This window comes from Qipengyuania sp. (assembly GCF_965277845.1).
GTDB lineage: Bacteria > Pseudomonadota > Alphaproteobacteria > Sphingomonadales > Sphingomonadaceae > Qipengyuania.
The window spans coordinates 2,975,135-3,030,885 of record NZ_OZ255844.1 but is presented as its reverse complement, the minus strand read 5'-3'; the positions used below and the strand labels follow the sequence as shown (position 1 = coordinate 3,030,885).

Sequence of the window (55,751 nt, the reverse complement as noted above, 5' to 3'; positions counted from 1 at the left end):
CGCGCCAGCGCTTCGAAACAGCGAATGCGGCCCGTCGCGAGATCGACGATCGGCTGGTAATGGACGGTCAGCTCTTCACGTGTGAGCGCGAGGCGCAGTTCGGCTTCGATTTCGCGGCGCTGGTTGAGGTCGGCGGTCATCGCCCGGTCGAAGAAACGAACCTGGGAACGACCGACCGCCTTGGCCTCGAACAGCGCAAGATCGGCATGGCGCATCAGTTCGTCGGCTGTCGTGCCGTCGTCGGGCGTCAGCGCGATGCCGACCGAGGCATCCATTTCGATCCTTTCCCCCTCGACCCGCATCGCACGCCGCACCTCGCCGAGGATCTGGCTGGCGAGGAGCGAGGCGCCGGGGCGGCTTTCCACGGCGGCGGCAATCACGAATTCGTCGCCGGCAAAGCGGGCTACGGTGCCGCGCCCCTCGACGAGCTTCGACAGCCGCTGGCCGATCGTGGTCAGAACGGCATCGCCGATCTGGTGGCCCTTGAGATCGTTGACTTCCTTGAACCGGTCCAGATCGAGCCAGAAGAGCGCGATCTGGTAAAGCCCTTCGGCCTGCTCCAGCACTTCGGGCAGGCGACGGTTCAATCCGGGCCGGTTGGCAAGACCGGTAACAGGATCGGTCATTGCGATGACTTCCATTTCGGCAGCCAGGGCGGCGCTGCGATCGGCGGCGTGCAGCGAATCGCGCAAGGCGCGGAAGATCGAAGAAACGATCGAGTACATCGCGGGGAACAGGAGGGCGATCGTCAGCGCGAGGAAGGCGGCGGCGACCGACCCTTCGAAAAGAGCGGCGATCACGATCGGCGAACACACCAGTGTGAGCTGGCCGAAAGCGATCGTGGGGCGCGCCGCATTGTGGGCGCAGATGCCGATACCATAGCCGATCGCATTCGAGATGATCAGGACCTGCGCCATGGGATCGATCTCGAGCGCCACGGCGGAGGCGGCGATGAGACCGAGGACGAGACTGAAAGCAAATGCGCCGAGCCTATAGGTCAATTCCAGCTTGACCGGGCTGACATCCTCGGGCCCTTCCGCCGCGCGGCTTGCATTGAGGATGCGAAATACGGCGATGACGCTGAGCAGCGATGTCAGCGCATAGAGCAGCACGATGTCCGAAATGAAGGCGACCGCAGCGCTCGCGAGAGCACAGGTTACCGCACCGATCCCCAATGCTGCCCGGCGACGATATAGTGAACCGACGAGCGCGGTATGCGCTTTCTCGCTGAGCGGGTCCGCCGCGGCCTCGCACGCGAAAAATTGTTTCCATCGCAGGGACTTATTCCGTCCGTCCATACGCGCAAAGATAGATCGGATCGATCATCGATTGGTTAACGGGGCGCTCCGAAAGAATAGCAGGTTGGCCGTAGTCCCCTGCCTTAGCGGGCCAGGAACGTCTCGATGGCGATCCTGTCCTCGAGCTGGCCTGCAAGCCGCCGGTCGAGCGTGCGGCACACGCCGAGCCACCAGCGATATCCTTCGCGATCACCGGTGAAATGCGCCTGTTCTGCCTGTTGCCGCGCCGCCCGAGCCGCACCGAGGCCATGTTCCGCGAAATGTCGCAGTGCCGCGCGCATCGTGTTGTCGAAACTCGAGGCCGCGGCCTGCATCTGCGCGGCATCGCCATTGTCGTTGGCCGCGCGGGCATGGGCCTTCCGCGCCAGCGCGCGGGCGATCGGCGAATGCGCGGTTGAACGGGCGGCGGCGAAATGGAGGGGCATGCTTCTGACCTCGTGAAGCTCGTGTGCGACGATCTTCACCTAGCGGGTCCGGACTAAGCATCTCTTCCGCGACATGGTTGTGAGAAAGTAAAGAACTCGCCCCTTGAACGCGAGGATCACCGCTTGCCCGGCTCGGCGATCCACCTGCCGGAATTGGCATATTCTTCCCGGACACTGCCCGATTGCGGCAGGTTGTCCGTGTCCGGTGCGGAAGCGCTCGCGCCGACCGGTGCCTGGGTGCTGGATCCGACCGCGATTGCCGCATTCGAAGGCGGCGCGGCGACACGTACCGGCCCCGGAACTTCGGCCTGGGCACGGCGGATATTGGGCGCGGCGAGCGGCTCGCCGCCGGCATAGGTGTCGGTGAACGCCCCAGCCGTTCCCGCGCCTCCCTTCCAGCGGTAGAAGCGATGCGCGCCGATCGCGCCGATGAAATCGAGGCTCGCAGCCCAATAGGGGTTCACGTAATTGGTGTGGTAATGTGTTGCGAGGCCAATGGGTGCGTAGACCTCGCCCGCCAGCGCGGCGAGCGCGACCGATTGCGCCACGGCCCAGGCCCTACGCGACGGGGTGCGCCGCATTGACCCGTCGCAAGTAAAGCTGAACTGACAGCCGGTGGTCCGCTCCGATCCCTGGAACACGACCCCGCAGATGCTTGCCGGATAGGCGGGATGCGCCACGCGGTTGAGCACGACCTGCGCGACTGCCTGCTGGCCGGCGTAACTCTCGCTCGCAGCTTCGTAATAGACCGCCATCGACAGGCATTGCAGCGCGCGCGCCTTGTCGAGCCCGCTGCCCGCCTGGCGAAACGCCTGCGCTGCCGCGCCCGCGCCATGGCTCTCGGCGAATTCTACCGTTTCCAGCGTGCCTTCGCTTTCGCGTAGATCGGCCAGATCGGTGGCGAGCCGCGGGGCATCTTCGAGATAATAGAAGGCCGAGCCGGGAAAGCTTTCGCCCGGCGTCTCGAAGGGCATGGCGGTAAGGGCAACGCGTTCGTCTTCGAAGCCCAGGGCCAGCTTGAATTCGGACCATTCGCCTTGCGCAGCAGCGGTCGGAAGCGCGATCGCCGCCGCGAGAATCGCGCCGCGCGCCGCCCATTGCCGCCGATCGGTCGGGCGGGATTTGCGGCGGCGCGACCGTGCCGACGGCGCGCCGCGTGCGCGTCTCGCCTGCCCGGATCCCGCCGTCCTTCTGGTCACTAAGCTTCCTTCCATCGGCGCTGCATTCTAGCGAATTCGGCGCCTGGCCGACAGGCGCATGGGGCCACCATCCCTTTTCGGGACTCTGGCAGGCCCGCCCATAGCACTGCAATGTTTAACGAAGACCCATCTTGTGCATTGCGGCATCGCGGGCTAATCGGGCGCTCGTGTCACGGGTTGGCCTGTTCATGCAGGCCCTAAGAGGGAAGGAGGTGCCCCGAGGCCGCCGCGAGGCGGACAGGGAAATCCTCCGCTGCCCCCGCAACTGTGACCGGGGAGCGATCCCGCCACATGCCACTGGGCCGAAGCGGTCCGGGAAGGCGGCGGGACAGCGTCGATCCGGGAGCCAGGAGACCTGCCTTTGACCGTCGTTCGGCCGCGGGCGGGGTGTACCGATGGCAAACGCGGAAGGCGCAATCCCGCACCTTCCCGTCATGGGCGGCATTTCGTCCACGATGGGAGGTTTTGTGCGTAAATATCTGCTTTTTCTATCCGTTTCCCTGTTTCCGTCCGCCGTCCAGGCGCAGAATACTGCTAACGACGACACCGAAATCGTCATTGCCGATTATCGCGAGCCGACGATCACCGTGACCGCCAACGGGCTGGGCACCGCGATCGTCAATACGGGCCAGGCGGTGACGATCGTCGATCGCGAGGAGATCGACAGCATCCAGGGTGCCGATCCCGCGCGCGTGCTGCGCCGCACGCCCGGTCTGTCGCTCAGCCGCAATGGCGGGGTCGGCGGCTTCACCGGGGTGAACCTGCGCGGCGCCAATTCGGAACAGCTCCTGGTGCTGGTCGACGGTGTGCGCGTGGCCGATCCGGCAGCGCCCGGCGGCGGGTTCGATTTCGGCAACCTGCTGCTCGGCACCGCGTCGAAATTCGACATACTGCGCGGCTCGAACAGCACGATCTGGGGCTCGGACGCGATCGGCGGGGTGATCGACATCTCCACCCGAGGCGAAACCGGCTTTGCCGGCAATGTCGAATACGGGTCGCGCGACACGCTGTTCACCAGCGTGGCGGGCGGCGTGAGCGGCGAGGGGTATTATGCGGGGCTCACCGGTTCCTGGTACCGGACCGACGGCTTCTCCACCGCTGCATCGGGCACCGAGCGCGACGGGTTCGAGCAGCTCGCGCTGGGCGGCCAGCTCTTCGTCGACGTGACCAGCAATCTCGAACTCTTCGCCCATGCCAACTGGAGCGAGGGCGATCTCGACCTCGACGGCTTCCCCGCGCCCACTTTCGCTTTTGCCGATACGCTCGACACACAGGAAACGCGGCGCCACTGGGGCGATGTCGGTTTCGCCTGGTACGGCAACGATCTGACCCTGCGCGGTTCCTACAGCCTGTCGGACACTGCGCGCGACAATCTCGATGCCACCGGCTCCACCACCTTCGCTTCCGACGGCCATTCCGAACGCGTATCCTTGCGCGGCGAATACCGCGCGATCGGCCCGGTCACCGTCGCCTTCGGGGCGGACAAGGAATGGACCGACTATTCGGCCAGCTTCAGCCCCGACGGCGAGGCAGACATCTTCGGCGCCTATGTCCAGCTCGGTTTCGTCATGGGCCGCTTCGCCGCGCATGTCGGATCGCGCGTCGACGACCATTCGCTGTTCGGCAGCAATGCAAGCTACGGCGCCGACATCTCCTACGGCTTCGGCAGCGACTGGCGCGTGCGCGCGAGCCTGGGCGAAGGGTTCAAGGCGCCGACGCTGTTCCAGCTGCTGTCCAATTTCGGCAATACGGCGCTGCAGCCCGAGGAAAGCACCAGCTTCGACCTCGGCGTTGAGAAGGGCGAGCGGGGGCGCGGCACGCATCTCGCGCTGACCGCCTTTCGCCGCGACAGCGAGGATCTGATCGGCTTCGTATCCTGTTTCGGTGTGGCGGGCGGCATCTGCACCAACCGCCCGTTCGGGACCTACGACAACACGGCCCGCGCGCGCGCGCAGGGGATCGAGGCCGAAGCTGGCTTTGCCATTGCAGAGGGTCTGCGCCTGTCGGGCGTCTACAGCTATGTCGATGCGGAAGACCGCACCACCGGCCTGCAACTCGCACGCCGGGCGAAGCATCTCGCCACGCTGTTCGCCGATTACGAGGCTCCGTTCGGCCTCAAGCTCGGTGCCGATCTGCGGCTGGTCGGGGCGAGCTTTGACAATCCGACCAATACGACCCGCCTCGACGGCTACGAAGTGTTCGACCTGCGCGCCGCCATGCCGCTTTCCGAAGCGGTCGAGATCTACGGTCGCGTCGAGAATGTGTTCGACAGCGATTACCAGAGCGTCGCGGGCTATAATTCGCCCGGTCGCGGCGCCTTCCTCGGCGTGAGGGGACGGATGTGAAACCCCTGATGTCCGCGTTGCTCCTGCTGCTCGCCGGCTGCGCGGGCGAGGGACCGGCGCGGGTCGGCGGCGAAGGGGGCGGGGGCGAGCGGCCGACCATCGTCAGTCTCAATCCCTGCAGCGACGCGGTGCTCGCCGAGGTCACGGCGCCTGGACAGCTGCTGGCGATCTCGCATTACAGCAAGGATCCGCGCTCCAGCTCGATGGACATGGCCACCGCCGCGCGTTTCCCGGCGACCGGAGGCACGGTGGAGGAAGTGCTCGCGCTCGATCCCGATGTGGTCGTGGCGGGCAGCTTTCTGGCGCCCGCCACGCGTGCGGCCTTCGCCGATCTGGGGATCGAGGTGGTCACCTTCGGCATTGCGGGGGATGTCGCGGCAAGCCTGCAGCAGGTCCGCGATCTCGCATCGCTTGCCGGTAATGTCGCCGCAGGTGAGCGCCTGATCGACACGATCCAGCAAGCGCTTGCCGAGGCGCGGCCTGCCGGCGACGAACCGGTCGAGGTGCTCCTATGGCAACCGGGCGGGATCGTGGCGGGCGAACAGGCGCTGGTGAGCGATCTTCTCGCGCGGACCGGATTCGAGAACGTCGCTCCCTCCCGCGGGCTTTCGCAGGCCGATTATGTCGCGCTGGAAGACGTGGTCGCCGCGCCGCCGCGGGTTCTCCTCGTCGCCGGAAGCCAGATGGGCCAGCGCCATCCGGTGTTGGACGCTTTGCCCGACATGCGCCGCGAGCATTTCGACACCGGCCTGCTCTATTGCGGCGGGCCGACGATCATCCGCGCGGTCGAGCGGCTTGCCGAAATCCGTGAGGCGGCATCGTGAACCGCGCGACGCTCATCTTGGCAACGCTGCTGCTTCTGGTCCTGCCGGTCTCGCTGCTCGCGGGGCGCGTCTGGCTCGACCCGGCAACGACCCCAAACGCGGCGATCATCCTCGCCGAGCTGCGCCTGCCGCGCGCCATGTTGGCGATCGTGGTCGGCGCGGGGCTGGGAGCGGCGGGGGCGGCGATGCAGGGCTATCTGCGCAACCCGCTCGCCGATCCGGGCCTGTTCGGGATCGCTCCCGGAGCGGCGCTGGGCGCAGTTGCGGCGCTGTGGTTCGGTTATACGATATCGCCCTGGTTGTTGCCGCTGTTCGCGCTGGTCGGCGCGGGCGGGGCTATGGCGCTGCTGGCCGCGATCGCGGGGCGGACCGGCGGGATCGCGCTGTTCACGCTTGCCGGACTGATGGTGGCGAGCCTTGCCGGGGCGCTTACCGCACTCGCGATCAGCATGGCCCCCAATGCCTTTGCGATGAGCGAGATCGTCCTGTGGCTCAACGGCGCGCTGACCGACCGCAGCTGGCGCGAAGTCTGGCTCGCGGGCCCGCTGGTCGGCCTCGGCGTCGTCCTGCTGTGGCGCAGCGGGACATCGCTCGACGCGCTCACGCTGGGCGAGCCGGTGGCGCGCTCGCTCGGCGTGGACACCCGCCTGCTGCTGTGGTTGCTGATCGCCGGGGTCGGGCTGACCGTCGGCGCGAGCGTGGCGGTCGCCGGGATCATCGGCTTCGTCGGATTGATCGTGCCGCACCTCGTGCGCCCGCTGACCGACCGGCGCCCTTCGCAACTGATCGTGCCCAGCGCGCTTGCCGGGGCCTTGCTGGTCCTCGTCGCCGACAGCGTGGTGCGCGTGCTGCCGCTGGTCACCGAACTGCGGCTGGGCATCGCCTTGAGCCTGCTCGGCGCGCCGTTCTTCCTGCTGTTGCTGATGCGCATGCGCCGGGGGCTGGTATGAAGCTGACCGCGCAAGAGCTGTCGATCGCCGAACGCCTTTCGGGCGTTTCGCTCACGCTGGAACCGGGCAGCATCACGGCGATCTGCGGCCCCAACGGGGCGGGTAAGTCGAGCCTGCTTGAGGCGCTCGCAGGCTTGCTCCATCCCGATAGCGGGGAGGTTGCCATGGACGGGGCTGCGCTCGATGCGGTGCAGCCGCGAGACCGGGCAAAGCGTATCGGCTATCTCCCGCAAGCGCATGAAATCGCGTGGGATGTCCCGGTGCGCAGCCTCGTCGAGCTGGGCCGTATGCCGCATGGCGACCGGCGTGCCGAACCGGTCGATGCGGCGCTGCAGGCGCTCGATATCGAGCATTTGGCCGGGCGCCGGGCGCAATCACTCTCAGGGGGAGAGACCGCGCGCGTCCTGCTTGCGCGGGTGCTGGCGGGCGAGCCGCGCTGGATCCTTGCCGACGAACCGCTCGCCGCGCTCGATATCGGCCACCAGCTCGCGCTGCTGCGCCATTTGCGGCGCGCGGCGGATAGCGGTGCGGGCGTGGTGCTCGTTCTGCACGATCTCGCGCATGCCATGAATCATGCCGATCGCGCGATCGTGCTCGATGAGGGCTGCATCGCCGCCGACGGCGCATGCGAAGACGCGCTCGACCGGCAGGTGATCGAGCGCGTCTGGAAAGTGCCTGTCCGGTGGATCGGCGAACCGGGCCACCGGGCACTGGTGAGCGGCTGATTACTCGGCCGCGTTGGCGGGCAGCGCGCCGTCGGACACTTCGCTGTCGGGAGCCTCGTCGCCCGCGATGAGGCCGCGTGCGGCCAGCATCGGGGTGACGTCGGGCTCGCGACCGGCGAAATTCTCGAACATCTTGAAGTAATCCATCGTGCCGCCCTGGCTGAGCACGGTGGCGCGGTAATGGTCGCCGTTCTCGCGCGTCAACCCGCCGTTTTCGATGAACCACTTGCGGCTGTCGCGATCGAGCATCTCGGTCCACAGGTAGCTGTAATAGCCGGCCGAATAGCCCGAGGGCGAGCTGAAGATGTGGTTGAAATAGGTGCTGCGATAGCGCGGCGGCACCAGGTCGATCTCGAGGCCGAGTTCTTCGAGCGAGCGGCGTTCGAAGGCATCGACCTTCTCCGGCGTGTCGATCGCGGCGGCCTCTTCGGGCGACAGCGCGCTCCACTTCATGTCGAGCAACGCGGCTTCGACCACCTCGCCGAAGTCATAGCCCTGGTTGAACTTGGCCGCTTCCTCGATCTTGGCGATCATCTCGTCGGGGATGGTCTCGCCGGTCTCGTAATGCTTGGCGTAGTTCGACAGCACGCTGGGCCAGGTCGCCCACATTTCGTGGACCTGGCTGGGGTATTCGACGAAGTCGCGCGCGGTCGCGGTGCCCGAGAGGCTTTCGTAACGCTGGTTGGCGAAGAAGCCGTGCAGCGCGTGGCCGAATTCGTGGAAGGTGGTGTTGACCCAGTCGAAGCTGACCAGCTGAACCTCGCCTTCGGGCGCCTTGGGGATATTGAGCACGTTGTAGATCGCCGGCTTGTTGCCCCACATGTGGCTCTGCGCGACGAAATTGCTCATCCACGCACCGCCGCGCTTGGAGGCGCGCTGGAACGGGTCGAAATAGAACAGGCCGAGTTCGCTGCCGTCGCGGTCGAACACGGTGTAGGTCCACACGTCGGGGTGATAGACCGGCAGGTCGTTACGCCGCTCGAACGTCAGGCCGTAAAGCTCTTCGGCCATGTAGAACACGCCGTCCTCGAGCACCTTGTCGAGCACGAAATATTCCATCACCGCGTCTTCATCGAGATCGTAGCGTTCGGCCTTGATCTTGTTGGCGTAGCGATACCAGTCCCACGGCTTCACTTCGTAATCGCCGCCATCGGCGGCGATCGCTGCGTTGAGCATGGCCGCCTCGGCGCGCTGCGTGGCGGCGAGCGCGGGGACCATCTGCTCCATGAAGCCGAGCGCGGTGGCGGGCTTTTCGGCCATCCGGTCCCACATCGCATAGCTCGCCCAGTCGGGCTCGCCGAACAGCGCGGCCTTTTCGGCGCGCAGCGTGGCGATCTTGGCGATCAGCATGCGCGTGTCGACATCCATCTGTCCGTCGGCGCGGTGATAGCTCGCCATGAACAGCTTCTCGCGCGCGGCGCGGTTTTCCATGGTCGGGAGCAGGGGCTGCTGCGTGGTGTTCTGCAGCGCGATGGCGAATTTGCCCGGCTGGCCGTTTTCGGCGGCGAGGTCGGCAGCGGACTGGATGTCGCTGTCCGACAGGCCGGCGAGATCTTCGCGGCTGTCGAAGAACACCGGATTGTCGTTCATCGCCGAACGCGCGAGCTGGCTGAATTCGGTGGTCAGCGTCGACAGTTCGGAATTGATCGCCTTGACCCGCTCGCGCTCGGCATCGCTCAGCAGTGCGCCGGCATGGACCATGCCTTCATAGGTATCCTCGAGCAGCTTGGCGTCTTCGCGCGTCATCGTCATCGAGGCGCGGTTGTCGTAGACCGCCTTCACGCGGGCGAAGAGTTCGGGATTGAGCGTGATCGAATCGCCATGCGCGGTCAGCTTGGGGCTGATTTCGGTGTTGATGTCGTCGAGCCGGTCGGTCGTGTTCGAACCGGTCAGCGCGAAGAACACGCGCGCCACGCGGGTGAGCATGCGGCCCGATTTTTCCAGCGCGACGATGGTGTTCTCGAATGTCGGTGCGGCAGGATTGTCGATGATCGCCCGGATTTCGCCCTTGTGGATCGCCATGCCGGTCTCGAACGCCGGGAGATAGGCGTCTTCCGAAATCTTGCCGAAGTCCGGTGCCTTGAACGGCAGCGTGCTGTCGTTGGCGAAATAGGCGGCCGCCCATTCGTTCGATTCGCTGGTGTGGGTGTCTTGCGCCATGGCGGGGCTTCCCGTTGCGGTGACAATGGACAAAGCTGCTACGGCAGTGGTGGCCAGAATGCGGGCCTTCATGATGTTCCCCTCAAGGATTGATGCGCCGGACGGTCGCCGGGCGCAGGAATGCGACAATGGATGCGCGCTTGGACCGCTTCGCGTGCGCGCGCAAGCGCTGCAAAGTCGCCGGTCGGCGCGTTTCCTACATTGGTCGAATGCGGGAGAAACGCATTGTGTTCCGAAGCACTCGTCCTATCGCCGGATCACGAACTCGCCATCGCGCATCACCGCCGCGATCGATCGTGTCGCTGGCTCTTTAGCGAGGCTTTTCGTCGAGGGGCACGACATCGCCGTCGTGCCGCTCGGCCTGGTCGCGTGCCGCGGCCAGCGCTTCGTCGAGCGCCTGGCGATTGACGGTCATCAGCCGCGGGCGCCCTCCGTCCTCGTCCACCACCAGCCAGATTGCGCCGAGGCCGAAATAGCCGCCCTGATCTTTGGCGACGCTCATGCCGGACAGGTCGAGCCGCTGCAGCAGGTCGAGCATGGCGGGATCGAAGATTTCGTCGAACACCGCTTCGACCTCGTCGCGATCCTCGATCTCGCGGCGGTTCCCCTGCGCATCGATATAGAGCAGCGGAATGCCGATTTCCTCGAGAATGCGCGCCTTGTTCCCGCTCGCCGCCGCGTCGCGCAGGGCGGCGATCGCGGCGTCGAACTGGCTGGCGCTGGTGCCGGTGGAACAGGAGATCGCGCCGCCATCGACGAAATCGTGCTCGCGGTCGAACTGCGTGCGGCGTTCTTCCTGGCTCGACCAGACCAGCAGCAGGCAGTCCTCCGGCTGCGCCGCCGTATCGGCCAGCATCTGCCAGTCCGGCTTGCCATCGGGCGCCTGATCGGGCGCGCAGCCCGCAAGCGAGAGCGAGAACAGCGCCAGCAAGGGAAGGGTTGCGGTCTTCATGGCCATGGTTCGAGTGGATAGCGGACCACCGGCTCGTAGAACGAGCCCTCGGGCCGCAGGAATGCTTCGTAGAGAATATAGTCTTCCACCTGCCAGGGGCCAAGGCGTAGCCCTTGATGGCGCAGGAGAAAGCGATCAAGCGGCCCGGCCGACCGATTGAGCCGCGCAAGCGTGATATGGGGGTGGTATTTGCGGCGTTCGGGCTCGAGCCCCGCATTCACGCATATCCGCTCGACGCGCCGTTGCAGGCGCTGGAGTTCGGGACTGTTCTCGATCCCCGCCCACAAAGTGTGTACCCGGCCCTTCTTGGCGAAGGTTCCGACACCACGGACTGTCAGCTCCGGCGACGGGCAGTTCGCCGCGTGCAGGCGCCCGGCCAGCTCGTCCGCCTGGTGGCTGTCGACTTCCCCGACGAAACGCAGTGTCAGGTGCAGCTGGTCCTCGTCCTGCCAGCGTGCGCCGTCGACACCCTCCATCAGATCGATCAGCGCGTCGCGGATGGCGGCGGGTGGGCGGATGCCGATGAAAAGGCGGTGGGACATAGCTTCCGGACGCCGCTCGATCGGCGCATGGCAGGAGATTCAGGCGGCGAGACGCCGGAAGCGCCGGCAACGGGCGCCTTCGCTCCGTAGAGCGCTTGGACCGCCTGTTGCAAGCTGATGCCGGCCCCTTTGCCGCGCATCATGGGCGATATGCCGACCGGGTTGCAAACGCACCGTTCAGGCCGAGCTTTGTGCCGCAGCCTCGCGCGGATTTTCGTATGATGCATCCATGAAGATTTTGGCGCGCCGTTCGCTGCGATATTGCAGTCCCTTGGCAAATTTCCCGCCGGCATGCGTATAGTCGAGTTCGTCGGCGATCGCCTCGTAATCGCCGGCATCGATAGCGGCATTGAGCCGCGGGCTCCGGTCGGGAGAGACATTGCCGAAACCGACATTGTAGACGAGGTCCAGCAGCGCATCGAATTCGTGCTGGTATAATGGAAGGTCACCGACCAGATGGCGTACGCCCTGTTCGGCTTCGGCCAGGTCGGCTTCAAGGAAGGCGAGGACCTGGCCCTCGCTCACCCGGTCGCCGACACGCAGATTGTCCTCCGGCTCGACCAGGTGGCCCACGCCCACGGTCGGATAGCCCGCGACATCGCGGTAAACCGTATAGCGCACGCCCTCTTCTTCGATCAGCGCCTGTTTGAAGGTGTCGCTGGCCTTGAGCAGGACGGCGGGTTGCCGCACGCTATGGGCATCGTCGATTACCATTTGCGCCGTATTCAGCGGCTGCACGGGCTTGCGGGCCTTGGGCGGGCCGGTGAAGGCGGTCAGACCCAGCGCGCCGGCACCTAGCATCAGCGTGGCGCGCTTGCGCGTAGACAGTTGTGGCCGGACATCGAATGCCTTTGCCGCGGCTTTTCGCGCCCGACGCAGCTCCCGCCTATGCTGGCGCTCGCGACGCAGGCGCTTGAGGAAGCTCTTCGGATTGTCGCCCTTCTCGCCGCGCAGCGAGGTATGTGACCAGTCCACTTCGTCGAGGGGACGGTTGAGGTCGTCGAGGAGCGCCTTGAGCTTTGCCCCCGAGCGGTCATTGTGTGCGGGCACCCGATCGGCTCCGCCTGTTTGGTTCGCGTTGTTCGCGGTGTCCTTGTCCATGTGGAGAGGCACCTTTCATTGCGTAATTGGTTCGGGACACCTGGATTGCGACCCGCACATGCGGTTCCATGCGCGCTGGCAAGGTGTCGGACTTGTATATGAAACGGTTCGGGGGAGGGCATCGGTCCCCAATTCGTCGCTGTCGCGGAACGTCCGGACGGCGAATCCCCGTGCTCAGGCGGCGCGACGCACCCTGTTTCGCCCGGTGTTCTTGGCCTCGTAACAGGCAATATCCGCGCGCAGCAACGCATCGTCCAGACTTTCGCCGAACCGCCAGCCAGTGAGGCCGATGGATGCCGAAATGGCGATCCCCGAATGATCGGTGAATTGCCCTTCGAGCTCGGTAATCGCGACCCGCAGACGTTCCGCCGCTTCGCTGACGACGGCATCGTCCAGCCCGCGCGCGATCACCAGAAACTCCTCTCCGCCGAGGCGGAATGCCTGGTGTTCTCCCTTGTCGCCGAGCGTCGTGCACCATTCGCGGATCGTATCCGCCGTCGCGATGATCACGTGATCTCCGACGCCATGCCCGAACGTGTCGTTGATCGTCTTGAACCGATCGAGGTCGATCGTCAGCAGGTGGCGCGAAAGCGGGCTGCGGTCGCGGCGCGTGTCCTCGAACAGCATGCGGCGATTGAACAGGCCGGTCAGCGGGTCGCGCCAGCTTAGGAATTCGGCATGGGCAAGCGCGTCGGCGAGATCTTCGGAAAGCTGCCGGTTCTCGACCAGCATTTTTGCCGAGCTGTGAATGTGGTGGCCGGTCGAGGAACTGTAGATTCGCACACCGAGGACGGCCAGGGTCAGGACCGCGATCATGCCGGGATCGCCCGAAGCGGGATGGAACAGGATCAGCCCGCTGGCCGTCAGCCAGAAGCTTGCCAGCATGGCGTCGCGAGATGCGGGGAGCGCCGCAAGCGTGACGGATATCAGCGTCACGGCGACGATGACGACGACCTGGATCAGCCCGATCGCCACCATGGAGGCCCCGGGCGGCTGCGGCCACAACATCAGCGCCAGCGTGACGCCGGTCAGCGACATGGCCCCGAACAGGACGGCGCGCGCCGCCTTCACCGGCTTGCGCGTGCGCATGCGCCTTTCGAGTTGCGCGACCGCGCGACGCGTAAACAGGAACGAAGCGAGGCGCAGGACCAGCAACAGCGCCATAAATGCGGGGTTGGGCAGCATCGCCACGCCGACTGCCAGCAGGCCAAGCCCAATCAGGCTCGAGACAAGCGAGCGACGCTCGCGTTCGAGCATGGCGATAACCGCCTCGCGCTCGATTTCGTAGGAATCGACCGGGGCGCGTGCGAGGACGCCAGCGATATTGCCGTCAAAGTTGTCGTCGATTCGCACCGGTCCCGGCGTCAACCCCCTCTCATCGTTGGAAAAAGGAGCATAGTGCCAATTCGTTAAAGAATCCGCTCCCGCGCTCCGTTTTCCGGTGGCGGGGATAGGACGGCGCTGTTTGCCGGCTTCGTGCGTGATCCTGTCCCGCCTTTGCTTGCTGGCCGATGCGCGACAAGACCTCGCAATATCGCGATATGTTCCTAAGTCTGGGGTCGCGCGCCGCGGCGACTGCTGTCGCCTTCCGTATCGGCCCGGTCTTCGGCCTCCCTTCGTTCGAAATTCCGATACGGAACGTGTCTTGACTTATGTGAACAATTTAGGAACATCGCTCCCCCATGGCTCTCACCAAGATCTCCGTCCGCGGCGCCCGCGAGCATAATCTCAAGGGGGTCGATATCGACCTGCCGCGCGACGCGCTGATCGTGATCACGGGCCTTTCGGGCTCGGGCAAGTCGAGCCTCGCCTTCGACACCATCTATGCCGAAGGGCAGCGGCGCTATGTCGAAAGCCTGAGCGCCTATGCGCGGCAGTTTCTCGAGATGATGCAAAAGCCCGATGTCGAGCATATCGACGGGCTCAGCCCCGCCATCTCGATCGAGCAGAAGACGACGAGCCGCAACCCGCGCTCGACCGTGGCGACGGTGACCGAGATCTACGACTACATGCGCCTGCTGTGGGCGAGGGTGGGGGTGCCCTATTCGCCCGCCACCGGCCTGCCGATCGAAGCGCAGACCGTCTCCAACATGGTCGACCGCGTGATGGCTTTGCCCGAAGGCACGCGGCTCTACCTGCTCGCGCCCGTGGTGCGCGGGCGCAAGGGCGAATACCGCAAGGAACTGGCCGAATGGCAGAAAGCCGGTTTCACCCGCGTGCGGATCGATGGCGAGATGTACCCGATCGAGGAAGCGCCCGCGCTCGACAAGAAGTTCAAGCACGACATCGAGGTGGTGGTCGACCGGCTGGCGGTGAAGGAGGGCCTCGAAACGCGCCTCGCCGACAGTTTCGAAACCGCGCTCAAGCTCGCCGATGGGCTGGCCTTTGTCGACCTGGCGGACGGGACGGTGGCGGAGGTCATGGCACAAGCCCCAGCGAAGGCAGGGGCCTCAGGCGGTTCCGGCGCGACCCCGAATGAGGTCCCTGCCTCCGCAGGGACACCTGCCGAAGATGGCGGCAAGATGAAGGGCGCGGGCATTCCCGCCAACCGCATCGTCTTCTCCGAGCGGTTCTCCTGCCCCGTCTCCGGCTTCACGATCGAGGAAGTCGAGCCGCGGCTGTTCTCGTTCAACGCGCCGCAGGGGGCCTGCCCAACCTGCGACGGGATCGGCGAGAAGCAGCTGTTCGACCCGCAGCTGGTCGTCCCCAACGAGGCGCTGTCCTTGAAGAAGGGCGCAGTGATGCCCTGGGCGAAGAGCAATCCGCCGAGCCCCTATTACATGCAGGTGCTCGCCAGCCTTGCGCGCGAATACGAGTTCAGCCTCGAGACCCCGTGGGAGGATTTCGATCGCGAGATCCGCGACATCATCCTCTACGGCACCAAGGGCCGCGCGATCCCGCTCACCTTCAAGGACGGGCGCAAGGAATATACGGTCAAGAAGCCGTTCGAGGGCGTGATCGGCAATCTCAACCGCCGCATGCTGCAGACCGAGAGCGCGTGGATGCGCGAGGAGCTGAGCAAGTTCCAGACCGCGCAGCCATGCGAAACCTGCCATGGCAAGCGGCTCAACGAGAAGGCGCTGGCGGTGAAGATCGGCCAGGGCGACGACGCCACCGACATCGCCACCCCCACCAAGATGAGCGTCGCCGATGCGAATGCCTGGTTCCTCGCGCTGCCCGATCAGCTGACCGAAACGCAGGGCCAGATCGCCAAGGCCATCCTCAAGGAAATCAACGAGCGGCTGGGCTTCCTCGACAATGTCGGGCTCGACTATCTCAACCTCGACCGTACTTCGGGTACGCTGTCGGGCGGCGAGAGCCAGCGCATCCGCCTCGCCTCGCAGATCGGCTCGGGCCTCTCGGGCGTGCTCTACGTGCTCGACGAGCCGAGCATCGGCCTCCACCAGCGCGACAACGACCGGCTGCTCGAAACGCTCAAGCGCCTGCGCGATCTGGGCAATACGGTGATCGTGGTCGAGCATGACGAGGACGCGATCCGCGCCGCCGACCATGTGGTCGACCTCGGCCCCGGCGCGGGCGTCCACGGTGGCGAAGTGGTGGCGCAGGGCACGCTCAAGCAGGTGCTAAAGTCCAAGAAGTCGCTCACCGCCGACTACCTCACCGGCCGCCGCGAAATCGCCGTCCCGGCCGAACGGCGCACAGGCAACGGGCATCAGCTCACCGTCCACGGCGCGCGGGCGAACAATCTCCGCGACGTCACCGCCTCGATCCCGCTCGGCACCTTCACCTGCATCACCGGCGTCTCGGGCTCGGGCAAGTCGTCCTTCACCATCGATACGCTCTACGCCTCCGCCGCTCGCCAGCTGAACGGCGCGCGCGTGGTCGCCGGCGCGCACGAGAAGGTCACCGGCCTCGAGTATTGCGACAAGGTGATCGAGATCGACCAGTCACCTATCGGCCGCACCCCGCGCTCCAACCCGGCGACCTATACCGGCGCCTTCACCCAGATCCGCGACTGGTTCGCCGGCCTCCCCGAAGCGCAGGCGCGCGGCTACAAGCCGGGCCGCTTCAGCTTCAACGTCAAGGGCGGCCGCTGCGAGGCGTGCCAGGGCGACGGGCTGATCAAGATCGAGATGCACTTCCTGCCCGACGTCTACGTCACCTGCGAGGAATGCGGCGGCAAGCGCTACAATCGCGAAACGCTGGAGGTGAAGTTCAAGGGCCACTCAATCGCCGACGTGCTCGACATGACGATCGAGGATGCGGAAGGTTTCTTCAAGGCCGTCCCCCCGATCCGCGACAAGATGCACATGCTGAACGAGGTGGGGCTGGGCTACGTCCAGGTCGGCCAGCAGGCGACCACGCTGTCAGGCGGCGAGGCGCAGCGTGTGAAGCTGGCCAAGGAACTCAGCAAGCGCAGCACCGGCCAGACACTCTACATCCTCGACGAGCCCACCACGGGCCTCCACTTCGAGGACGTCCGCAAGCTCCTCGAAGTGCTCCACCGGCTGGTGGAGCAGGGGAACTCTGTGGTGGTGATCGAGCACAATCTCGACGTTATCAAGACCGCCGACCACATTCTCGACCTCGGCCCCGGCGGCGGCGTGCGGGGCGGGGAGGTTGTTGCGGAGGGCACGCCTGAGGAGGTTGCGGAGGTGGCGGAGAGCTATACGGGCCAGTACCTCAAGCCGATGCTGGAGCGGCAGCGGGAGGCTGCGGAGTAGGTAATCGGACTGGTATCCCAAAAATCCGCATTATCTGCGGATTTCCCTTGCATTCTGCGGATCGTCAATCATATATCAACAAATGCAGCGGAAACGTTGCATACGTCCCATGTGTGCCGACCGCGTTTCATAGGAAACTAGGAAAGCACCAAGCCGTAAGTTGATGTGCGGTCGTGTTGCGGAAGCGCATCAACTCGGTAGGTCGTCTAAATCATGAGGGCTGGTCCGGCCGGACCCCCCTCTGATGGCCGGCCTTCCCAAGGGCATGTTAGGGAGATATTTTTCTCTCTGTGACGAGCAACAAATAAGAATTTCTTTTGGTAACGGTCGGGCTAGTCCCGACCGTTACTTTTTGAGGCCTCTAAGAAAATCGTTCGGAGCCACATTCAGGTGCGGATTGCCCTTCCGCCCGGCGAAATCTTCATGGCAAGTGCACAGATTTGCTCGAACTTGATTTCTCCCAAACGTGCAATCGTAGTGAAACGCAGGATCGTAAGGGAAGCCGAGCCTACGCCTCCCATTTAGGAGGCAGCCAACTTCGTGGTTTTTAAAATTCGGTCGCGAAAAGCCGTGACGGGCTGAGCCAGGCGGATGGAACTGCAGGCCAGTATCATCTACGAAGTATGACCTCTTTCCTCGCTCTGACTTACGTGGGTGACTGGATTCGATCATACCACATGCAGAGTCAATTTGAAGTTGCGCATCATCCTCATCGCCGCAGCTCATCTTCTGGAAGCGATCTAAGCTAGGCTGTAAGATTGATGAACGGAAATTGCGGTAGGGAAGAAGAAGAGGCGTCCTGTTATCGTTCTGTGCCAGATTTCGTCCAAGCTGAGTAACCCAAGTGCGCGCTTCGTTGGCTGCAGCCCGAAGACGTTTTACCAGTTCGTTGACTGACTTCCCAGAAATAGTCGCGGAACCGTGCGTAAAATTCCATTCTACCCGCCGGGCGAACAAAGCGGGGGAAACGAATTTGCACACGATATCTATGTTGGGACGTTCAATAATGAGAGCCACAAAAGCGGTGCGTTTTAATCGGTTGTGATGATCATTCGCTAACGGCTTCTCAAACCGGTTTAGGAAGCTAGTGCAATATTTCTCATCATAGCCACCCGAATCCATTGGATGAACGAACAGGTCGCCGTTCTCTCCAGCAATTTGACGGATTGAGCGGTCTAGCCGCGACTGCGCATCTCGTGGAGCTCCGGCAACGCCAAAGAGAAGGTTCATTATCTGACGCTATGTCGTTGGAGCTTCGCAACCACATCAAGCGGCATCGAAATTCGTGACAAATCAGGCGTGTCTAGAACGGAAAGCAATAAAGATAGGGCGCTTCCTCGACCTTCTCCCGATGGGACATGAAATAGGTCGACAACATTTACGTTATGTAATTTGCACCATTCGCTGATCAGCTCATATACCGCATCCACTCGAGACCCGGAAATTGTCGCATGCGGATAAATGAACCTACGCTCAATCTCTAAGTAATTCCCGGAAGGCTTGCCGGAACTATTGTCTTGCCAATCATGAGTTGGCTGAAGTGCAAGCCAGCGTGTCTCGCCGTCCGACAGTTCGGCATTGAATGCTTCCCAGATTTTTCCCTCGATACGCGGGCGCCGCCGCGCATGGTGCTTCGGAGTTGAAGGTTCCGGCCAAGCGCCAGTGTTGTCTGCTTCTTCGGCGGGCAACACTGCGAGAATTTTTGTGTCTTCTGGATGACTGATGACTTTAAGTTTTTCGGACGCCGCCTCTTGCAAAAATCCCGCTAACCCTTGCTCTCCGACAACTGACCTGAAATCGATCTCTTCGCTCGACAACCACTGACCGATGGCCGATAGATAAACGGCTTTTCCCCTCTTACGGAAAAATTCCAGAACGTAGGCACTTATCTTTGCAACCAGCTCATCCGCTTGCAAACTTGGAGCTCCGGTGTCTGGTTGGTGTGCGTTCATGGTTCAAAATCTCGCAAGTGCTTGGCTTCGTCATACAGCTTTTCGTAACCTTGGCTATCCCAGCTGCGTGTTCATTCTCTAGCTATCATTTGATGCCTTTGCGCTTCTAGGGATTCGTATGAATCTTGCAGAGCGTCGGAAACGACAACCGCGGTTGTGTCCGTCATAAACTCAAGAGCGAGCTGAACTCCCCAAGTTTGAGAAACTGATGTTTAAAATTGCGTCAGCGCATACAGGAATTGCGCCGGCGGACAAGGCGACATTCGAATCCTGTCCTACACGCCCCCCACGATTTAACTAACCCGGTTCCCTTCCTCTCAAGCAAGGCGAACCTCTGCACAGACCCCAGCACTCCCGCCATCCACCCCATTGTTCTCCACGCCAATTTCCTCGTCGAGGAGGACGACGACCGCGCTCCGCAGACGCAGTTCGTGGCCGAGCGGCAGGTGGCGTTTCTCGAGGCGCTGGCGGTTACCGGATCGGTGCACGGGGCGGCGCGGGTTTCGCACCAGACCTGCTACCGCGCGCGGCGTCGTTCCGATTGAGACCCCCGCCTGCGCGGGGGATCGGGATGGGACTGCGGGGGATCGGGGCGCCCGGTGCCGGTGCGCGCGGGGAGGGGCGTGCGGGTGTCTCGTCCGCGCGCTCGCCGCACCCCTCGGCACTGCATCAATTGATAACGCGCACGATCGCCGGAACTGCTAAGTCCCGCGCATCGTCGGCCGTATTTCTGGCTTTCCGGCGACCGAGAGAAGCTTCGGCATTGCTCCCGCCTCGTGCAACGGAGTGCCATCATGTCCGCGTGGCTTATCGTTTTCCTCGCCGTGCTCGGCACGCTCGCGTTCGCCGCGTTGCTGGGCGAATTGCTCGCGCGCCGCATGCGCCGTCGCGGCTGACGGCACGCCGGGGCCTACGCCGCACCGTGGGACGGCTAGGTGTCGTTCCTTCACAGTCGGATCGGTCGCAAGGCCGGGGCGGGGCTTGCTTGCCCCAGGCCCTTGGGATCGTAGCAGCCTGGCCCCGGATCAAGTCCGGGGTGACGCAAGGAGGGGAGGTTTCCGAGTTTCCCGCTGGCGCCGCGCGGCATTCCCGTTTTCGCCTCCACATCCGGACACTGGGCGGAAGAACGGCGGCGCCCCTCTCTCCCGTCGCCCCGGACCTGATCCGGGGCCGGTGCTTACTCTCGGCCAGTACCTGTGAGCGCAGCAATCCGCCCCCGGATCGGGTCCGGACTGACGTGTTGGAGCGGTAATCCTGTCCTACACGCCCACCACTCTATAGATGAACCGGTTCCCTTCCTCACATGCAAGGTGAACCCAATGACCGACATGGCCAATCACCCCATCGTCCTCCACGCCGATCTCTTCGCCGAGGACCCGCGCGCGCCGCAGACGCAATTCGTGCTCGAGCGGCAGATCGCCTTTCTCGAGGCGCTCGCGACCACCGGCTCCGTGCGCGCGGCGGCGCGGCGGGTGAAGGTGTCGCACCAGACCTGCTATCGCGCGCGGCGCAATTCGGCCGCCTTCGGGCGCGCGTGGGATGCGGCGCTGGTGGTCGCGCGTGGCGCGGCCGAGGCGAAGCTGGCGGATTACGCGATGAACGGCGTCGAGGAGGAGGTGTGGTATCACGGCGACCTCGTCGGCCATCGCAAGCGCTTTTCCGACCGGCTGCTGCTCGCCCATCTCGCGCGGCTCGACCGGATGCGCAGCGATATGCGGATCGAGGCGCTGGCGGAGGATTTCGACGGCCTGCTGCGCCGCATGCGCCAGGGGGAGGCGATCGATGTGGAAGTGGAAGGTGTCCCCGCCCCGGATCGTGGTCCGGGGCAGGCGGAGGCGGGGACCTCGGGCTCTTGTGCTTCACGGCCTGAGGCCCCTGCCTTCGCAGGGGATCGGGTAGGGGCGGATCGGGGCGGTGATAATTCTTCGCCTGGACGGTGTAACACCCGGTCCATGTCTGGCGAGCCGGACGCCGCCGCGCAGGCCGATCCGCAGGCCGAACCGCGCTGCGACTGTCCGGGCGCGGTGCACGGCTTCGACCGAGGCGAGCGGCACTGGCGGCGCGGGCCGCAGGGATGGGAGCCGATGCCCAATGTCGACGGATCGGGGCCGTGCTGCGAGCACCCCTCCTGGCCCGAGTGCCGCGCTTGCCCGCATTACCCGGCGGTCTCGCGCCTGCTCGCCATGGAGGAAGAACGGCCCGACGATGCGCCCTCCTACGCCGAGCTGACCGGCGATCCGGCGGAGATCGAGGAATGCCAGATGGCGGCCTTCGAGGCGGAGGACGAGGACTGGTGGCGCTATGGCGAGGACTGGGTGCTGCACACGCGCGATGCGGACGGCATGTGGGTCGCGGAGGAGTGGCATGATGAAATGGACGGTGCGGACCGGCCGGGCGCGCCCTGGCGCGGGCTCGCGGTTCCAAAATCGGGCGAATAGGCGTATCCTGCCGGTCTGCTGAGGCCGCCGCGAACGGCGCTTCGCCCGGTTCGTCGCGGTCCCCGCGGGATGAAGGGACTGCAGGATGAAACGCACAGGCATGCATGGGGCGCGCATGGCGCGGGCTGCGGCGCTGCTGGGCGGCCTCGCCCTGGCCTGCGCATCGCCGGTGGCGGCGCAGGACGACAGCGCGGTGGTCGGCGCCAATCTCTATGGCGAATACGTCGTCGGCAAGGGCGCGGGGGAAGAGGCCAGCGGCGCCATCAACGCGCTGATCGAGCCGGGCGCGGGCCGGATGTGCTACTATCTCGAAGCCTCGGGGCTGGAGGGCATCGACGCCGCGCATATCCACGAGGGCCGCGAGGGCCGGAACGGGCCGGTGGTGGCGACGCTGGAAATGGCGCCGGACGACGAAGTGTGCGTGACGCTGGATCCCGCGCTGCTGCGCAGGATCGCCGCCGATCCGGAGGACTACTACGCCGATATCCACACAAGCGCGCTGCCCGATGGCGCGCTGCGCGGGCAATTGTCGGGGTAGCGCGCGCCACGGGTCAGAAGGGGATCCACGGCGACACCGCGGCGCTTACCGCGAAGTGGGCGAGGATCAGCACGAGCAGGCCCAGTGCCCAGCGCGCGTGGCTCACGAAGGGCAGCGCGAGCAGGGCCAGCGTGCCGAAGGTGTCCGACCAGTCCGCGAGCGTGTACATCCACGCCGGATCGCGCAGCTCGGACTCCACCGAATAGACCGTGCGGCCAAGTTGGGCGATCAGCCCGATGCCGATCACGCCGAACCAGACGAAGCGACGGTGCGCCATGTAATAGGCGTCGAACTCGGGCCAGGCCTCGGGCGCGTCGGGCCACAGCATCGCGCTGATCAGGTAGTACCAGCCGATCAGCGCGAGCAGCGCGAGGACCGAGAGGAAGTTGAGCGGCACGTTGCCGCGCACGTCGTAGAGGAACAGCCAGAAGGTCGACTGGTGGCACAGCACGACGAGCGCGGCGAGCGGGACGAGCCAGCCGATGCGGATCTGCTCGCGGTCGGCTTCTCCGGCCGAGGTGCCACGGCCGTGGCGGATGCGGCTGCGCAGCTTGAAGGCGCGTGCGAAGCCCGCCAGCCCCTCGGCCATCGCCAGGCCGAGCAGCAGCAGGAAGAGCTCGAAGGTGATACTGAACTCGCTCATCCCATGCCCCTCCAGCCCCGCGCGGGTGTCTCCACCGTCAGATGTTGATGATCCCGAACTTGAGCCCCTTGACCGCCGCCGAAGCGCGGTCCGAGACGTCGAGCTTGGTGAAGATGCGCTTGATATGCGTGGCGATCGTCGGCCGCTTGCTGCCGAGGATCATGGCGATCTCCTCATTGCTCTTGCCCTGCGCGATCCAGTGGAGGACCAACACCTCGCGCGGGGCCAGGCGCGGGCGCTCGAGCTCTTCCGCCTCGAGCTGGTCGATCCGCAGATGCGCGGCTTGCGCGATGGCATGGAGGATCGGCACGTCGGCATGGTCCACCCGGTCCTCGTGATCGACCTGGTTGATGCCGAAGGCCGCCAATTGCTGGCGCGGCCCGAAGGTGGGAAAGGCATAGCCGTCGGTCACCCCGTGCTCGCGCGCCTGTTCGATGAAGTAGATCTGCTCGGCGCTCAGCGACTTGTCCGCCGACAGACTGCTCAGGCGGACCGGTCGTCCGGCGCGCGCGACCAGCGCGGGAAAGGGGTCGAGCAGGTTGAGTCCGTCATTGTAGCGTTCGATCCAGGCGTCGGGAAAGCCGAAGCTCACGACATCGGCCTGTCCGGGATGGATGCGCGAGGGCTTGAGGTAGCTCAGCGCATTGAAGCCATGAGTACGATAGAAGGCGCGGGCGATGGTAAAGACCTCATCCTTGGTCATCGCCCCGGCAATCTGCCTGATGGCCCGGCTGTCATCCATGGAATTCGATCCCCATCTGCTTACCTGGACACAACAAACCTCGGTCCGTTCGAATGTCATTCATCTGAACTACGCGCAACATTTCGATGCCCGCAGCGCTGTGGAAAGCACGAATGCCGGTAATCGGGCACCGCATCGCGTCAGTTCCCGTCGCGATTGGACGTGGCGTTTCGTCTAAACAGATGACATCCGACCGGACGACGTTCATCTGCATGACTAGGGCTACCACCCCCGTAATAATACTGATTCGACCTATGGCTGGGGAAAACGGGATCAACCTCGGCCAGAGCACTTGACAGGACATGGGGGTCGCACGGTCATGCACGAATCTACGTTCATCGTTGTCGATAGCGATTACAAAAGCCGCCACGAGCTGACGCTGGCGCTAGGCAAGATGGGCTATGTCATACCGGCGGATACGCTGGAGGAGCTGGGGGGGCGCTGGCCCGAGGAGGCCTGGTTGCTGGTGCATGACGAGGGGCTGCAGCTGTCGCGGACGCAGCGCGACATGCGCGAGGCGAACCGCTTCTACCCGCTGGTCGCTTATTCGAAGCAGGCCGGGATCTCGCACATCATGGACGTGCTGAGCGGCGGCGCTGCCGGCTATCTGGAATGGCCGACGCCGGACGAGCGGCTGCAGCGTACGCTCACCAACATCATGGCGCGCAAGTGGCAGAAATCGACCTCGACGATCGAACAGGCGCGCGCAAAGCAGCGCATCGGCCAGCTTTCCCCGCGCGAGCGCGAAGTGCTGACCGGCGTTTGCGAGGGGTTCTCGAGCAAGGAAGTCGCCCGCACATTGGGGATCAGCCCGCGCACGGTCGAACTGCACCGGGCCAACGTGCTGACCAAGCTGGGCGTGCGCAATGTGGCCGCCGCGGTGCGGCTATCGGTCGAGGCACAGTTCGACACGGACACCACCGAAATCGAGCAGCGCGAATTGGCGTTCTAGGCAGGCGGACCCGTTTTCGGCTGGGGCTGCGGGCCCACTACTGATCGAGAACGGCCAGTTCGACCATGCCGTGGCCGCGGCGAATCAGGCCGATTTCCGACGCGGCGGCGCGGCTCAGGTCGATCGTCCGGCCATGCGCAAAGGGGCCGCGGTCGTTAATGCGCACGGTCACCGTCTTGCCATTGCCTGGATTGGTCACCTCCACCAGAGTGCCGAAGGGCAGTGTGCGGTGCGCGGCGGTCATCGCATGCATATCGAACCGCTCGCCATTGGCGGTGCGCCGACCGTGAAAACGCTTACCGTAATAGGATGCTACGCCGCGTCCGATCGGGGTCGCCACGGGCGGCATCTCTACTGGCGCATCGATCGTGGCGAGGTCGACCACATGGCCTGCGGGTTCGGGCGCGGGCGGCAGGGCTTCGAACCGCGCGAAGCTTGCCTCGAAACTGGTCTGGGGCGGGGACGTGCGCGCTCGGTCTTCTGGCTGAGCCGCGGTGGCGGGCAGTGCCAAGGCCGCGAGCAAGCATAGGCCGCGAAACGCGCTAGTGACCATGAAACGAACCTCCCGTTGGGTTCGGGCGTTTATACCGGAGCCACACAGCGAAGTCCCCAGTTCGGGCGGTGCTTGCCCCATTCCTGCCACAGTTCGTCGCGCTTCGGGAACGAGTTTCGGCCGATGGGCAATATCTGGAGGGTCTTCGACCGAGCCACCGCAAGCTGTAGGTCTGATCGCAAAAAGCAGGGAGCGCGGGCCCACAGCAAATGGGGCCGGCATCGCTGCCGACCCCACTCTCACCGATGCGTGGTCCTGCCCGAAAGCGGGAACTTGGCATCCGATGTTTTCCCTTCGGCTGCGTCCGAAGACGCCGCTTGAAGGTTCTGTCACCGGCGCTCGCACCGGCATCCGGCTCCACCCTCCAGCCTGCCCGGCAAGGTGCGCCTGATCCGAAGACCTTCGCTTCCCTTCCCGACCGACCTTCGACGGGCGGCTCCGCGATCGAACCTTCCTTTGGTGGCCGGAGCCTCGAGCGGCGACATCGTCGATCCGGTCCGAAGACCTTCTCCAAACAATGCCTCCTCGGCATCCGAGCCTGGTTGGCCCGATCCATGAAAGACGTACGCTGTGTTCCGTCATCGACCTGCTTGCTTCCGACCGAAGTCTTCATCAAACAGTTCTCGGGAGACACATGGACAGCATCCTCCATGTCTTTCCGGTCTGGAAGTTCTCCGTGATTTTAGGCCGTTAAGCCATCAATCCGGTGGAAACTCCTCGCCGTTCCGATGAGTTGAAGCTGCTCTGGATCGGGCGATTCGGCAAGCGCGCAAGGCTCGAGTTTTCCACTTTCCTCCGAATCCGTTGTGGAGGGGAGTGGATAACTCAACTGCTCGTCGCAAATTTGAAATAGCTGTCGCGCGAGCAGCGCAATATTGCACTGCACGACGATACCGCAGCGCAACTAACGGTCGCGCTTCGCGAGTAACCGCAGGCGCAGGGCATTGAGCTTGATGAAGCCTTCGGCGTCCTTCTGGTCGTAGGCGCCGGCATCGTCCTCGAAAGTGACATGAGCTTCCGAATAGAGCGAGTTTGCCGACCTGCGGCCCACGACCATCGCGTTGCCCTTGTAGAGCTTGAGCCGGACGGTGCCGCTGACCTTCTCCTGGCTGAGGTCCACCGCCGCCTGCAGCATCTCGCGCTCGGGACTGAACCACAGCCCGTTATACACCAGCTCGGCATAGCGCGGCATCAGCTCGTCCTTGAGGTGCGCCGCGCCGCGATCGAGCGTGATCTGCTCGATCCCGCGATGGGCGCGGGCATAGATCTCGCCGCCGGGGGTCTCGTACATGCCGCGGCTCTTCATGCCGACAAAGCGGTTCTCGACCAGGTCGAGGCGGCCGATGCCGTGCTTGCGACCCAGCTCGTTGAGAGCGGTCAGCAGCGTTGCGGGGCTCATCGCCTCGCCATCCAGCCCAACGCCGTCGCCCTTCTCGAATTCGATGGTGATGTATTCGGGCGTGTCGGGCGCATCCTCGGGATGGTCGGTACGCGAGTAGACATAGTCGGGCGTCTCCTCCCACGGATCCTCAAGTACCTTGCCCTCGGACGAGGTGTGCAGCAGATTCGCATCGGTGGAGAAGGGGCTCTCGCCGCGCTTGTCCTTGGGCACGGCGATCTGGTGCGCCTCGGCCCAGGCGATCAGTGCGGTGCGGCTTGTCAGGTCCCAATCGCGCCACGGGGCGATGACCTTGATATCCGGATCGAGCGCATAGGCCGACAGTTCAAAACGCACCTGGTCGTTGCCCTTGCCGGTCGCGCCGTGCGCGATGGCGTCCGCGCCGGTCTCGTGCGCGATCTCGACGAGGCGCTTGGAGATCAGCGGGCGGGCGATGCTGGTGCCGAGCAGGTAATCGCCCTCGTACCGCGCGTTGGCGCGCATCATCGGGAAGACGAAATCGCGCACGAATTCCTCGCGCAAATCCTCGATGAAGATGTGCTTGTCGGGAATGCCCATCGCCCGCGCCTTTTCGCGCGCGGGTTCGATTTCCTCGCCCTGGCCCAGATCGGCGGTGAAGGTGACCACTTCCAGCCCGCGTTCCACCTCGAGCCACTTGGCGATGACGCTGGTATCGAGACCGCCCGAATAGGCGAGGACGACCTTCTTGATCTCGGGGGCTTTGATCTCTGGCACCGCATTCAACTCCGCTCTGGATTGCCGCGCCCGCTATCAGCCGGACCGCCGGCTCGCAACGGTGATCAGCTTTCCAGCAGCGAAGCCTCGCTAGCCTCGATATAGCCGCGCGTGATTGGTAGCGCGTGGCGGCTGCGAGTGAATTGGATCTGGTAATTGCACATCCCGCCATGCTCGAAAGCCGCGGTCGCGCCGGCGAGGTAGAAGGTCCACATCCGGAAGAAGCGTTCGTCATGCATCGCCACGATTGCCTCGCGATGGGCGAGGCAGTTGGCGTACCATGCCCGCAGCGTCCGCGCATAATGCAGCCGCAGCATCTCGATATCGCTCGCGATCAGGCGGTATTTCTCGCTCGCGGCAAGCGTTTCGCTCAGCGCCGGGATATAGCCGCCGGGGAAGATGTATTTGCGGGTGAAGGCGTCGGTCGTGCCCGGCGTGCCGATCCGCCCGATCGTGTGCAGCAGCATCACCCCGTCGTCCGCCATCAGGTTGGCGCAGCTGCGAAAGAAGGTCTCGAATTGTGGCCGGCCGACATGTTCGAACATGCCGACCGATACGATCCGGTCGTAGCGCGTATCGCGGCCGGGCAGCTCGCGATAATCGACCAGTTCGAAACTGACCTTGTCGGCGACCCCGGCCGCTTCGGCGCGCTCGCGGGCGAGCGCGAGCTGTTCCTCGCTCAACGTGATCCCGTGGACGGTCACGCCTGCGCGGAGCGCGAGGAAGATCGCCATCCCGCCCCAACCGCAGCCGATATCGAGCACGCGCTGGCCCGGCTCGAGTGCCAGCTTGGCGGCGATATGGGCGAGCTTGGCTTCCTGTGCTTCGGCGAGGCTCATGTCGTCGCGCGGCCAGTAGGCGCAGCTATATTGCATATGCTCGGCGTCGAGCATCAAGCGGTAGAAATCATTGCCGATATCGTAGTGATGCGCGACATTGCGCCGCGCCCCGATCGCATTGTTGACCGCCTCGCGCGCGAAGCCGATCCGGTTGCGCAGCCGCCGCAACCTGCTCGGGCCGCCGATCGACCCGCCACGATCCCACGGCGCATTGGCGCGCAGCAGTTCGACCAGCTGCATCACATCGCCGCGCTCGATGCGCAGGCGGCCATCCATGAACGCCTCGGCCGCGCCGAGCCGCGGGTCGAGCAGAATGTCGCGCGGGACCCTGGCGTCGGTCAGCCGGATCGCGATCTCGGGAAAACCGGGGGCCGGCGCGCCGAAAGCTGCCGTATCGCCATCGGCAAAGACGACCTCGATCCGACCGCGCGAGACGATCCGCTCGAGGAACTTTCCGAGGAGGCGTTTCGACATGGGCTCGCGCGTTTACTCCGCCGCCTCCCGCAGAGCCGGATCGAACCGCCATTCCGGCACCTCGCCCAGCTCGCGCAGCCGCGCGCTTTCCTCGTGGATGTACTCGCGGGTCATCGGGATCGCGGCGCGGTCTTTCACATATTGCAGCTGCCAGTTGACCAGCGTGCCGTTGCGGAAGCTCTGTTCGGCGCCGGCGAGGTAGAACAGCCACATGCGGTAGAACTGCTCGTCATACATCGCGGTGATTTCCTCGCGGTGCATGACGGTGCGCTCGTACCATTCCTTGAGCGTCCAGCAGTAATGGAACCGCATCGCCTCGACATCCATCACCTGCCAGCCGAACTTCTCGCTCTGCGTCACCAGCTCGCTCAGCGCGGGGATGTAGCCGCCGGGGAAGATGTATTTGCGCGTCCAGGCGTCGGTGAAGCCGGGCGGGCCGGCGCGGCCGCAGCAATGGCTGATCATCACCCCGTCGGGCTTGAGCAGCCTATGGGCGTGTTCGTAGAATTGCGGATAGTGGATCGTGCCGACATGTTCGAGCAGGCCGACGCTCGAGATGCGGTCGAACTCGCCCTCGACGTCGCGGTAATCCATCAGCGCGAATTTGACCTTGTCCTCGACGCCCGCCGCTTTCGCGCGTTCCTTGCAGAAGGCGATCTGGTCGGGTGCGAGCGCGACGCCGGTCACCTCGCAATCGTACATCTGGTGGAGATAGAGCGCGAAGCCGCCCCAGCCGCAGCCGATATCGAGCACCTGCATCGGCTTGCCGCCATTGTCCTCGGGCCGCTTGAGGCAGAGCTTGGCGGCGAGATGCGCCTTCTTGTCCATCTGCGCCTGTTCGAGCGAGGTCGCCGCCGGGTCGGCCTCGCGGTAATAGGCCATGGTGTATTGCCGGTCCTCGTCGAGGAAGCGCTCGTAGAGCTCGCGGGTCAGATTGTAGGTGTGCTCGGCATTCTTGCGCGCGCTGCCGCGCAGATTGATCCCGTCGAGCTTCGCCACTGCGCGCTGCAGCGCGGTTTGCAGCCGCCCCTTGGGCTTGAGCGCGCCATCGCCCAGCCGCTTGGCGTTCATGGTCACGAACAGCACCATGTCGCGGATATCGTGTGGCTCTTCGACTTCGAGCCAGCCCCACATGAACGCCTCGCCCGCGCCGAGCTGCGGATAGCGCACGATATGATGCGCGGCCTTGCGGTGGGTGAGCCTGATCCGGATGGGACCCGGCCTGCCGCCGACTTCGGGCGGATAGTCTGCACCACCGGGACCGTAGCAATACTCTTTCCCGTCGTGGTTGGTGACGGTCAGTCGGCCATGCTGGATCGCCTTGCTCAGGAACTTGTCGAGCAAATACATGTGTTTCTCCACCCCATAGCCAGTTGCTGACAGACTGCGTGCGCGGCGCTAGCCTGTCAATCGCAGAGTGGAGAGGACGATGGCCGAAGCGAAGACCCAGGTTACCGATGTCGATCCGGCCGAATTCATCGCCGCGGTCGAACCCGAGCGCAAACGCAATGAAGCCGAGGTGCTCGACGCTCTGTTTCGCCGGGTTACGGGCGAGGAGCCGAAGATGTGGGGGCCGAGCATCATCGGCTACGGCAGCTACCGCACCACCTATGCCAGCGGGCGCGAGGTGCATTGGATGCGGACCGGCTTCAGCCCGCGCAAGGCGAAGCACTCGCTCTATCTGATGGGCGGCTATTGCGACGAGGCGACGGGCAAACGCCGCGACGAATTGTTGGCGAAGCTGGGCAAGTACAAGACCGGCAAGAGCTGCCTCTACGTCAACAAGCTGGCCGACGTGGATATTGAGGTTCTCGAAGCGCTGGTGCGTAACGACTGGGAAGGGATGAAGCGGCGCTATCCAGACTAGGTCGAACCCCTGCGAAGGCAGGGGCCTCAGCCCATCAGCGCCGAGCTGACCGCCTGCGTGAGGATTCAGATCCCCGCATACCACTGGTACCCGGCGCGGTCCTCCCAATAGCCGCCCTGGCCTTTGCCGATCTCGTCGAGGGTGGCGACCGCCTCGATCGCGGTGAGGTATTTGGCGTGCTTGTAGCCCAATTGCCGCTCGATCCGCATCCTCAGCGGCGCGCCGTTGCGGATGGGCAGCGGCTCGCCATTGAGGCTGTGCGCGACGATGGTCTGCGGGTGATAGGCATCGATCAGGTCGACGCTCTCGTAATAGTCCTGCCCGTTGAGATTGTCGGCGCAGCGGAAGACGATGAACTTCGCCTCTTCGCGCAGGGCCGCGGCGTCGAGCAGGAGCGAGAGCTGCGGCCCGGTCCATTCGCCGATCGCGCTCCAACCTTCGACGCAATCGTGGCGCGTGACCTGGCTGCGCTGGGGCAGCTTGCGGATATTCTCGAGGCTGAGGCTGAGCGGATTCTCGACCACGCCGCGCACCTCGAGCCGCCAGTTGGCGAAGCCTTCCTCTGCATGGCGCGGGTAGTCGCCGTTCTGCGGGTCGACGGAGCCATTGCCGCGGAAATAGGGCGAGATCGCGCTGCGCGGATATTCGGGGGCGAGCGCCTCCCGATCGGTCAGCAGCCGGTGTGCGCCCTCGTGCCACTTCTCCGCCGCGCCGAGGAGCGACTTGCCCGCGTCGGTTTCGGCGATCCTGTTGCAGCCCGCGACGAAGGCGGCGCCTGCGGCGACGAGGAAATTCCTGCGCTTCATGGTTCGCGCCCACCGGTGATCATGTCGCGAATCTGGCGGATCGGTCCGGCGAGCATCACCAGCACCACATGCACCACGAAGAAGGCCGCAATGGCGAAGGCGAAGATGAAGTGCAGGCTGCGCGCCGATTGCCGCCCGCCCAGCAGTTCGACCAGCCAGCCGAATGTCGGCTCCATGCCCGGGCTGATGGCGATGCCTGTGAAGACCATCATCGGCAGGAACACGCCCAGCACAAGGCCATAGGCGAGCTTTTGCAGGAAATTGTACTTGCCGCCTTCGTGGTCGAAGTCGAGCTTCAGGTGCTGGACGATGTCATGCCGGATCGCGTCTGCCTTCCATTCCTTGCGGCTGGTGGCGATGTCGCGTTTGAAGTGGCGGTTGGCGAGCATGACGATCCACATGAACAGCAGGCCCAGTGCGAAAGGCCAGGCCATGAGGATATGCCAGTCGCGCGCCACGGCGAGGCTGTAATAGCCGGGGATCGTCATCCAGTCGGGAAAGCGCGGCACGGTGAGCCAGGCCTGTTCGGCGGCAAAGCCCCAATCGCCCCAATAGAGCCGGCGATGCGCGTTGGAGATCGTCAGCCCGGACATGAACAGCACCACCACACAGACGAGGTTGAGCCAGTGCCACAGCCGCGTGCTGAGCGCGTGGCGCGTCATGCCCCGGCTCGCTCGCGCGCGAGATAGATCACGTCGCGCGGCTGGGAGAGGAGGTGCTGGCCGCTGTCGACATAAAGCGTCTGCCCGCTGGCGAGACGGCCCTGCGCGAGGAAGAGCGCTGCATCGGCGACCTCCTCGGGGCCGGTCTTGCGGCCGAGCAGGTTCATGCGATGCGAGACCTCGGTTTCCCCTTCGGTCTGGTCGTGGCTGGCGAGGATGGCGCCGGGTGCGAGCGCATAGACCCGGTCTTCTGGGCGGGCCGCGCCCATCGCCAGCATCGGCACGGTCGCTGCCAGAGCGTGCTTGCTCATCGTGTAGCTGAAGAAGTCCGGGTTGGGGTTCGCAAGCTTCTGGTCGGTGAAGTGGATCACGCGCCGTCCGCCGCTCGCCTTCGCATGGGCGAGATAGGCCTGGGCCATGCGGGCGGGGCTTCGCGCGTTGATCTGCATGGTCCGGGCATTCGTCGGCGGGTCGAGTGCGGTTACAGCGTCATTGTCGAAGACCGCCGCGCAGTTGATGAGGGCTCGCCAGTCCGCCAGCCGCTCGGCCAGCGCCTCGACCATCGCGACTGCCGCATCGCCATCTTCGAGATCGCACTGCACTGCCTCCGCCGAGGGAAGCTGCTCAGCCAGTGCTTCGGCCTCACCGCGCGAGGAGCCGTAATGGACGACCACATGCCATCCTGCCTCGCCGAAAGCACGGGCGACCGCCGCGCCGATACGCTTTGCGCCTCCCGTTACGAGCACCGCTGGCTTGCTGTCGGTCATTGGCCGCGAACATAGCGCCATGACGCGCAAAGGGAAGGCGCGCCGCCACCCGAGGGGAAGGTGACGGCGCGCTGCATTTGCAACCCGAGGGTTGCTTCAAAGCGTTAGCGGCACTTCAGGCTACCGCGATCGATCTCGCGGCCGACCAGCGCGCCCACCGCGCCGCCGAGAATCGCACCCAGCGTGCGATCGCCGCGCCCGGCGATCTCGTGACCGGCCAGCGCGCCGACGCCTGCGCCGATTACCAGCCCGGTCGTGCCATTGTCGCGGCGGCAGTAATAGCGCCCGTCACGCCCGCGCCACATGCGGTCGCGGCGGCTGATCCGGCGCGGCTCGTAGTAGCGACCGTGACGGTCGTAGACCCGGTCGTGATCGCGGCCGCGATGCCAGCGGCGATCATCGTCGTCGTAGTCGTCATCATCGTCATAGGACGCGGTCATGTCGGCGATGGCGTAGGAATGGGCGGCCGGAGCGGGGAGTTCGACAGCCGCGGCGGGTGTGGCCAGCGCGGCCAGCGAACCTGCAGCGATACCAAGTGCGATCTTCTTCATCGATACGTTCCTCATTTCGAACTTTGTGTTTCGATGACTCGCAAAATCGTGAGAGGCTCCACAACCTCGGATGAACGGCGCGTTGTGCGGCGAAAAACGCGGTGAACCGAACCGCTCCGAGCGACGAATCGCTACTTCCCGAGCTTCCCGCGGATGCGCGTTCGCCATTCCGCGCTCAGCCTTTCGAGTCCGGCGATGTCTTCCAGCTCTTCACGCGTCGCTTTGTGCGCGGGATCGTAGAGCTTGGCGAACAGCCGGGAGACGGTCCACCCGTCTTGCCCCACCTCGATCCGCTCGAGCGGATCGCCCGCCTGCGCTTCGCCTTCTTCGACGACGCGATAGTACCAGCCGCAGACATGCTGCTTCACGATCCGCGCAACCATGCCCTTGCGGCCGAAACGGTGCTCGATCTTCCAGCAGGGCTGGCGCGGCTGGCTGACTTCGAGCAGCGCGCCGCCCAGGCGAAAGCGATCGCCGATGCGCACCTGTTCTTCGGTCAGGCCGGAGGCCATCAGGTTCTCGCCGAATGCCGCGGGGCCCGAGAGCAGCGGATGGCCACCGAGCCATTCGCCCCAGCCCGCATAGTGATCGTGCGGGTAGTGATGGACCGCCATGTCGACGCCGCCGTGGTTCTTGGTATCGGCGACCATGTCGCCTTCCAGGCCGAAGCTGCGGATCATGACCTTCCCCTCGACCGGCCGCTTGTCGATGGCGCTCAATTCCGCGCCGTTGAACGGTTTGGGCAGGCCGACACACAGGGTCTCGACACGCACGTTCATTGCGCAGACCCCGATCCTACGGATTGGGAGACATGGACCGCATGGACCACCGTCCAGGCGGGAAAAACGCCGGTCGGCGCGAAGCGGCGGATTCCTGCGGGTTCGAGGTGATGGGTGCGGGCCATGCGAGCCTTTCAGCACATCGCCCTGGTGTAGGAAAGGGGGCGGGGCTTCCGGGCCTCAGCAGGGACGGCGAATCGTGAGCGCCAGCCAGTCGCGCTGCGTTCCGTCCGCTGCCTCTCCCGCGTAGATCTGCCTTTCCTCGATTGCGAAACCGGCGGCGCGATAGGCGTCCTGCAACCACTCGTCGCTCGGGAAATTATGCAACCGGCCGAGCAGGTCGCGCCCCTCGCCATCGCCGAGCTTGAAATTGGCAAAGTGCCAGCCTCCCGGCCGCAGCGCGCGAAGAATGGCGGTCAAGACGCCGGGCATGTCGGCACGCGGCAGGTGCAGCAGGCTGGCATGGGCCCAGACGGCATCGTAGGCCTCGATCGCATCGAGCTCGCCGAACAGCATGAGCCGAGCGCCGACCTCGAAGCGTTCGTTCGCCTTGCGCACCATCGCCGGTGTGCCGTCGGTCGCATCGCCATCGAAGCCCCGTTCGAGGATACGCGCCGCATCGCGCCCGCCGCCGCAGCCGAGTTCCAGCACGCGCGCCCCTGGTTCGAGCCGGTCGAGGAAGGGATCGAGGTGGCGGCTCGGCGCTTGCCCAAAGCTCAGCGTGTAACGCGGCGCGTTCGCCTCGTAGAATGCGATCGTGGCCGGATCGGTACTCATTCGTCTGCGGCTTGCCAGCGCGCTTCGGCGGGCCGATAGCGCGGCATCCGCTCGCGCCACGTCTCGCCGCGGGCATAGCGGAACACCAGGATGATCAGCACCATGGTGACCGGGAAATCCGCGAAAGTGGAATAGAACAGCCAGGTGTCGGTCGAAGTCCATAGCGCGACGACCAGGTTCGCCAGCGCCATGACCGCGCCAAGAACGCCCATGCCTAGGCCGAGGCGGACCGGGTCGATATCGGTGTAAGGCAGGTAGCGCATCAGCCGTTTGGAAAGGCGTTTGCCGCCCATTGCGCCATCGGCGAAGAACAGCGCGGCGCTGACCAGCCCGATCGCGGTGGTGCGGTACTTCACCGCCTCGTCGCTCTGGAACGCCAGCGCGAATCCCGCAGACAGCAGCAACAGCGCGATCCCGAACAGTGCAAGACCGCCCAGCAGGTCGATCTTCGTGAGGCGTTGGGCGACCAGCAACGCCAGACCCACGCCCGCGCCGACCAGCGCGGCGGTGGTAAGGTCGGTCAGTTTCGCTACCATGAAAAAAAGCAGGCCGAGCGCGATATCGACCCCGATCGGGATCCGGTTGCGCTTCCAGACGCCGGAATCGTAATCGCCGCTCTTGCCGGTAGCGCTCATCATCTTGCGCGCGCTTTCGGGCATTGCGATGGTGCGGCCGGGATGGCTTTCATGGACCAGTTCGCCATCGACCCGCGCGGCGATGGCGATGGTAATCCAGTTGATATACCCGGCCTCGACGCTCAGCCGGCGTCCGTCGGGCAGGGTGGTTTCGAGACGATGATTGCGCGCGCCCTCTTCGCCGACGGCGGGCGTGAAATCGCCGGCGACCACTTTCCCGTCGACGCTGAGCGTGCTTTCGTTTCCGGCGAGCCCGCTACGGATCAGCACCTCGCAGGCATGCGGGCCCAGCGTGAACGGGCGTCGGTACGGGTATGCCCACTTTCCGACGCGCGCCGCCGCTTCGGTCATACGGTGGTCGCGGCCTCGGCGGCTTCCGCCGCTTCGCGATCCCGCTGCGCGCGGCTCTTCTTTTCGGCGGCAGTCTTGAGCTGGCCGCAGGCGGCATCGATATCGCGGCCGCGCGGGGTGCGCACGGGTGCGCTGATGCCGTGTTCGAAGACGATTTCCGAAAAGCGCTTGACCCGCTCGGGCGTCGAGCATTCGTAGGGCGCGCCCGGCCAGGGATTGAAGGGGATGAGGTTAACCTTGGCGGGCAGCTTGTACTTCTTGAGCAACCGGACGAGTTCATGCGCATGCTCGTCGGTATCGTTCTTGTCCTTGAGCATCACATATTCGAACGTGATCCGCCGGGCGTTGCTGGCGCCGGGATAGGCGGCGCAGGCCTCGAGCAGTTCCTCGATGCCGTACTTCTTGTTCAGCGGGACGATCTCGTCACGGATTTCCTTGGTTACGGCGTGGAGCGAAACCGCCAGGTTCACGCCGATTTCCTCGCCGCAGCGTTCCATCGCCGGGACGACGCCGCTTGTCGACAGCGTGATCCGACGCTTCGACAGGGCGAGACCGTCGCCGTCCATCACCAGCTTGAGCGCGCCCTTGACGTTGTCGAAATTGTAGAGCGGTTCGCCCATACCCATCATGACGATATTGGTGAGCAGGCGACCGTCGGACGTGTAACGCCCGCTGTCCTCTTCCGTATCGAGGCCCGCCATCGAGCCCTTGGGCCATTCGCCCAGCGCATCGCGCGCGAGCATGACCTGGCCGACGATTTCGCCCGGAGTGAGGTTACGCACAAGCCGCATGGTGCCGGTGTGGCAGAAGCGGCAATTGAGCGTGCAGCCGACCTGGCTCGACACGCAGAGCGTGCCGCGATCGGCATCGGGGATGAAGACCATCTCGAATTCGTGGCCGTCGGAGGTCTTGAGCAGCCACTTTCGCGTGCCGTCGGTCGAATGCTGGGCTTCGACCACGTCGGGGCGGCCGATGAAGAACCGTTCGGCCAGCCACGGACGCATGGTCTTGGCGATATCGGTCATCGCCGCGAAATCGGTGACGCCGCGATGATAGAGCCAGTGGAACACCTGCTTGGCGCGCAGCTTGGCCTGCTTCGCGTCGAGACCCGCCTCGGCCAACAGTTCGCGAATACGCTCCTTGGGCAGACCGATCAGGTCCACGCGGCCATCTTCGCGCGGCGTGATGTCACGCGCGACGGGTACCGGGTCCACCTGCCCGGGGATGCTCATGAGTGTCGTATCGGCCATGGGAGCGGCGCATATAGGGCTTAATGCGGCGAAAGCAAAGCATGTGCGCGGGACCGCGCGCAACTCGGCATGCGCACTCGCGTTCCCACCATTCGTCGCAAATCGCCGGCGCCATGTTCGCCATTTCGCAGATGCACAATCCGGCGATGGATATGCACGGCCGAACGCGCAGCATGTGTTCAATCTGCAACAATTTCCTGTTGTGCGAGGTTAATGAAACTGTTTCGACCTGGGCGACGTTCTCCCGGTCCAAGCAGCGCAAAGCTGCGTGTTACCAAGAACGGAGTTCGCACATGAATAAGATTTCCACCCTCCTCGTCGCCGGTTCGATGGCTGCCATCTCGGCCCCTGCCTTGGCGCAGGATGCCGACGGCAATTTCGACGGTTTCCGCATTCAGGGCGTGGCCGGTTACGACGCTCTGCAGGCGGGCAGCAGCGTCGACGACGACGGCAACGACAATAACGACCAGTCGATCGACGGCGTGGTCTACGGTGTCCAGGCCGGTTACGATTTCGACCTCGGCGGCGCCGTCGTCGGTCTCGAGGCCGAGCTGACCGATTCCAGCGCCAAGACCGAATTCACCGATGGCGATTTCGAAGGCTTCGGGTTCGGCCGCGTCGATGCGGGCCGCGACCTCTTCCTCGGCGCACGCGTCGGTGCCAAGGTTGCGCCCGATGCGCTGATCTATGCCAAGGGCGGCTACACCAACGCGCGGCTGAACATCCTGTCGAACGACGGCACCACTGAGTTCCGCGAGAACTTCGACCTCGACGGCTACCGTGTCGGTGCCGGCGTCGAATATTCGATCAACCCACGCACCTTCGTCAATCTCGAATATCGCTATTCGAACTACAGCGAAGGTGAAGTCGATTTCGACGGCGATCTGCCCGACAGCGACCGCTTCGACGTCGACCTCGACCGTCACCAGGTGATGGCCGGTGTGGGCGTGCGCTTCTAAGCGTCAAGCCGAACACAAAGATGCGGGCCGGGGAGCGCGAGGGCGCTTTCCGGCCCGTCGCGTTTTAGCGCCGCGCGCAGGCGAGCGTGGCGGCATCCATCGCGGTCGCGGCCCCGGCGAGCGAATAGCTGTTGGCGAAGCGCCGCCCGCGCCTGTCGGTCGCGCGAATGGTCATCCGGTCCGCCGAGCGCATCGCAGCAACGATCGCCGCGTCCATCGTGCGATCCTGCGCCCAGGCATCGCCGCCGCCGCCGGTCAGCCGGAAACGTTTGCCGCCGACCGTCAGGATGATGGTCCCGCGCTCGGCCAGCTGGCGCGACAGGCGGAAATGGACCTGCCCGCGCAGATTGCGGCGCGGCCAGGTGCCGACCGTGGCGAAGGGTTCGAACTCACGGCTCGCCTGGCTGGGGGCGGGAATGGCAATGGCATAGCAGCGTGGGACCGAGGAATCGCGGAAGGCGCCCCAGTCGGAAAAGACCCCGAGGCTGTCCTTGGCTGCCAAAGGGGTGGCCAGTCCGATCAGGAGCAGGGCGGCGAGCCTACGCATAGGCAATTGCCATTACTTCCCATTCCTTCAGCCCGCCGGGAAGCCGCACGCTGCGTAAATCCCCGATCGCTGCGCCCTTGAGCGCCCGGGCGAGGGGAGAGGACCAGCCGATCCGGCCCGCGCTCGCATCCTGTTCGTCGTCGCCGACGAGCGTCACGACTTTCTCGTTGTCGTCCTCGTCGGCGAGTGTGACCGTGGCGCCGAAGAAGGCGCGCGTCTTGTCAGGCTGTGCGGCGGGATCGATCACCCGCGCGGCCTTCATCCGCAGCGCCAGATGCGCCAGTTCGCGGTCGATCTCGCGCATGCGCTTGCGGCCGTATAGATAGTCGCCGTTTTCGCTGCGGTCGCCATTGCCCGCCGCCCAGCTGACGATCTCGACGATCTCGGGCCTCTCCGTGCCGAGCAAATGGTCGTAGCGCGCCTTCATCGCGGCATAGCCGGCGGGCGTTACGGGATTGGTCTTGCCTTGCATCAGGCCAGCGGCCTTAGCGCAAATCAGCGCCGCAGGTAATTGGCGATATCGCGCTCGTACCCGGCCGACTTGTCCGGGTGCATGTTGGCATAGCTGACCGCGTTCCCGATCACGCGCATGACATAATAGCGCGTCTCGAAATTCGCCGGGATCTGCTCGATCCAGGTGACCCAGTCGACGCCGCCGGTCCGCGGATCGCCATTGAGCCGCAGCCATTGGTTCACCCGGCCGGGGCCTGCGTTATAGGCGGCGAGCGCCAGCGGATAGGCGCCGTCATAGCGGTCCATCAGCCGCGCGAAATGCGCGTCGCCCAGGCGGATGTTGTAGCTCGGGCTCTCGGTCAGGCTGGCGGACATGTAGTTGATGCCGATCTTGCCCGCTTCCTCGCGCGCGGTGCCGGGCATCAGCTGCATCATCCCGCGCGCGCCGGCATGGCTGACGCGGTTACGGTCGAATTCGCTTTCCTGCCGCGCGATCGCATGGACCATGGTCCAGTTGGCTCCGGCATGCGTCGGCACGGTCGGATAGCCGAGCCGCTCGAAACCCTCGAGACCGTGCTCGCCCGCGACCAGACCGGCCACGACGGCCATTTCCTCTAGGCCCGTTTCGCGTGCGAGCTGGCCGACCAGCGCCATTTGCTCGGGCGTGTCGGCCTTGTCGGCGATCGCTTCGAAGAAGGCGCGCTCGGTCCGCCAGTCGCGGCGGTTGCGGGCGATCGCGCGCAGCGCGCCGGTCAGCGGGTCGGCTTCGAAGGCTGCGCGATCGGCGTCGCTCGGCTGCGGCACCGCGGCGAAGCTGGGCATCGGTCGCCCGAGTTCGCTGAGCGCGAGCTGGCCGTAGTACCAGTCGGGAAATTCGGCGGCCATTTCCCAATAACGCTCGGCCTCGGCCCGGTCGCCCGCGCGCGCCGCGGCGCGACCGGCCCAGTAAAAACCCTTCGAGCGGGTCAGCGGGGTCTTGGCGGCGGTGCCGTAGCGATAGAACAGCGGCGCGGCCTGCGCGCCGTCGCCGAGCGACCACAGCGCCTTGGTCCCGCCGAGCCACATCAGGTCGGTATATGTGTCGCGCAGGGTGAAGGACCCGTCCGAGATATCGGTGCCGGGCGCGAAGATATCGTCGACCTTCGAGGCGATGCTGACCGCCTGGCTCGCCCCGGCGCTCTTCGCCACCGCCAGCGCTTCGCCGATGAATTGCGTCCCGTCGAAGGCGGGGGATGCAAAGGCGGCGCGCGTCGACAGCAGGTTCACCGCTTCATAGGGCTGGCCCGAATTGCGGTAGTGCCGTGTCAGATTGTAGACATAGCCCGCATCGTTCATCGCACCGGCGGGCACGGTCAGACCGGCCTGCGAAGGCGTGCTCCCCTGCAGCAGCGCGAGCCGCGCCTGCGCCATCGCGCGGTAGGCAGGCGACACGCGCGAAATATGGCGCGAGGCGGCTTCGTAATTGCCCTGCCACAGCAGCGCGTCCATGCGCGCATCGTGATCTTCGGGGGCGAAGCGACTGCCGAACAGACCCTGCATGTAGAGTTCGGCCGGGCCGCTCATCGTGCCTCCACGCCAGGCGGCGCGCGCCGTTTCCAGGGCCTCGGGGCGGTCGAGCGAAGCCAACGCTAATGCGTAGCGGGCCTTGGCGCTGTTGGTCAGCGGCGGATAGCGGTCGAAGAAGGCGACCAGCGCTTGCGGCGAGGGCGCATCGCGGTCGAGCGCGGCTTCGGCGCGCCGCTGCAGCAATTGCTGCTTGGGAAAATCGGGATAGGTCGTCAGGAAGCTGGCATAGGGAGCGAAGGGGAGCTCATCCTGGCTGGTGAGATACTCCCACTGCGTCACCGCCTGATCCATCCGTCCGGGCTGCTGCGCAACCATCTCGCTGCGCGCGCCATCCTGCGCCTGCGCCATAGCGGGGAAAGCCAGTGCGGAACCGGCCATAAGTGCTAGCGTGAGAACTGTTTTTCGACCCATGCTGGACATCGTGGCCGGCCTCTCCTTATCAGGCGCTGAATGAATTGTGGCGGTGCCCATGAAAACGGGCCTTGTTTCCTATCTCTAACGCAGGACTTCGGTAAATGTTCTCAGGCTCGATTCCCGCTCTGGCGACTCCTTTTCGCGACGGATCGTTCGACGAGGCTGCTTTCCGCAAGCTCGTCGACTGGCAGATCGAAAACGGCAGCAAGGGATTGGTCCCCTGCGGCACCACGGGCGAGGCCTCGACCCTGTCGAATGCCGAACATCACCGCGTGGTCGAGGTCTGCATCGAACAGGCGGCGGGGCGCGTACCGGTCATCGCGGGGTGCGGATCGAACGACACGCGCAATGCGCTGCTGCACATGCAGTTTTCGAAGAAGGCCGGGGCAGCGGCGGGCCTGTGCGTCGCGCCCTATTACAACCGCCCCAGCCAGGCCGGTCTGATTGCGCATTTCAGCTATCTGGCCGAAAACAGCGACCTGCCGATCGTGCTCTACAACGTGCCCAGCCGCACGGTCACCGATATCGAGGACGAAACGGTAGTCGAACTGGTGCGCAAATATCCGGACCGGATCGTGGCGATCAAGGATGCGAGCGGCGACCTCTCGCGCGTGGCCGATCACCGCATGGGGCTGGACCACGAGTTCTGCCAGCTATCGGGCAATGACGAATTGTGGCTGCCGCATTCGGCCGCGGGCGGGGCGGGGTGCATTTCGGTCACCGCCAATGTCGCACCCGCACTCTGCGCGGAGTTCCACGAGGCGATCGCCGCGAACGATCTGGTCAAGGCGCGCAAGCTCAACGACCGGCTGTTCCCGCTGCACTATGCGATGTTCTCCGACGCCAGCCCCGCGCCGGTGAAATACGCGCTCAGCCGCGTGCACGACTGGTTCTCTCCCGACGTCCGCCTGCCGCTGTGCAATGCCAGCGACGCGAGCCGCAAGGCGGTCGACGAAGCGCTGGCGATTGCGGGGCTGGTCTAAAGCACCTCGTCTTCGTCGAGCAGCGGAGCGGCGGGGAAGGGGGGTTCGCTGACCGCAAGCGCTTCGACGATGCTGTCGGCACGCTCGCCCGCGTGGTCGAGCGCTTCGACCTCGGCGACATGGAACAGCGCGTCTCCCTGGTTGACTATCGGCAGTGTCGCATGGCCGATGATTACTCCATTGGTGGGACTGACCAGGTCTTCCGGGTCCTCGCCGAACAGCCCGCCGACTCGCGCCAGCAGATCGCCTTCGCGCACCACGTCGCCCGATCTGCACACCCGTCGCGATACGCCGCCGCGCGGCGCGCGGACCCAGCTGGATCGCGTCGAGCGCAGCGGAACCTCGACGTCGCCGAGGCCGTCGTCGCCTTCGACCATTCCGATATGGGCGAGCACGCGCAGCACGCCCGCCACGCCGACATCGATCGCGAAGCGGTCGAAACGCAGGGCCTCGCCCGCTTCCAGCAGCAACATGGGCGTTTCGCGCTCGGCAGCCAGCGCGCGCATCGAACCCGGGCGCAGTGGGCTCTCGATGATGATGGGCGCCCCGAAGGCCATGGCCAATTCGGACAGATAGGGACTGCCCGAAGCGATGCGGATCTGCGGCAGATTGTAGCGATGCTTGGCCGCCGAATGGATATCGATGCCGAGCGAGCAGCGATCGATCACATGCGTCAGGAATGTGTGGGCCAGCTGGGCAGCCAGGCTGCCTTTCTCCGAGCCGGGGAAGCTGCGGTTCAGATCGCGCCGGTCGGGCAGGTAGCGGCTGTGCGAGGCGAAACCGTAGATATTGACCGCAGGCGCGAAGATGATCGTGCCCGCGAGCCGCTCGGGCGAAAGCTGCTCGAGCAGCCGCTGGATGACCGCGGTGCCGATGATCTCGTCACCATGGATCGCCCCGCTGACGAAGATCGCCGGGCCGGGCATCGCGCCATGCAGGACCTTGAGCGCGAGCGCCGAGTTGAGTCCTGTGACCTGCTGGCTGACCGGGATCGCGACCGTGGCCTGTGAACCTGCTTCGATTGCGATGTCGTGGATGGAGAAGGATTGGATTGCGGTTCGGTCGTCCATCGGGAGCATTCGCCACAGGCCCGAGCGAGTTGGCAAGCGATTTCGCGTCTCGACCCTTTCCAAGCGCTGCCCTCTCGCCTACATGCGCCCGCCTTATGGCCCGTCCCAAACCCGCAACGTTCGACAAGCAGAAGGTCGTCGCCGACAATCGTCGCGCGCGGTTCGACTACACGATCGAGGACACGTTCGAGGCCGGGCTGGCGCTCCAGGGTACTGAGGTGAAGGCCTTGCGTGCGGGCGAGGCGAGCATCAAGGAAAGCTATGCCGAGGTGCGCGACGGGCAGGTCTGGCTGGTCAATGCCAACATCCCGGAATACTCGCATGGCAACCGGCTCAACCACGAACCGCGCCGCCCGCGCAAGCTCTTGCTCCACGCGCGCGAGATCGAGAAGCTGTTCGGGGCGGTCGAGCGCAAGGGCATGACGCTGGTCCCGCTGTCGATTTACTTCAACAGTACCGGCCGGGCGAAGGTCGAGCTCGCGCTGGCCAAGGGCAAGCAGGCGCATGACAAGCGCCAGTCGATCAAGGAGCGCGACTGGAAGCGCGACAAGGCCCGCCTGATGCGCGAACGCGGCTGATCCGCGCCGTTCACCCCTTAAAAATCGCGTCCCCGCTAACCACATCGCCAGCTATGCCGCATTCGTCGCAACCCGCTTCCCTCAACCCCTTGCGCCCGCCAGTGAGGCGGCGCATGGCAGGGTCGTGGCAATGAGCGAGCGCAGATCAAAGACATTCCTGGCGGACTGGCTCCGCCGGCACATGCCGACGCGCGAGCAGATGGCGAGGAACAAGTATCTGCGGCCGATCGCGCATCGCTTCCTGACGCCGGAACTGTGGCGTTTTACCCGCCGCAGCGTTCCGCGCGGTGTGGCGCTCGGAATATTCGCGGGCTTCATCATTCCGGTGGGTCAGATATTCCTCGCCGCGTTCATGGCATTGCCGGCGCGTGCGAATGTGCCGCTTTCCGCGCTCGTGACGTTTATTACCAATCCCTTTACCTTCCCCTTCTGGGCCGTGGTGGCGAATAAGCTGGGTGCCTTCATCCTGAAGGTCGATCTGGCGACGACGGGCGGCGCCGCGCAGGACGAAATCAACAGCGGCCGCTGGGCTTGGCTGATCGAGATGTTCGAAGGGGTGGGGGTGACGGTTTTGGTGACGATATTCGGCTTCATTATAATGGCCGTCGTCGGTGCCGCGGTCGGCTATCTGCTTGCAGGTGTGGTCTGGCGTTTCGTGGTCGCGCGCAAGCGTCAGCGCCGCCTGCGCGCGATGGAGCGCCGTCTCGACGAGCGCCTGCATAAGGATGCCGAAGCATAATGCTGCGGGAGGACAGCCCGGTCTCGCAATTTCCTCCGGTGCCTCTCCTGCTCGGGATACTGGTGGCCTGCCTCGTCTCGGTCGGGCTCGTCTGGATGGTCGGCCAGCAGTCCATCGTCGCGCTCGCCTATGGCGGAGCGCTCGTCGCAATCCTATTGACGTTGCTGCTGATGGCGAGGCTGCGGGGCGCGCCGGTCGAGGAATTGGCATTTCAGGCCGACTGGTCGGTCACCAGCGCAGCGATGGAAAACCGTCGGCGCGGAGTGGCGATCATCGACCGGGCGAACCGGCTGGTCTGCGCCAATTCGACCTATGTCGACTGGTTCGATGGGGAGACCGCCCCTTACGACCTGCCGTTCGACGGACCCTCTCGCGAGGCGATCATGGATGCGGCGCGCGATGCCTGGCGCGACGGGAAGGCGAAAGCCGACGAGTTGCAGCTGTCCGGTGCGGAAGCGCAATACCGGTTGCATGTCGATCGCAGCGGTCGGGGTGAATCCTATCTCGTCTGGCGGTTTGCCGAGATTCGCGAGGAGCGCAGCTATGACGGGCTCGCCGAACGGCTTTCGGGCCGGCTTGGCGACGTGATCTCGCGCGCAGGGCTCGAACTCGCGCTGGTTGCGCCCGACGGCATCGTGCTGACGACCACCCCGGGCCTGGCGGAGCGCGCAACCGGCAATCGCGAGAAGTCGCTTGCAGGCCATGAATTCGTGCAATTGCTGCGCTCGGACGATCGCGACCGCATTTTCTTCGCCCGCGAGGGCCAGCAGGGTTCGCCGCAGACGCTCGTTCACGTGCCGCTCGATACGCCAGCGAATGCGCGGCTGAGCGATGCCGATCAGGCCCCTTCGCTGATGTTGCTGATCGACAGCACGGTAGGGATCGGCGGCGGCTGGGAAGGCAGTGGCAAGGCCGCCATTCCGCAGCTCGAGGCGCTGCTGTCCGCGCTGCCGCTCGGCCTTGCGCTGACCGACCGCGATGGTCGCTTCCTGTTTGCCAACAAGGCGTTCCTGCGCGCGGTCGAACGCAAGGAGCAGGGATTGCCGCAATTCCCTTCCGACCTTGTCGTGCAGGACGACAAGGCCGCCATGGCAGATACCGTGCGGCGCTTCGCCAAGGGCGCGACCGCGAGCGGCGACATGGCCGTGCGTCTTTCCAACGACAAGGAAGAACCGGTCTCGATCGGCCTTGCGGGCATACGCGGGCTGGGCGATGCGGCCGTCCTGCTGTCGATCTCCGACTCCTCTGAGGAAAAGCGTCTGCGCCGCCAGGTCGCACAGGCCACCAAGATGCAGGCGGTGGGCCAGCTTGCGGGCGGCGTTGCGCATGACTTCAACAACGTGCTGACCGCGATCATCGGCTATTGCGACCTGATGTTGTTGCGCCACACGCCGGGCGACAGCGACTATGACGACATCCAGCAGATCAAGGCCAATTCGAACCGCGCTGCGAGCCTGACGCGGCAGCTCCTCGCCTTCAGCCGCCAGCAGACGCTGCGCCCGGTGGTGCTGCAGCTGCCCGATGTCGTCAGCGAGGTCAGCCAGCTGTTGAAGCGCCTGATGGGCGAGAAGATCGAATTCTCGGTTCGCCACGACCGCGAGCTCGGTTCGGTCCGGGCGGACCCGCAACAGCTCGAACAGGTCATCATCAACCTGGCCGTCAATGCGCGCGACGCCATGCAGGCGAATGCGCTCGAGCGTGGCAAGCAGGACTGGAAGGGACGTCTCACGCTCGCCACGCGGCGGGTTTCAGCGCGCGACGTGCGCAAGATGGGCATCGATATCATGCCCGCCGACGATTACACCGTGCTCATCGTGCAGGACACGGGCGGCGGCATTCCGCCGGAGCATCTCAACAAGATCTTCGAACCCTTCTTTACCACCAAGGAGCAGGGCAAGGGCACCGGGCTCGGTCTCTCGACGGTCTACGGGATCGTCAAGCAATCCAACGGCTTCATTTTCGCCGACAACGTCCAGGGTCCCGACGGCACACCCATCGGTGCGCGGTTCACCATGTACCTGCCCGTGCACAAGGGCGAGTTGCCCGCCAGCATGCGCGGCGAGGCGGCGGAAGAGGCCAAGGCGACCGAATGGTCGGCGGGCGGCAACCTGCTGCTGGTCGAGGACGAGGACATGGTGCGGGCCGTGGCCGAGCGGGCGCTGGCGCGCGCCGGCTATACCGTGACCACCGCGACCGACGGGGAAGAGGGGCTGGCCGAAGTGGCCAACGGTTCGACCGAATTCGACCTGATCGTATCGGATGTCGTCATGCCCGCGATGGATGGCCCGGCCATGGCGCGCGCGATCCGCAAGGTGAAACCCGACATCCCGATCCTGTTCATGTCGGGCTATGCCGAAGAGCAATTGCGCAACGAGATCGATATCGACAACATGCACTTCATTCCCAAGCCCTTCAGCGTGCAGCAGATCAACGCCAAGGTTGCCGAGGTGCTCGGCGAACAGCGCGATTAGCGGGCGGACCGGCCGAATTCCACCCGTTGGAACGAAACGTGAAAATAAATTTCGTTCCCCACTTGTTCTTTGAGAACAAAGCCGATACACCAATTGCCAGTTGAAGAGTCGGCAAGCGGCTCTGGCCAAGCGCAGGAGGTAATGTCATGGCGGCAAGTCTGAAGCTCGTAGAGGACAAGAAAGTGGACGCAGACCGCCAGAAGGCATTGGACGCCGCGCTCGCGCAGATCGATCGCGCATTCGGCAAGGGCTCGGCAATGAAGCTGGGCCAGAAGGAAGCAATGCAGGTGGAGGCGATCTCCACCGGTTCGCTCGGCCTCGATATCGCGCTGGGTGTGGGCGGCTTGCCCAAGGGGCGCGTGATCGAAGTTTACGGTCCGGAAAGCTCGGGCAAGACCACGCTGGCGCTGCATGTACTGGCCGAAGCGCAAAAGGCGGGCGGCACGGTCGCCTTCGTCGATGCCGAACATGCGCTCGACCCGGTCTATGCCCGCAAGCTCGGCGTCGATATCGACGAGCTGATCGTATCGCAGCCCGACACGGGCGAACAGGCGCTCGAGATCACCGATACGCTGGTCCGCTCCAACGCGATCGACGTGCTGGTCGTCGATTCGGTCGCCGCGCTCGTGCCGCGCGCCGAGATCGAGGGCGAGATGGGTGACAGCCATGTCGGCCTGCAGGCCCGCCTCATGTCGCAATCGCTGCGCAAGCTGACCGGTTCGATCAACCGTTCGAAGTGCATGGTGATCTTCATCAATCAGCTGCGCATGAAGATCGGGGTGATGTACGGCAATCCAGAAACCACGACCGGCGGCAATGCGCTCAAATTCTATGCTTCGGTCCGCCTCGACATCCGCCGCACCGGCCAGATCAAGGACCGCGACGAGGTGATCGGCAATTCGACTCGCGTGAAAGTGGTCAAGAACAAGGTCGCCCCGCCGTTCAAGCAGGTCGAATTCGACATCATGTATGGCGAGGGCATTTCGAAGATCGGCGAAATCCTCGACCTCGGCGTCAAGGCCGGCGTGGTCGAAAAGTCGGGCAGCTGGTTCAGCTACGACAGCGTCCGCATCGGCCAGGGGCGCGAAAACGCCAAGAAGTTCCTCAAGGAAAATCCCGAGATGTGTGCCAAGTTGGAAGCCGCCATTCGCGGCCGCACCGACGAGGTCGCCGAAGAGATGATGACCGGTCCGGACGCGGACGAGGACTGACCTCTCTTCAAGCGGGAGCGTGCCGGCCCCGATCCCCCGGGGCGGCGCGGAAGCCGGACTGTCCCCGGCGCTCCCGAACAAACGGAAAGCCGGTGCGCGCCGCCTCATGGCCGCACCGGCTTTTCCGTATCCCGGGCTGGCGCAAACTGGGCCATGGCCGCCCCTCATCCGCGCGCCTAGGGTGCAGGCGACTCGCGAAAGAGGAGCGCCCGCATGACTATTACCGTCCACCATCTCAACAACAGCCGTTCGCAGCGTATCCTCTGGCTGCTAGAGGAATTGGGGGCGGACTACGAAATTACCCAACACCAGCGCGATGCGGAAAGCAATCTCGCACCGCCCGAGCTGAAGAATGCTCACCCGCTCGGCAAGTCGCCGCTGATCGAGGACGACGGTCTGCGGGTGGCGGAAAGCGGGGCGATAATCCAATATCTGTGCGAACGTCACGGCGGCGAAAGCTGGCTTCCTGATCCGAAAAGCGAGGACCACGTCCGTCACCTCGAATGGATGCAGTTCGGAGAAAGCAGCTTTTTCGTACCCGTCATGCTCAAGATATACGCGGGGCGTCTCGGCGATGCCGCGGCCCCGCTCATGCCGCGCGTCGATGAACAATTCGAAGCGCATGTGAAATTCGCCGAGGACAATATCTCAGACGATCTCCATTTCGTCGGTAATGACTGGTCAGCCGCCGACGTGATGATGAGCTTTCCGGCCGAGATCGCCGTGATGCAGGGATATGGGGAGAAGGCGCCGAAGCTCGCGAAGTTCGTCGAGGCGATCCATGCGCGTCCCGCCTGGCAGCGCGCCCGCGAGCGCGGCGGCGCCTATTTCATCTGGTGAGCTTTGCGGGGAGGGCAGGCTTGCAATCGCCCGCGCCTCCCCACAGAAGGCGAGCGCTGCCGAAGCACCGGCGGCCAAGCGGACTGAGGGTTTGGGAAGTTCGATGAAGATTGCCGTTTTCGGGCTTGGCTACGTTGGCCTGTCCAACGCCATCATGCTCTCGCAGCACAATACGGTCGTCGGCTGCGATATCTCGCCCGAGCGCGTCGCACTGCTGCAGGATCGCCAATCGCCCATTCAGGACGAATTGGTCGAAGAATATCTCAAGCGCGACGACCTCGATCTCGCCTTCACCACGGACGCCGGCGCCGCGATCGAGGGTGCAGATTTTGCCATCGCGGCGGTTCCGACAAATTACGATGTCGACACAAACTTCTTCGACACCTCCGCCGTCGATTCGGTGATCGAGCAGGTTCTCGCCGCCAACACCACCACCGTGGTCGTGATCAAGTCGACCGTGCCCGTGGGTTATGTCACCGAAGCGCGCGAGCGTTTCGCCAGCGACCGGATCATCTTCAGCCCCGAATTCCTGCGCGAAGGCAAGGCGCTCTACGACAACCTCCATCCCTCGCGCATCATCGTGGGCGAGCGGTCCGAGCGCGCCCGGCGCTTCGCCGACCTGTTGCTCGAACCGGCGCTCGAGGACGATGTCCCGGTTCTTCTTACCGATGCGGACGAGGCCGAGGCGATCAAGCTCTTCGCCAATACATACCTCGCCATGCGCGTCGCCTTTTTCAACGAGCTCGACAGTTATGCACTCTCGCACGGCATCGACACGCGCCAGATCATAGAGGGTATCGGTCACGATCCGCGCATCGGCAGCCACTACAACAACCCGTCTTTCGGCTATGGCGGATACTGCCTGCCCAAGGATACCAAGCAGCTGCTCGCGAATTACTCGGAAGTCCCGCAGAACCTTATCCGCGCGATCGTCGACGCCAATCGTACGCGTAAGGATTTCTTGTCGGACCGGATCATCGCGAAAGAACCCAAGACGGTTGGGGTTTTCCGCCTCGTCATGAAGGCCGGCTCGGACAATTTCCGCCAGTCGTCGATCCAGGGGATCATGAAGCGGGTGAAAGCCAAGGGCATCGAGGTGATCGTCTACGAACCGGTGATGGAAGAGGACAGTTTCTTCGGCAGCCGCGTCGAGCGCGATCTGGAAAAGTTCAAGGCCGAAGCCGACGTCATCGTTGCCAACCGGCTCGATCCGGACCTCGCCGAAGTGCGCGAGAAGGTCTTCACCCGCGACCTGTTCGGCGCGGATTGATGGGCGAGACGCGTACGGCGCTGGTTACGGGATCGGCGGGCTTCATCGGTTATTTTATCTGCCGCCGCTTGCTTGCCGACGGTTTTACGGTGATCGGGATCGACAGCCTTTCGGACTATTACGACCCCGAACTCAAGCGCAGACGCCAGGCAGGTCTGCTGCAGAACGCGGGCTTTACGGCGATAAACGAGGCGATCGAGACTCCCGGCCTGCTCGCCGACCTGTTTGCGCAGCACCGGCCCGACATCGTCATCCACCTCGCCGCTCAGGCGGGCGTGCGCTATTCGATCGACAATCCGCGCACCTATCTGGAAAGCAATCTCGTGGGCACGTTCGAGCTGCTCGAAGCGGCGCGCACGCATCCGCCGCAGCACATGCTGCTCGCCTCGACGTCGTCGGCCTACGGCGCCAACACCGAGATGCCCTATCGCGAGACGATGAAGGCGGACCACCAGATGTCCTTCTATGCCGCGACCAAGAAGGCGACCGAGGCGATGGCGCATTCCTACGCGCATCTGTTCGAGTTGCCGGTGACGATGTTCCGCTTTTTCACCGTCTACGGCCCCTGGGGGCGGCCGGACATGGCGCTGTTCAAGTTCACCCGCGCGATGCTCGAGGGCGAGCCGATCGACGTCTACAACCACGGCGACATGATGCGCGACTTCACTTATGTGGAGGACCTCGTCGAAGCGATCCGCCGCCTTGTCGACACAGCTCCCGAACGCCCGCAATCGCCGGAAGACATTGCCGAGGGCGACAGCCTCTCGCCGGTAGCTCCCTGGCGCGTCGTCAATATCGGCAATTCGCAGCCGGTCCAGCTCGGCGAGATGATCGCGGCGATCGAGGATGCGCTGGGGATCGAAGCGAAGCGCAATCTGATGCCGATGCAGCCGGGCGATGTGCCCGCCACCTGGGCCGATGCGCAACTGCTCCACTCGCTCACCGGCTATGTCCCGAAAACCGACATCCGCGAAGGCGTGCTGCACTTCGTCGAATGGTATCGCGACTACTATCGAGTGTGAATTCATGACCAACCAATTCGAATGGACCGGCCAGGTCGGGAACGTCTGGGCCGCGGAGTGGCAGCGGACCGATCGCAGTTTCACCCCCGTGACGCACCGTCTGCTCGAAGCCGCCCAATCGCAGGGTTTCGCGCAGGCGCTGGACATCGGCTGCGGTGCGGGTGAGCTTGCCGTCTCGCTGGCTGCCGAGGCGCCCTCCGCAAGGGTGATCGGTGTCGACGTGAGCGACGAATTGCTCGGCATCGCGCGCGAACGCGGCGATGCCTTGCCAAACTTGCGGTTCGAACTCTGCGATGCGGCTGCGTGGACGCCGGGCGAGGGGGAACGGCCCGATCTGCTCGTTTCGCGTCATGGCGTGATGTTCTTCGACGATCCCGTTGCCGCATTCGCGCATATCGCGGGCGAAGCTGCGCCCGGGGCGAACCTCATCTTTTCCTGCTTCCGCGAGCGAAAGGAGAACGCCTGGGTGCGCGAGCTCGCATCCGCATTGCCGCCGGGCGAGGGCCCCAAGCCGGACCCGAATGCACCGGGCCCCTTTGCTTTCGGCGATCGCGACCGGGTGGCCGGTATTCTCGCCGATGCCGGTTGGCGCGAGATCGACTTCGAACCGATCGACTACCCGATGCTTGCCGGAGAGGGCCCGGGCGCGGTCGACGAAGCGCTGTCCTATTTCCTGCGTATCGGGCCCGCAGCGCGCGCTGTGGCATCGCTCGAAGGGAAGCAACGCGAGGATGCGCTTGCCGGCCTGCGCAACGTTATGGAGCGCAATCTGAGCGACACCCGTGTCACATTGCCCGCCGCCTGCTGGATCGTCACCGCCCGCGCGCCCGGCTGATCGCCGATACTGCACAGTCTGGCCGGGCTTTCGCGCTTGTCGGCTGGGGTACGATTGCCTAACTGCCCGCTCATGACTTCGACCAACGACATCCGCCGCAGCTTCCTCGATTATTTCGGCTCGCACGAGCACGCCGAAGTCGCCAGCGCGCCGCTCGTTCCCTTCAGCGACCCGACGCTGATGTTCGTCAATGCCGGCATGGTGCCGTTCAAGAATGCTTTCACCGGTCTCGAAACGCCGCCCGCACCGCGCGCAACCAGCGCGCAGAAGTGCGTGCGCGCCGGGGGCAAGCACAACGATCTCGACAATGTCGGCTACACCGCGCGGCACCACACCTTCTTCGAGATGCTCGGCAATTTCAGCTTCGGCGACTATTTCAAGGAGCAGGCGATCGAGCATGCCTGGACGCTGCTGACCCGCGAATGGGGGCTCGACAAGGACCGCCTGCTGGTCACGGTCTACCATACCGACGACGAGGCCTTCGACCTGTGGAAGAAGCTGACCGGCTTCGCCGACGAACGGATCATCCGCATCCCGACCAAGGACAATTTCTGGGCCATGGGTTCGGATGGACCATGCGGACCGTGTTCGGAAATCTTCTACGATCATGGCGATCACATCTGGGGCGGCCCTCCGGGCAGTCCGGAAGAAGACGGGGACCGCTTCGTCGAGATCTGGAACCTCGTCTTCATGCAGTTCACGCAGGAAAACGACGAAATCGTCGGCGACCTGCCCAAGCCGAGCATCGACACCGGCATGGGAATCGAGCGCATCGCCGCGGTGATGCAGGGCGTGCACGACAATTACGATACCGATACGTTCAGGAACCTGATCGCGGCGAGCGAAAGCCTGACCGGGGTCGAGGCAGTGGGTGATTCGACCGCCAGCCACCGGGTGATCGCCGATCACCTGCGCTCGACCAGCTTCCTGATGGCCGACGGGGTGCTGCCGTCCAACGAAGGGCGCGGATACGTGCTGCGCCGGATCATGCGTCGCGCCATGCGCCATGCGCACCTGCTCGGCGCAAGCGAGCCGTTGATGCATCGCCTCGTTCCGGCACTGGTCACCGAGATGGGGCAGGCCTATTCCGAACTCGTGCGCGGTCAGGCGCTGATCGAGGAGGTGCTCGAGCGTGAGGAGACGCAGTTCCGCCGCACGCTCGACAAGGGGCTCAAGCTGCTCGACGAGGCGACCGGCGACATGTGCGAGGGCGGCACGCTCGACGGCGAGACCGCGTTCAAGCTCTACGACACCTACGGCTTTCCCTACGACCTTACCGAGGATGCGTTGCGCAGCCGCGGGATCGGCGTCGACAGGAACGGTTTCGATGCGGCGATGCAGCAGCAGAAAGCCGCCGCGCGCGCCGCGTGGAAGGGGTCTGGCGAAGCCGCCAGCGAGGACGTCTGGTTCGATATTGCCGAGCGCGAGGGCTCGACCGAGTTTACCGGCTACAACTCGACCACGGGCGAGGCGGCGGTCGTCGCCATCGTCAAGGACGGCATCGAGGTGGAATCGGCCAAGGAGGGCGATGCGGTCGTGATCCTGACCAACCAGACCCCCTTCTATGGCGAAAGCGGCGGCCAGACGGGTGATGCGGGCCGTATCTGGACGCCCGAAGGGCTCGAATTCGCGGTCGATACCACCAACAAGCCCCTGGGCCGCCTGCACACGCATGTCGGCACGATCGCCAAGGGCTCGGTAAAGCTCGGCGACGCGGTGCATCTCGAGGTCGATGCCGAGCGCCGCGACCGCATTCGCGCGAACCATTCGGCGACGCACCTCGTGCATGCCGCTCTGCGCAACCGGCTCGGCGGACATGTGACGCAGAAGGGATCGCTGGTCTCCGACGACCGCTTCCGCTTCGACTTCTCGCATCCCAAGCCGCTGAGCGACGAGGACGTCGCTGCGATCGAGGCCGAGGTGAACGAGGAAATCCGCGCCAACGAGCAGGTGGGCACGCGGCTGATGACGCCCGACGATGCGGTTGCCGCGGGTGCCCTGGCGCTCTTCGGCGAAAAGTACGGCGACGAGGTTCGCGTATTGTCGATGGGCCGGGCGGGCGACGAGGGTCGCAGCTATTCGGTCGAGCTATGCGGCGGCACGCATGTCAAGGCGACGGGCGACATCGGTGTGTTCAAGATCGTGTCCGAAAGCGCGGTCAGTTCGGGCGTGCGCCGGATCGAGGCGCTGACCGGCGAAGCCGCGCGCCAGTGGCTTGTCGCGCGCGATGATGCGGTAAAAGCCATTGCCAATGCGCTCAAGACGTCTCCGGACGAAGCGCCCGCGCGGGTTTCGGCGTTGGTCGAGGAGCGCAAGCGGCTGGAAAAGGAACTGGCCGAGGCAAAGCGTGCCCTGGCTTTGGGCGGCGGCGGTTCGGGCGATGCCGGACCGGCCAACGAGGATATCGGCGGCGTGACCTTCTCCGGTCAGGTGATCGAGGGATTGAGCCCCAAGGAACTGCGCCCGCTGCTCGACGAGGCCAAGACCCGCATGGGTTCGGGCATCGCGGCAATTTGCGCGGTCAATGACGGCAAGGGTGCCTTCGCCGTGGCGGTAACCGACGATCTGAACGAGCGTTTCAGCGCGGTCGACCTCGTTCGCATCGGCGTGGAAGCGCTTGGCGGCAAGGGCGGGGGTGGTCGCCCCGACATGGCGCAGGGCGGCGGTCCCGACGGCAGCAAGGCCGAAGCGGCACTCGCTGCCGTGCGGGATGCGATCGCTAAGGTTTCTGCTTAACGAACAAGCGCAATCACGCGCTGGGGGTTTTCTTGGTCACCCCGCTGGAACCCTGCTCGATATCGTAGCCTTCGGTATCGCCCGGAGCGCCCCGTTTGCTCGTCGGCGCCTTGTCCTTCAGCGGGTCCTGTACGTTCTGCGGCTTGAATTTCTCGCTATTGGGCGTCGGTTCGGTCGGGTCGGGATTGCTCATGTCTTTCTCCTTTGCCCAACCAACGCGCGGGCAATGCGAAAGTTCAGGATTTCCGCAGGTAGGCGGGAGCGAGCGAGGCATAGATGCTGCGCAACGCCCGTTCGCAGCGTGCGATCCGCCCGCTGTCTCGCACAGTGTGAAGCGATCCGGCGATTTCCCGCAATTCACCGCTTACCTGCCGCAATTCTTCCTTCAGACCGTCTTGCGGTGCAGCCTCCATCGCCTTTTCGGCCAAATAGGCAAGGTCGCTGACCGGGCGCATGGCGAGGAAGGCCTCGATCATGGGGCGGAGCAGCGCCGGATCTTCGCGCCAGTCCCTGCCGCCGAACAATTGCTGGACCACATGCTGGCCCGCCCCAAAGCACTCGTAGCGGGTGCAGCCGGCAAAGCCTTGTTCGACACGATTTTCGTAGATCGTACACAGCCCGTCCTTGCCAAGCTTGGGGCAGGGCTCGCCCGCTGCCTTGGCGGCGGAGAACCCCGGCATGTCCTGGGATGGATAGGCGATACAGCACAGCGCCGCGCAGCGGCTGCAGTCCGAGCGGGTCTCCAGCACGGGCGCCACGGCTCAGGCCTCCGTTGTGCTCGTGCGCAGCTTGGGCTTGTAGGCGAGCGCGCCTTCCTGCTCGATCTGCTCACGGAACTCGTCGCGCTTTTCGTGGATCGAGGCGATCACCGGACCCATCGCAACGCCGATATCGACCAGCACCGCCTCGGACAGTTGAAGCGAGCTTTCCAGCGTTTCCGGCACTGCGTGGCTGGCGCCGACGCGATAGAGTTCGGCGGCATGGCGCACATCGCGTGCGCGGCAAACGATCAGCAGGTCGGGATATTCCTTGCGAAGCTTGGAGACCAGCCGTTGCACCAGCACCGGTTCGTCCATGGTGAGGACGACGGCGAGGGCGTTTTCAACCCCCAAGCGGGTCATCGAGTCGCCTCGGGCCGCAT

Annotated in this window: 54 protein-coding genes and 1 riboswitch (2 of these 55 running past the window's edge); of the genes, 22 read left to right on the top strand and 32 right to left on the bottom strand. The window is 64.7% G+C overall.

All coding sequences use genetic code 11. From position 1 onward, the window contains the following. The 3 genes from ACQY4G_RS14800 to ACQY4G_RS14790 all read right to left on the bottom strand — a co-directional run. Positions 1–1,298: the 5' portion of a putative bifunctional diguanylate cyclase/phosphodiesterase gene (locus ACQY4G_RS14800; protein ID WP_421992015.1), read on the bottom strand. Its footprint begins 676 nt before the window's first position; the window shows 1,298 of its 1,974 coding nt (coding positions 1–1,298); it begins with the start codon at positions 1,296–1,298; the stop codon falls past the left edge of the window. Positions 1,299–1,381: 83 nt separating this feature from the next. Continuing rightward, positions 1,382–1,762 (bottom strand): hypothetical protein, encoded by a 381-nt coding sequence (locus ACQY4G_RS14795; RefSeq protein ID WP_421992013.1) that lies wholly within the window; start codon positions 1,760–1,762, stop codon positions 1,382–1,384. A gap of 77 nt (positions 1,763–1,839) precedes the next feature. Further along, positions 1,840–2,922 carry a cell wall hydrolase gene (locus tag ACQY4G_RS14790; protein ID WP_421992011.1) on the bottom strand — a complete coding sequence of 361 codons (1,083 nt, stop codon included), beginning with the start codon at positions 2,920–2,922 and terminating at the stop codon, positions 1,840–1,842. A 157-nt stretch (positions 2,923–3,079) separates the two neighbouring features. Continuing rightward, positions 3,080–3,299, top strand: a riboswitch (cobalamin riboswitch). Between the two features lie 90 nt (positions 3,300–3,389). Between ACQY4G_RS14790 and ACQY4G_RS14785 the strand changes: the two genes are divergently transcribed. From ACQY4G_RS14785 to ACQY4G_RS14770, 4 genes are read left to right on the top strand one after another with little or no spacing between them, the layout of a single operon-like run. Continuing rightward, positions 3,390–5,267: a TonB-dependent receptor plug domain-containing protein gene (locus ACQY4G_RS14785; protein WP_421992009.1), complete on the top strand. Its 1,878-nt coding sequence runs from the start codon at positions 3,390–3,392 to the stop codon at positions 5,265–5,267. 8 nt (positions 5,268–5,275) lie between these two features. Continuing rightward, the gene (locus ACQY4G_RS14780; protein ID WP_421992007.1) at positions 5,276–6,091 is read left to right on the top strand and encodes an ABC transporter substrate-binding protein; all 816 of its coding nucleotides are present in this window, start codon (positions 5,276–5,278) and stop codon (positions 6,089–6,091) included. Then, the gene (locus ACQY4G_RS14775) at positions 6,088–7,041 is read left to right on the top strand and encodes a FecCD family ABC transporter permease (protein WP_421992005.1); all 954 of its coding nucleotides are present in this window, start codon (positions 6,088–6,090) and stop codon (positions 7,039–7,041) included. The genes ACQY4G_RS14780 and ACQY4G_RS14775 overlap by 4 nt, the downstream gene beginning before the upstream one ends. Continuing rightward, a complete protein-coding gene (locus ACQY4G_RS14770; protein ID WP_421992003.1) occupies positions 7,038–7,766 on the top strand; it encodes an ABC transporter ATP-binding protein in 729 nt (242 codons plus the stop codon). Before ACQY4G_RS14775 ends, ACQY4G_RS14770 begins: the two co-directional genes overlap by 4 nt. Here ACQY4G_RS14770 and ACQY4G_RS14765 read toward each other — a convergent pair whose 3' ends face one another. The 5 genes from ACQY4G_RS14765 to ACQY4G_RS14745 all read right to left on the bottom strand — a co-directional run bounded on the left by ACQY4G_RS14765 (position 7,767) and on the right by ACQY4G_RS14745 (position 13,874). Beyond that, positions 7,767–9,998, bottom strand: a complete 2,232-nt coding sequence (locus ACQY4G_RS14765) for a M3 family metallopeptidase (RefSeq protein ID WP_421992001.1) — start codon at positions 9,996–9,998, stop codon at positions 7,767–7,769. A gap of 238 nt (positions 9,999–10,236) precedes the next feature. After that, the gene (locus ACQY4G_RS14760; protein ID WP_421991999.1) at positions 10,237–10,878 is read right to left on the bottom strand and encodes a hypothetical protein; all 642 of its coding nucleotides are present in this window, start codon (positions 10,876–10,878) and stop codon (positions 10,237–10,239) included. Beyond that, entirely contained in the window at positions 10,875–11,420 is a 546-nt protein-coding gene (thpR, locus tag ACQY4G_RS14755; protein ID WP_421991997.1) for an RNA 2',3'-cyclic phosphodiesterase, read from the bottom strand. The genes ACQY4G_RS14760 and thpR overlap by 4 nt, the downstream gene beginning before the upstream one ends. Before the next feature lie 177 nt (positions 11,421–11,597). Beyond that, the gene (locus ACQY4G_RS14750) at positions 11,598–12,521 is read right to left on the bottom strand and encodes a lysozyme (RefSeq protein WP_421991995.1); all 924 of its coding nucleotides are present in this window, start codon (positions 12,519–12,521) and stop codon (positions 11,598–11,600) included. 174 nt (positions 12,522–12,695) lie between these two features. Further along, positions 12,696–13,874 (bottom strand): diguanylate cyclase domain-containing protein, encoded by a 1,179-nt coding sequence (locus ACQY4G_RS14745; protein WP_421991993.1) that lies wholly within the window; start codon positions 13,872–13,874, stop codon positions 12,696–12,698. Positions 13,875–14,203: 329 nt separating this feature from the next. On the opposite strand from ACQY4G_RS14745, the gene uvrA reads away from it, so the two are divergent. Then, a complete protein-coding gene (gene uvrA / locus ACQY4G_RS14740; RefSeq protein ID WP_421991991.1) occupies positions 14,204–17,206 on the top strand; it encodes an excinuclease ABC subunit UvrA in 3,003 nt (1,000 codons plus the stop codon). Between the two features lie 345 nt (positions 17,207–17,551). On the opposite strand, the gene ACQY4G_RS14735 is transcribed toward uvrA, so the two are convergent. Beyond that, positions 17,552–18,436 carry a hypothetical protein gene (locus tag ACQY4G_RS14735; protein WP_421991989.1) on the bottom strand — a complete coding sequence of 295 codons (885 nt, stop codon included), beginning with the start codon at positions 18,434–18,436 and terminating at the stop codon, positions 17,552–17,554. Then, entirely contained in the window at positions 18,436–19,158 is a 723-nt protein-coding gene (locus tag ACQY4G_RS14730; RefSeq protein ID WP_421991987.1) for a hypothetical protein, read from the bottom strand. The genes ACQY4G_RS14735 and ACQY4G_RS14730 overlap by 1 nt, the downstream gene beginning before the upstream one ends. Before the next feature lie 218 nt (positions 19,159–19,376). Between ACQY4G_RS14730 and ACQY4G_RS14725 the strand changes: the two genes are divergently transcribed. The 3 genes from ACQY4G_RS14725 (at position 19,377) to ACQY4G_RS14715 (ending at position 22,134) form a co-directional block, all read left to right on the top strand. Next, positions 19,377–19,703, top strand: a complete 327-nt coding sequence (locus ACQY4G_RS14725) for a hypothetical protein (RefSeq protein ID WP_421991985.1) — start codon at positions 19,377–19,379, stop codon at positions 19,701–19,703. Between the two features lie 774 nt (positions 19,704–20,477). Beyond that, positions 20,478–21,596, top strand: a complete 1,119-nt coding sequence (locus ACQY4G_RS14720) for a hypothetical protein (protein ID WP_421991983.1) — start codon at positions 20,478–20,480, stop codon at positions 21,594–21,596. An 85-nt stretch (positions 21,597–21,681) separates the two neighbouring features. Then, the gene (locus ACQY4G_RS14715; protein ID WP_421991981.1) at positions 21,682–22,134 is read left to right on the top strand and encodes a CHRD domain-containing protein; all 453 of its coding nucleotides are present in this window, start codon (positions 21,682–21,684) and stop codon (positions 22,132–22,134) included. Positions 22,135–22,147: 13 nt separating this feature from the next. Here ACQY4G_RS14715 and ACQY4G_RS14710 read toward each other — a convergent pair whose 3' ends face one another. Together ACQY4G_RS14710 and ACQY4G_RS14705 are read right to left on the bottom strand one after the other, a co-directional pair. Continuing rightward, entirely contained in the window at positions 22,148–22,777 is a 630-nt protein-coding gene (locus ACQY4G_RS14710; protein ID WP_421991979.1) for a hypothetical protein, read from the bottom strand. Between the two features lie 37 nt (positions 22,778–22,814). After that, on the bottom strand, positions 22,815–23,519 hold the full coding sequence (locus tag ACQY4G_RS14705; RefSeq protein ID WP_421991977.1) for a LuxR family transcriptional regulator: 705 nt from the start codon (positions 23,517–23,519) through the stop codon (positions 22,815–22,817). On the opposite strand from ACQY4G_RS14705, the gene ACQY4G_RS14700 reads away from it, so the two are divergent. Further along, the gene (locus ACQY4G_RS14700; protein ID WP_421991975.1) at positions 23,518–23,697 is read left to right on the top strand and encodes a hypothetical protein; all 180 of its coding nucleotides are present in this window, start codon (positions 23,518–23,520) and stop codon (positions 23,695–23,697) included. The genes ACQY4G_RS14705 and ACQY4G_RS14700 overlap by 2 nt on opposite strands. A 141-nt stretch (positions 23,698–23,838) precedes the next feature. Next, a complete protein-coding gene (locus ACQY4G_RS14695) occupies positions 23,839–24,471 on the top strand; it encodes a response regulator transcription factor (RefSeq protein WP_421991973.1) in 633 nt (210 codons plus the stop codon). A 37-nt stretch (positions 24,472–24,508) separates the two neighbouring features. On the opposite strand, the gene ACQY4G_RS14690 is transcribed toward ACQY4G_RS14695, so the two are convergent. The 4 genes from ACQY4G_RS14690 to ACQY4G_RS14675 form a co-directional block, all read right to left on the bottom strand. After that, a complete protein-coding gene (locus ACQY4G_RS14690) occupies positions 24,509–24,982 on the bottom strand; it encodes a septal ring lytic transglycosylase RlpA family protein (protein ID WP_421991971.1) in 474 nt (157 codons plus the stop codon). Positions 24,983–25,928: 946 nt separating this feature from the next. After that, positions 25,929–27,158 (bottom strand): argininosuccinate synthase, encoded by a 1,230-nt coding sequence (locus ACQY4G_RS14685; RefSeq protein ID WP_421991969.1) that lies wholly within the window; start codon positions 27,156–27,158, stop codon positions 25,929–25,931. Between the two features lie 65 nt (positions 27,159–27,223). Continuing rightward, entirely contained in the window at positions 27,224–28,471 is a 1,248-nt protein-coding gene (locus tag ACQY4G_RS14680) for a class I SAM-dependent methyltransferase (protein ID WP_421991967.1), read from the bottom strand. Between the two features lie 12 nt (positions 28,472–28,483). Then, entirely contained in the window at positions 28,484–29,821 is a 1,338-nt protein-coding gene (locus tag ACQY4G_RS14675) for a class I SAM-dependent methyltransferase (RefSeq protein ID WP_421991965.1), read from the bottom strand. 79 nt (positions 29,822–29,900) lie between these two features. On the opposite strand from ACQY4G_RS14675, the gene ACQY4G_RS14670 reads away from it, so the two are divergent. Next, a complete protein-coding gene (locus ACQY4G_RS14670; RefSeq protein WP_421991963.1) occupies positions 29,901–30,338 on the top strand; it encodes a DUF1801 domain-containing protein in 438 nt (145 codons plus the stop codon). Between the two features lie 65 nt (positions 30,339–30,403). Here the strand turns inward: ACQY4G_RS14670 and ACQY4G_RS14665 are convergent, their stop codons facing one another. The 9 genes from ACQY4G_RS14665 to rlmN form a co-directional block, all read right to left on the bottom strand. Then, a complete protein-coding gene (locus ACQY4G_RS14665) occupies positions 30,404–31,144 on the bottom strand; it encodes a molybdopterin-dependent oxidoreductase (RefSeq protein ID WP_421991961.1) in 741 nt (246 codons plus the stop codon). Continuing rightward, entirely contained in the window at positions 31,141–31,806 is a 666-nt protein-coding gene (locus tag ACQY4G_RS14660; protein ID WP_421991959.1) for a cytochrome b/b6 domain-containing protein, read from the bottom strand. Before ACQY4G_RS14660 ends, ACQY4G_RS14665 begins: the two co-directional genes overlap by 4 nt. After that, positions 31,803–32,573, bottom strand: a complete 771-nt coding sequence (locus ACQY4G_RS14655) for an SDR family oxidoreductase (protein ID WP_421991957.1) — start codon at positions 32,571–32,573, stop codon at positions 31,803–31,805. Before ACQY4G_RS14655 ends, ACQY4G_RS14660 begins: the two co-directional genes overlap by 4 nt. Before the next feature lie 104 nt (positions 32,574–32,677). After that, the gene (locus ACQY4G_RS14650) at positions 32,678–33,124 is read right to left on the bottom strand and encodes a glycine zipper 2TM domain-containing protein (protein ID WP_421991955.1); all 447 of its coding nucleotides are present in this window, start codon (positions 33,122–33,124) and stop codon (positions 32,678–32,680) included. A gap of 131 nt (positions 33,125–33,255) precedes the next feature. Beyond that, positions 33,256–33,903 carry an MOSC domain-containing protein gene (locus tag ACQY4G_RS14645; protein WP_421991953.1) on the bottom strand — a complete coding sequence of 216 codons (648 nt, stop codon included), beginning with the start codon at positions 33,901–33,903 and terminating at the stop codon, positions 33,256–33,258. Next, on the bottom strand, positions 33,900–34,028 hold the full coding sequence (locus ACQY4G_RS14640; protein WP_421991951.1) for a hypothetical protein: 129 nt from the start codon (positions 34,026–34,028) through the stop codon (positions 33,900–33,902). Before ACQY4G_RS14640 ends, ACQY4G_RS14645 begins: the two co-directional genes overlap by 4 nt. A 55-nt stretch (positions 34,029–34,083) precedes the next feature. Continuing rightward, positions 34,084–34,680, bottom strand: coding sequence for a class I SAM-dependent DNA methyltransferase (locus ACQY4G_RS14635; RefSeq protein ID WP_421991949.1), 597 nt, complete (start codon positions 34,678–34,680; stop codon positions 34,084–34,086). After that, positions 34,677–35,666, bottom strand: coding sequence for a septation protein IspZ (locus ACQY4G_RS14630; protein ID WP_421991947.1), 990 nt, complete (start codon positions 35,664–35,666; stop codon positions 34,677–34,679). Before ACQY4G_RS14630 ends, ACQY4G_RS14635 begins: the two co-directional genes overlap by 4 nt. Then, positions 35,663–36,916: a 23S rRNA (adenine(2503)-C(2))-methyltransferase RlmN gene (gene rlmN / locus ACQY4G_RS14625; RefSeq protein ID WP_421991945.1), complete on the bottom strand. Its 1,254-nt coding sequence runs from the start codon at positions 36,914–36,916 to the stop codon at positions 35,663–35,665. Before rlmN ends, ACQY4G_RS14630 begins: the two co-directional genes overlap by 4 nt. A gap of 293 nt (positions 36,917–37,209) precedes the next feature. On the opposite strand from rlmN, the gene ACQY4G_RS14620 reads away from it, so the two are divergent. Then, a complete protein-coding gene (locus tag ACQY4G_RS14620) occupies positions 37,210–37,875 on the top strand; it encodes an outer membrane protein (RefSeq protein WP_421991943.1) in 666 nt (221 codons plus the stop codon). A gap of 64 nt (positions 37,876–37,939) precedes the next feature. Here the strand turns inward: ACQY4G_RS14620 and ACQY4G_RS14615 are convergent, their stop codons facing one another. The 3 genes from ACQY4G_RS14615 to ACQY4G_RS14605 are packed head-to-tail and all read right to left on the bottom strand — an operon-like array spanning position 37,940 to position 40,819. Then, entirely contained in the window at positions 37,940–38,422 is a 483-nt protein-coding gene (locus tag ACQY4G_RS14615) for a hypothetical protein (RefSeq protein ID WP_421991941.1), read from the bottom strand. After that, a complete protein-coding gene (locus ACQY4G_RS14610) occupies positions 38,415–38,894 on the bottom strand; it encodes a GreA/GreB family elongation factor (RefSeq protein ID WP_421991939.1) in 480 nt (159 codons plus the stop codon). Before ACQY4G_RS14610 ends, ACQY4G_RS14615 begins: the two co-directional genes overlap by 8 nt. 23 nt (positions 38,895–38,917) lie before the next feature. Then, positions 38,918–40,819, bottom strand: coding sequence for a lytic transglycosylase domain-containing protein (locus ACQY4G_RS14605; protein ID WP_421991937.1), 1,902 nt, complete (start codon positions 40,817–40,819; stop codon positions 38,918–38,920). Positions 40,820–40,956: 137 nt separating this feature from the next. Between ACQY4G_RS14605 and dapA the strand changes: the two genes are divergently transcribed. Then, positions 40,957–41,838: a 4-hydroxy-tetrahydrodipicolinate synthase gene (gene dapA / locus ACQY4G_RS14600; RefSeq protein ID WP_421991935.1), complete on the top strand. Its 882-nt coding sequence runs from the start codon at positions 40,957–40,959 to the stop codon at positions 41,836–41,838. Here dapA and ACQY4G_RS14595 read toward each other — a convergent pair. After that, positions 41,835–42,908 carry a succinylglutamate desuccinylase/aspartoacylase family protein gene (locus ACQY4G_RS14595; RefSeq protein WP_421991933.1) on the bottom strand — a complete coding sequence of 358 codons (1,074 nt, stop codon included), beginning with the start codon at positions 42,906–42,908 and terminating at the stop codon, positions 41,835–41,837. The genes dapA and ACQY4G_RS14595 overlap by 4 nt on opposite strands. Positions 42,909–43,003: 95 nt before the next feature. Between ACQY4G_RS14595 and smpB the strand changes: the two genes are divergently transcribed. The 9 genes from smpB (at position 43,004) to alaS (ending at position 54,610) form a co-directional block, all read left to right on the top strand. Further along, the gene (smpB, locus tag ACQY4G_RS14590; protein ID WP_421991931.1) at positions 43,004–43,486 is read left to right on the top strand and encodes an SsrA-binding protein SmpB; all 483 of its coding nucleotides are present in this window, start codon (positions 43,004–43,006) and stop codon (positions 43,484–43,486) included. A 130-nt stretch (positions 43,487–43,616) separates the two neighbouring features. After that, positions 43,617–44,225 (top strand): DUF2062 domain-containing protein, encoded by a 609-nt coding sequence (locus tag ACQY4G_RS14585; protein WP_083508150.1) that lies wholly within the window; start codon positions 43,617–43,619, stop codon positions 44,223–44,225. After that, on the top strand, positions 44,225–46,696 hold the full coding sequence (locus ACQY4G_RS14580; protein WP_421991929.1) for a hybrid sensor histidine kinase/response regulator: 2,472 nt from the start codon (positions 44,225–44,227) through the stop codon (positions 46,694–46,696). The genes ACQY4G_RS14585 and ACQY4G_RS14580 overlap by 1 nt, the downstream gene beginning before the upstream one ends. Positions 46,697–46,842: 146 nt before the next feature. Continuing rightward, positions 46,843–47,907 (top strand): recombinase RecA, encoded by a 1,065-nt coding sequence (gene recA / locus ACQY4G_RS14575; protein WP_067689960.1) that lies wholly within the window; start codon positions 46,843–46,845, stop codon positions 47,905–47,907. Between the two features lie 213 nt (positions 47,908–48,120). Further along, entirely contained in the window at positions 48,121–48,747 is a 627-nt protein-coding gene (locus ACQY4G_RS14570) for a glutathione S-transferase family protein (protein ID WP_421991927.1), read from the top strand. A 103-nt stretch (positions 48,748–48,850) separates the two neighbouring features. Then, positions 48,851–50,017, top strand: a complete 1,167-nt coding sequence (locus tag ACQY4G_RS14565) for a nucleotide sugar dehydrogenase (RefSeq protein ID WP_421991925.1) — start codon at positions 48,851–48,853, stop codon at positions 50,015–50,017. Further along, positions 50,017–51,039, top strand: coding sequence for an NAD-dependent epimerase/dehydratase family protein (locus ACQY4G_RS14560; RefSeq protein WP_421991923.1), 1,023 nt, complete (start codon positions 50,017–50,019; stop codon positions 51,037–51,039). The genes ACQY4G_RS14565 and ACQY4G_RS14560 overlap by 1 nt, the downstream gene beginning before the upstream one ends. A 4-nt stretch (positions 51,040–51,043) precedes the next feature. Further along, positions 51,044–51,874, top strand: coding sequence for a class I SAM-dependent methyltransferase (locus ACQY4G_RS14555; RefSeq protein ID WP_421991921.1), 831 nt, complete (start codon positions 51,044–51,046; stop codon positions 51,872–51,874). Positions 51,875–51,946: 72 nt separating this feature from the next. Beyond that, positions 51,947–54,610, top strand: coding sequence for an alanine--tRNA ligase (alaS, locus tag ACQY4G_RS14550; protein ID WP_421991919.1), 2,664 nt, complete (start codon positions 51,947–51,949; stop codon positions 54,608–54,610). Between the two features lie 13 nt (positions 54,611–54,623). Here the strand turns inward: alaS and ACQY4G_RS14545 are convergent, their stop codons facing one another. The 3 genes in view from ACQY4G_RS14545 to ACQY4G_RS14535 are tightly spaced (at most 43 nt apart) and all read right to left on the bottom strand, a layout consistent with a single transcriptional unit that may run on beyond the window. After that, positions 54,624–54,803, bottom strand: a complete 180-nt coding sequence (locus ACQY4G_RS14545; RefSeq protein ID WP_067689945.1) for a hypothetical protein — start codon at positions 54,801–54,803, stop codon at positions 54,624–54,626. Positions 54,804–54,846: 43 nt separating this feature from the next. Next, on the bottom strand, positions 54,847–55,368 hold the full coding sequence (locus tag ACQY4G_RS14540) for a hypothetical protein (protein ID WP_421991917.1): 522 nt from the start codon (positions 55,366–55,368) through the stop codon (positions 54,847–54,849). Between the two features lie 3 nt (positions 55,369–55,371). Further along, positions 55,372–55,751: the 3' portion of a cation:proton antiporter gene (locus ACQY4G_RS14535; protein ID WP_421991915.1), read on the bottom strand. The gene runs 1,381 nt beyond the window's last position; 380 of the gene's 1,761 nt are visible here — the last part of the coding sequence; its start codon lies off the right edge, out of view; it ends in the stop codon at positions 55,372–55,374.

Excerpts from the sequence above, each read along its gene's own strand:
- ACQY4G_RS14565 (WP_421991925.1), top strand. The coding sequence starts at position 48,851 with ATGAAGATTGCCGTTTTCGGGCTTGGCTACGTTGGCCTGTCCAACGCC.
- ACQY4G_RS14665 (WP_421991961.1), bottom strand. The coding sequence starts at position 31,144 with ATGAAGCGCAGGAATTTCCTCGTCGCCGCAGGCGCCGCCTTCGTCGCG.
- ACQY4G_RS14640 (WP_421991951.1), bottom strand. The coding sequence starts at position 34,028 with ATGGCCCGCACCCATCACCTCGAACCCGCAGGAATCCGCCGCTTCGCG.
- ACQY4G_RS14585 (WP_083508150.1), top strand. The coding sequence starts at position 43,617 with ATGAGCGAGCGCAGATCAAAGACATTCCTGGCGGACTGGCTCCGCCGG.
- ACQY4G_RS14705 (WP_421991977.1), bottom strand. The coding sequence starts at position 23,519 with ATGGATGACAGCCGGGCCATCAGGCAGATTGCCGGGGCGATGACCAAG.
- ACQY4G_RS14560 (WP_421991923.1), top strand. The coding sequence starts at position 50,017 with ATGGGCGAGACGCGTACGGCGCTGGTTACGGGATCGGCGGGCTTCATC.
- alaS (WP_421991919.1), top strand. The coding sequence starts at position 51,947 with ATGACTTCGACCAACGACATCCGCCGCAGCTTCCTCGATTATTTCGGC.
- ACQY4G_RS14670 (WP_421991963.1), top strand. The coding sequence starts at position 29,901 with ATGGCCGAAGCGAAGACCCAGGTTACCGATGTCGATCCGGCCGAATTC.
- rlmN (WP_421991945.1), bottom strand. The coding sequence starts at position 36,916 with ATGGCCGATACGACACTCATGAGCATCCCCGGGCAGGTGGACCCGGTA.
- uvrA (WP_421991991.1), top strand. The coding sequence starts at position 14,204 with ATGGCTCTCACCAAGATCTCCGTCCGCGGCGCCCGCGAGCATAATCTC.
- ACQY4G_RS14735 (WP_421991989.1), bottom strand. The coding sequence starts at position 18,436 with ATGAACCTTCTCTTTGGCGTTGCCGGAGCTCCACGAGATGCGCAGTCG.
- ACQY4G_RS14675 (WP_421991965.1), bottom strand. The coding sequence starts at position 29,821 with ATGTATTTGCTCGACAAGTTCCTGAGCAAGGCGATCCAGCATGGCCGA.
- ACQY4G_RS14655 (WP_421991957.1), bottom strand. The coding sequence starts at position 32,573 with ATGACCGACAGCAAGCCAGCGGTGCTCGTAACGGGAGGCGCAAAGCGT.
- ACQY4G_RS14710 (WP_421991979.1), bottom strand. The coding sequence starts at position 22,777 with ATGAGCGAGTTCAGTATCACCTTCGAGCTCTTCCTGCTGCTGCTCGGC.
- dapA (WP_421991935.1), top strand. The coding sequence starts at position 40,957 with ATGTTCTCAGGCTCGATTCCCGCTCTGGCGACTCCTTTTCGCGACGGA.
- ACQY4G_RS14760 (WP_421991999.1), bottom strand. The coding sequence starts at position 10,878 with ATGAAGACCGCAACCCTTCCCTTGCTGGCGCTGTTCTCGCTCTCGCTT.
- ACQY4G_RS14595 (WP_421991933.1), bottom strand. The coding sequence starts at position 42,908 with ATGGACGACCGAACCGCAATCCAATCCTTCTCCATCCACGACATCGCA.
- ACQY4G_RS14765 (WP_421992001.1), bottom strand. The coding sequence starts at position 9,998 with ATGAAGGCCCGCATTCTGGCCACCACTGCCGTAGCAGCTTTGTCCATT.
- ACQY4G_RS14750 (WP_421991995.1), bottom strand. The coding sequence starts at position 12,521 with ATGGACAAGGACACCGCGAACAACGCGAACCAAACAGGCGGAGCCGAT.
- ACQY4G_RS14635 (WP_421991949.1), bottom strand. The coding sequence starts at position 34,680 with ATGAGTACCGATCCGGCCACGATCGCATTCTACGAGGCGAACGCGCCG.
- ACQY4G_RS14660 (WP_421991959.1), bottom strand. The coding sequence starts at position 31,806 with ATGACGCGCCACGCGCTCAGCACGCGGCTGTGGCACTGGCTCAACCTC.
- ACQY4G_RS14545 (WP_067689945.1), bottom strand. The coding sequence starts at position 54,803 with ATGAGCAATCCCGACCCGACCGAACCGACGCCCAATAGCGAGAAATTC.
- ACQY4G_RS14720 (WP_421991983.1), top strand. The coding sequence starts at position 20,478 with ATGACCGACATGGCCAATCACCCCATCGTCCTCCACGCCGATCTCTTC.
- ACQY4G_RS14645 (WP_421991953.1), bottom strand. The coding sequence starts at position 33,903 with ATGAACGTGCGTGTCGAGACCCTGTGTGTCGGCCTGCCCAAACCGTTC.
- ACQY4G_RS14715 (WP_421991981.1), top strand. The coding sequence starts at position 21,682 with ATGAAACGCACAGGCATGCATGGGGCGCGCATGGCGCGGGCTGCGGCG.
- ACQY4G_RS14610 (WP_421991939.1), bottom strand. The coding sequence starts at position 38,894 with ATGCAAGGCAAGACCAATCCCGTAACGCCCGCCGGCTATGCCGCGATG.
- ACQY4G_RS14780 (WP_421992007.1), top strand. The coding sequence starts at position 5,276 with ATGTCCGCGTTGCTCCTGCTGCTCGCCGGCTGCGCGGGCGAGGGACCG.
- ACQY4G_RS14620 (WP_421991943.1), top strand. The coding sequence starts at position 37,210 with ATGAATAAGATTTCCACCCTCCTCGTCGCCGGTTCGATGGCTGCCATC.
- ACQY4G_RS14730 (WP_421991987.1), bottom strand. The coding sequence starts at position 19,158 with ATGAACGCACACCAACCAGACACCGGAGCTCCAAGTTTGCAAGCGGAT.
- ACQY4G_RS14580 (WP_421991929.1), top strand. The coding sequence starts at position 44,225 with ATGCTGCGGGAGGACAGCCCGGTCTCGCAATTTCCTCCGGTGCCTCTC.
- ACQY4G_RS14680 (WP_421991967.1), bottom strand. The coding sequence starts at position 28,471 with ATGTCGAAACGCCTCCTCGGAAAGTTCCTCGAGCGGATCGTCTCGCGC.
- ACQY4G_RS14605 (WP_421991937.1), bottom strand. The coding sequence starts at position 40,819 with ATGGCCGGTTCCGCACTGGCTTTCCCCGCTATGGCGCAGGCGCAGGAT.
- ACQY4G_RS14570 (WP_421991927.1), top strand. The coding sequence starts at position 48,121 with ATGACTATTACCGTCCACCATCTCAACAACAGCCGTTCGCAGCGTATC.
- ACQY4G_RS14555 (WP_421991921.1), top strand. The coding sequence starts at position 51,044 with ATGACCAACCAATTCGAATGGACCGGCCAGGTCGGGAACGTCTGGGCC.
- ACQY4G_RS14650 (WP_421991955.1), bottom strand. The coding sequence starts at position 33,124 with ATGAAGAAGATCGCACTTGGTATCGCTGCAGGTTCGCTGGCCGCGCTG.
- ACQY4G_RS14770 (WP_421992003.1), top strand. The coding sequence starts at position 7,038 with ATGAAGCTGACCGCGCAAGAGCTGTCGATCGCCGAACGCCTTTCGGGC.
- ACQY4G_RS14695 (WP_421991973.1), top strand. The coding sequence starts at position 23,839 with ATGCACGAATCTACGTTCATCGTTGTCGATAGCGATTACAAAAGCCGC.
- ACQY4G_RS14615 (WP_421991941.1), bottom strand. The coding sequence starts at position 38,422 with ATGCGTAGGCTCGCCGCCCTGCTCCTGATCGGACTGGCCACCCCTTTG.
- ACQY4G_RS14700 (WP_421991975.1), top strand. The coding sequence starts at position 23,518 with ATGGAATTCGATCCCCATCTGCTTACCTGGACACAACAAACCTCGGTC.
- thpR (WP_421991997.1), bottom strand. The coding sequence starts at position 11,420 with ATGTCCCACCGCCTTTTCATCGGCATCCGCCCACCCGCCGCCATCCGC.
- smpB (WP_421991931.1), top strand. The coding sequence starts at position 43,004 with ATGGCCCGTCCCAAACCCGCAACGTTCGACAAGCAGAAGGTCGTCGCC.
- recA (WP_067689960.1), top strand. The coding sequence starts at position 46,843 with ATGGCGGCAAGTCTGAAGCTCGTAGAGGACAAGAAAGTGGACGCAGAC.
- ACQY4G_RS14630 (WP_421991947.1), bottom strand. The coding sequence starts at position 35,666 with ATGACCGAAGCGGCGGCGCGCGTCGGAAAGTGGGCATACCCGTACCGA.